The sequence below is a fragment of the Sorangium sp. So ce128 genome (assembly GCF_051525245.1).
In the GTDB taxonomy this organism is placed as follows: Bacteria; Myxococcota_A; Polyangia; order Polyangiales; family Polyangiaceae; genus Sorangium; species Sorangium cellulosum_B.
In genome coordinates, this window is the sequence record NZ_CP150313.1 from 3,212,501 (window position 1) to 3,270,171 (window position 57,671).

At 71.1% G+C, this 57,671-nt stretch carries 46 protein-coding genes, 1 rRNA gene and 1 pseudogene (1 of these 48 cut by a window edge); 25 read left to right on the top strand and 23 right to left on the bottom strand.

The window, feature by feature from the left end; translation table 11 throughout:
• The 3 genes from WME82_RS12560 to WME82_RS12570 all read left to right on the top strand — a co-directional run.
• Positions 1-525, top strand: a 23S ribosomal RNA gene (locus tag WME82_RS12560); it begins 2,514 nt to the left of the window's first position.
• Positions 526-1,053: 528 nt separating this feature from the next.
• Positions 1,054-2,856, top strand: a complete 1,803-nt coding sequence (locus WME82_RS12565; RefSeq protein WP_438043033.1) for a hypothetical protein — start codon at positions 1,054-1,056, stop codon at positions 2,854-2,856.
• Positions 2,857-3,030: 174 nt separating this feature from the next.
• Complete coding sequence (locus WME82_RS12570) at positions 3,031-3,405, top strand: zf-TFIIB domain-containing protein (protein WP_438043034.1); 375 nt, start codon at positions 3,031-3,033, stop codon at positions 3,403-3,405.
• Positions 3,406-3,501: 96 nt separating this feature from the next.
• Here the strand turns inward: WME82_RS12570 and WME82_RS12575 are convergent, their stop codons facing one another.
• The 7 genes from WME82_RS12575 to WME82_RS12605 form a co-directional block, all read right to left on the bottom strand.
• The gene (locus tag WME82_RS12575) at positions 3,502-4,335 is read right to left on the bottom strand and encodes a class II glutamine amidotransferase (protein WP_438043035.1); all 834 of its coding nucleotides are present in this window, start codon (positions 4,333-4,335) and stop codon (positions 3,502-3,504) included.
• Positions 4,328-5,746, bottom strand: coding sequence for a hypothetical protein (locus tag WME82_RS12580; protein WP_438043036.1), 1,419 nt, complete (start codon positions 5,744-5,746; stop codon positions 4,328-4,330). Before WME82_RS12580 ends, WME82_RS12575 begins: the two co-directional genes overlap by 8 nt.
• A 7-nt stretch (positions 5,747-5,753) precedes the next feature.
• On the bottom strand, positions 5,754-7,259 hold the full coding sequence (locus WME82_RS12585) for a hypothetical protein (RefSeq protein ID WP_438043037.1): 1,506 nt from the start codon (positions 7,257-7,259) through the stop codon (positions 5,754-5,756).
• 300 nt (positions 7,260-7,559) lie between these two features.
• Positions 7,560-8,009 carry a hypothetical protein gene (locus tag WME82_RS12590; protein WP_438043038.1) on the bottom strand — a complete coding sequence of 150 codons (450 nt, stop codon included), beginning with the start codon at positions 8,007-8,009 and terminating at the stop codon, positions 7,560-7,562.
• Between the two features lie 128 nt (positions 8,010-8,137).
• Positions 8,138-8,557, bottom strand: coding sequence for a hypothetical protein (locus WME82_RS12595; RefSeq protein WP_438043039.1), 420 nt, complete (start codon positions 8,555-8,557; stop codon positions 8,138-8,140).
• A complete protein-coding gene (locus WME82_RS12600) occupies positions 8,554-8,928 on the bottom strand; it encodes a hypothetical protein (protein WP_438043040.1) in 375 nt (124 codons plus the stop codon). Before WME82_RS12600 ends, WME82_RS12595 begins: the two co-directional genes overlap by 4 nt.
• 165 nt (positions 8,929-9,093) lie before the next feature.
• Entirely contained in the window at positions 9,094-10,008 is a 915-nt protein-coding gene (locus tag WME82_RS12605; RefSeq protein ID WP_438043041.1) for a LysR substrate-binding domain-containing protein, read from the bottom strand.
• 128 nt (positions 10,009-10,136) lie between these two features.
• Here WME82_RS12605 and WME82_RS12610 point away from each other — a divergent pair, with 128 nt between their 5' ends.
• Complete coding sequence (locus WME82_RS12610) at positions 10,137-10,991, top strand: SDR family oxidoreductase (RefSeq protein WP_438043042.1); 855 nt, start codon at positions 10,137-10,139, stop codon at positions 10,989-10,991.
• Positions 10,992-11,024: 33 nt separating this feature from the next.
• Here WME82_RS12610 and WME82_RS12615 read toward each other — a convergent pair whose 3' ends face one another.
• Positions 11,025-11,861, bottom strand: a complete 837-nt coding sequence (locus tag WME82_RS12615) for a hypothetical protein (protein ID WP_438043043.1) — start codon at positions 11,859-11,861, stop codon at positions 11,025-11,027.
• A gap of 533 nt (positions 11,862-12,394) precedes the next feature.
• On the opposite strand from WME82_RS12615, the gene WME82_RS12620 reads away from it, so the two are divergent.
• Positions 12,395-13,543: a polysaccharide pyruvyl transferase family protein gene (locus tag WME82_RS12620; RefSeq protein ID WP_438043044.1), complete on the top strand. Its 1,149-nt coding sequence runs from the start codon at positions 12,395-12,397 to the stop codon at positions 13,541-13,543.
• Positions 13,544-13,559: 16 nt separating this feature from the next.
• Entirely contained in the window at positions 13,560-15,128 is a 1,569-nt protein-coding gene (locus WME82_RS12625) for an FAD-dependent oxidoreductase (RefSeq protein ID WP_438043045.1), read from the top strand.
• 39 nt (positions 15,129-15,167) lie between these two features.
• On the opposite strand, the gene WME82_RS12630 is transcribed toward WME82_RS12625, so the two are convergent.
• Complete coding sequence (locus WME82_RS12630) at positions 15,168-16,316, bottom strand: ATP-binding protein (RefSeq protein ID WP_438043046.1); 1,149 nt, start codon at positions 16,314-16,316, stop codon at positions 15,168-15,170.
• A 286-nt stretch (positions 16,317-16,602) separates the two neighbouring features.
• On the opposite strand from WME82_RS12630, the gene WME82_RS12635 reads away from it, so the two are divergent.
• Positions 16,603-20,589, top strand: a complete 3,987-nt coding sequence (locus tag WME82_RS12635) for a serine/threonine-protein kinase (protein WP_438043047.1) — start codon at positions 16,603-16,605, stop codon at positions 20,587-20,589.
• Between the two features lie 31 nt (positions 20,590-20,620).
• On the opposite strand, the gene WME82_RS12640 is transcribed toward WME82_RS12635, so the two are convergent.
• Entirely contained in the window at positions 20,621-21,829 is a 1,209-nt protein-coding gene (locus WME82_RS12640; RefSeq protein ID WP_438043048.1) for a pyridoxal phosphate-dependent aminotransferase, read from the bottom strand.
• A gap of 454 nt (positions 21,830-22,283) precedes the next feature.
• On the opposite strand from WME82_RS12640, the gene WME82_RS12645 reads away from it, so the two are divergent.
• On the top strand, positions 22,284-23,177 hold the full coding sequence (locus WME82_RS12645) for a toll/interleukin-1 receptor domain-containing protein (RefSeq protein ID WP_438043049.1): 894 nt from the start codon (positions 22,284-22,286) through the stop codon (positions 23,175-23,177).
• A 36-nt stretch (positions 23,178-23,213) separates the two neighbouring features.
• Here the strand turns inward: WME82_RS12645 and WME82_RS12650 are convergent, their stop codons facing one another.
• Entirely contained in the window at positions 23,214-23,798 is a 585-nt protein-coding gene (locus WME82_RS12650; protein ID WP_438043050.1) for an amidase family protein, read from the bottom strand.
• 130 nt (positions 23,799-23,928) lie between these two features.
• A pseudogene (locus WME82_RS12655) lies at positions 23,929-24,532 on the bottom strand (amidase family protein); the annotation flags it as partial.
• Positions 24,533-24,903: 371 nt separating this feature from the next.
• Between WME82_RS12655 and WME82_RS12660 the strand changes: the two are divergent.
• Both WME82_RS12660 and WME82_RS12665 read left to right on the top strand, forming a co-directional pair.
• Positions 24,904-25,557: an MEDS domain-containing protein gene (locus tag WME82_RS12660; protein WP_438043051.1), complete on the top strand. Its 654-nt coding sequence runs from the start codon at positions 24,904-24,906 to the stop codon at positions 25,555-25,557.
• 40 nt (positions 25,558-25,597) lie between these two features.
• Complete coding sequence (locus WME82_RS12665) at positions 25,598-26,551, top strand: MBL fold metallo-hydrolase (RefSeq protein WP_438043052.1); 954 nt, start codon at positions 25,598-25,600, stop codon at positions 26,549-26,551.
• A gap of 2 nt (positions 26,552-26,553) precedes the next feature.
• Here the strand turns inward: WME82_RS12665 and WME82_RS12670 are convergent, their stop codons facing one another.
• Both WME82_RS12670 and WME82_RS12675 read right to left on the bottom strand, forming a co-directional pair.
• Complete coding sequence (locus WME82_RS12670) at positions 26,554-26,697, bottom strand: hypothetical protein (RefSeq protein WP_438043053.1); 144 nt, start codon at positions 26,695-26,697, stop codon at positions 26,554-26,556.
• 316 nt (positions 26,698-27,013) lie between these two features.
• Positions 27,014-27,658, bottom strand: coding sequence for a TetR/AcrR family transcriptional regulator (locus tag WME82_RS12675; protein WP_438043054.1), 645 nt, complete (start codon positions 27,656-27,658; stop codon positions 27,014-27,016).
• An 87-nt stretch (positions 27,659-27,745) separates the two neighbouring features.
• On the opposite strand from WME82_RS12675, the gene WME82_RS12680 reads away from it, so the two are divergent.
• Positions 27,746-29,254 carry an FAD-dependent oxidoreductase gene (locus tag WME82_RS12680; RefSeq protein WP_438044884.1) on the top strand — a complete coding sequence of 503 codons (1,509 nt, stop codon included), beginning with the start codon at positions 27,746-27,748 and terminating at the stop codon, positions 29,252-29,254.
• 244 nt (positions 29,255-29,498) lie between these two features.
• Here WME82_RS12680 and WME82_RS12685 read toward each other — a convergent pair whose 3' ends face one another.
• Positions 29,499-29,759, bottom strand: a complete 261-nt coding sequence (locus tag WME82_RS12685) for a cupin domain-containing protein (protein WP_438043055.1) — start codon at positions 29,757-29,759, stop codon at positions 29,499-29,501.
• Positions 29,760-30,407: 648 nt separating this feature from the next.
• Here WME82_RS12685 and WME82_RS12690 point away from each other — a divergent pair.
• Positions 30,408-31,238: a hypothetical protein gene (locus WME82_RS12690; RefSeq protein WP_438043056.1), complete on the top strand. Its 831-nt coding sequence runs from the start codon at positions 30,408-30,410 to the stop codon at positions 31,236-31,238.
• 63 nt (positions 31,239-31,301) lie between these two features.
• Here WME82_RS12690 and WME82_RS12695 read toward each other — a convergent pair whose 3' ends face one another.
• Entirely contained in the window at positions 31,302-32,261 is a 960-nt protein-coding gene (locus tag WME82_RS12695) for a LysR family transcriptional regulator (RefSeq protein ID WP_438043057.1), read from the bottom strand.
• On the opposite strand from WME82_RS12695, the gene WME82_RS12700 reads away from it, so the two are divergent.
• The 6 genes from WME82_RS12700 (at position 32,260) to WME82_RS12725 (ending at position 38,548) form a co-directional block, all read left to right on the top strand.
• Positions 32,260-33,255: a DMT family transporter gene (locus WME82_RS12700; RefSeq protein ID WP_438043058.1), complete on the top strand. Its 996-nt coding sequence runs from the start codon at positions 32,260-32,262 to the stop codon at positions 33,253-33,255. The two genes, WME82_RS12695 and WME82_RS12700, sit on opposite strands and share 2 nt — an antisense overlap.
• Positions 33,252-34,226, top strand: coding sequence for a quinone oxidoreductase family protein (locus tag WME82_RS12705; RefSeq protein ID WP_438043059.1), 975 nt, complete (start codon positions 33,252-33,254; stop codon positions 34,224-34,226). The genes WME82_RS12700 and WME82_RS12705 overlap by 4 nt, the downstream gene beginning before the upstream one ends.
• 100 nt (positions 34,227-34,326) lie before the next feature.
• Complete coding sequence (locus WME82_RS12710) at positions 34,327-35,568, top strand: methyltransferase (RefSeq protein WP_438043060.1); 1,242 nt, start codon at positions 34,327-34,329, stop codon at positions 35,566-35,568.
• Positions 35,569-35,737: 169 nt separating this feature from the next.
• The gene (locus WME82_RS12715) at positions 35,738-36,766 is read left to right on the top strand and encodes an ABC transporter substrate-binding protein (protein ID WP_438043061.1); all 1,029 of its coding nucleotides are present in this window, start codon (positions 35,738-35,740) and stop codon (positions 36,764-36,766) included.
• 126 nt (positions 36,767-36,892) lie between these two features.
• The gene (ribB, locus tag WME82_RS12720; protein ID WP_438043062.1) at positions 36,893-38,062 is read left to right on the top strand and encodes a 3,4-dihydroxy-2-butanone-4-phosphate synthase; all 1,170 of its coding nucleotides are present in this window, start codon (positions 36,893-36,895) and stop codon (positions 38,060-38,062) included.
• 60 nt (positions 38,063-38,122) lie between these two features.
• Positions 38,123-38,548, top strand: coding sequence for a bleomycin resistance protein (locus WME82_RS12725; RefSeq protein WP_438043063.1), 426 nt, complete (start codon positions 38,123-38,125; stop codon positions 38,546-38,548).
• A gap of 43 nt (positions 38,549-38,591) precedes the next feature.
• Here WME82_RS12725 and WME82_RS12730 read toward each other — a convergent pair whose 3' ends face one another.
• Complete coding sequence (locus WME82_RS12730; RefSeq protein ID WP_438043064.1) at positions 38,592-41,450, bottom strand: TonB-dependent receptor domain-containing protein; 2,859 nt, start codon at positions 41,448-41,450, stop codon at positions 38,592-38,594.
• Positions 41,451-41,505: 55 nt separating this feature from the next.
• Entirely contained in the window at positions 41,506-43,311 is a 1,806-nt protein-coding gene (locus WME82_RS12735; protein ID WP_438043065.1) for a protein kinase domain-containing protein, read from the bottom strand.
• 310 nt (positions 43,312-43,621) lie between these two features.
• On the opposite strand from WME82_RS12735, the gene WME82_RS12740 reads away from it, so the two are divergent.
• Together WME82_RS12740 and WME82_RS12745 are read left to right on the top strand one after the other, a co-directional pair.
• Positions 43,622-44,056 carry a YeeE/YedE family protein gene (locus tag WME82_RS12740; protein WP_437745723.1) on the top strand — a complete coding sequence of 145 codons (435 nt, stop codon included), beginning with the start codon at positions 43,622-43,624 and terminating at the stop codon, positions 44,054-44,056.
• Positions 44,053-44,544, top strand: coding sequence for a DUF6691 family protein (locus WME82_RS12745; protein ID WP_438043066.1), 492 nt, complete (start codon positions 44,053-44,055; stop codon positions 44,542-44,544). The genes WME82_RS12740 and WME82_RS12745 overlap by 4 nt, the downstream gene beginning before the upstream one ends.
• A 93-nt stretch (positions 44,545-44,637) precedes the next feature.
• Here WME82_RS12745 and WME82_RS12750 read toward each other — a convergent pair whose 3' ends face one another.
• Positions 44,638-45,810, bottom strand: coding sequence for an amidohydrolase family protein (locus WME82_RS12750; protein ID WP_438043067.1), 1,173 nt, complete (start codon positions 45,808-45,810; stop codon positions 44,638-44,640).
• 147 nt (positions 45,811-45,957) lie between these two features.
• Here WME82_RS12750 and WME82_RS12755 point away from each other — a divergent pair, with 147 nt between their 5' ends.
• Entirely contained in the window at positions 45,958-46,593 is a 636-nt protein-coding gene (locus tag WME82_RS12755; RefSeq protein ID WP_438043068.1) for a hypothetical protein, read from the top strand.
• Between the two features lie 62 nt (positions 46,594-46,655).
• Here WME82_RS12755 and WME82_RS12760 read toward each other — a convergent pair whose 3' ends face one another.
• The gene (locus WME82_RS12760; protein WP_438043069.1) at positions 46,656-47,849 is read right to left on the bottom strand and encodes a PAS domain-containing protein; all 1,194 of its coding nucleotides are present in this window, start codon (positions 47,847-47,849) and stop codon (positions 46,656-46,658) included.
• 437 nt (positions 47,850-48,286) lie between these two features.
• Between WME82_RS12760 and WME82_RS12765 the strand changes: the two genes are divergently transcribed.
• Positions 48,287-48,892, top strand: coding sequence for a hypothetical protein (locus WME82_RS12765; RefSeq protein WP_438043070.1), 606 nt, complete (start codon positions 48,287-48,289; stop codon positions 48,890-48,892).
• Between the two features lie 167 nt (positions 48,893-49,059).
• On the opposite strand, the gene WME82_RS12770 is transcribed toward WME82_RS12765, so the two are convergent.
• A complete protein-coding gene (locus WME82_RS12770; RefSeq protein ID WP_438043071.1) occupies positions 49,060-49,590 on the bottom strand; it encodes a hypothetical protein in 531 nt (176 codons plus the stop codon).
• Positions 49,591-50,727: 1,137 nt separating this feature from the next.
• On the opposite strand from WME82_RS12770, the gene WME82_RS12775 reads away from it, so the two are divergent.
• Both WME82_RS12775 and WME82_RS12780 read left to right on the top strand, forming a co-directional pair.
• On the top strand, positions 50,728-52,398 hold the full coding sequence (locus tag WME82_RS12775) for a hypothetical protein (RefSeq protein ID WP_438043072.1): 1,671 nt from the start codon (positions 50,728-50,730) through the stop codon (positions 52,396-52,398).
• A gap of 38 nt (positions 52,399-52,436) precedes the next feature.
• Positions 52,437-53,984, top strand: coding sequence for a hypothetical protein (locus WME82_RS12780; protein ID WP_438043073.1), 1,548 nt, complete (start codon positions 52,437-52,439; stop codon positions 53,982-53,984).
• A 714-nt stretch (positions 53,985-54,698) separates the two neighbouring features.
• Here the strand turns inward: WME82_RS12780 and WME82_RS12785 are convergent.
• Together WME82_RS12785 and WME82_RS12790 are read right to left on the bottom strand one after the other, a co-directional pair.
• Positions 54,699-56,093, bottom strand: coding sequence for a hypothetical protein (locus tag WME82_RS12785; RefSeq protein ID WP_438043074.1), 1,395 nt, complete (start codon positions 56,091-56,093; stop codon positions 54,699-54,701).
• A 158-nt stretch (positions 56,094-56,251) separates the two neighbouring features.
• Complete coding sequence (locus WME82_RS12790; RefSeq protein WP_438043075.1) at positions 56,252-56,587, bottom strand: DUF3892 domain-containing protein; 336 nt, start codon at positions 56,585-56,587, stop codon at positions 56,252-56,254.
• A 565-nt stretch (positions 56,588-57,152) separates the two neighbouring features.
• On the opposite strand from WME82_RS12790, the gene WME82_RS12795 reads away from it, so the two are divergent.
• Entirely contained in the window at positions 57,153-57,389 is a 237-nt protein-coding gene (locus WME82_RS12795; protein ID WP_438044885.1) for a tyrosine-type recombinase/integrase, read from the top strand.
• Positions 57,390-57,671 lie beyond the last annotated feature (282 nt).

Here is a 57,671-nt window from a genome sequence, read left to right on the forward strand (position 1 = left end):
AGCAGGCGTTAGTGATCCGGTGGTTCTGTATGGAAGGGCCATCGCTCATCGGATAAAAGGTACTCTGGGGATAACAGGCTGATCGCGCCTGAGAGTTCATATCGGCGGCGCGGTTTGGCACCTCGATGTCGGCCCATCGCATCCTGGGGCTGGAGCAGGTCCCAAGGGTTCGGCTGTTCGCCGATTAAAGCGGTACGCGAGCTGGGTTTAAAACGTCGTGAGACAGTTTGGTCCCTATCTGCCGTGGGCGTAGGACACTTGAGAGGAGCTGCCCATAGTACGAGAGGACCTGGGTGGACGTACCTCTGGTGTTCCGGTTGTCCTGCCAAGGGCATAGCCGGGTAGCCATGTACGGAACGGATAACCGCTGAAAGCATCTAAGCGGGAAGCCGGCCTCAAGACTAGGTGTCCCGGGCCGCAAGGCCCCTAAAGACCCCTCGTAGACCACGAGGTTGATAGGCCGGGTGTGGAAGCCGAGCAATCGGCGGAGCTAACCGGTACTAATAGGTCGTGCGGCTTGACCTTGCTCCATGGAACGTGACGAGCCTCGCGCCCGGTGCTCGGGTGTGAGCGGCGCGTCGCAGCGTGCGAGAGACGCTTCAGAAGAGAGCCTGCATGGCGGACGTCATGCGGGCTTTTCTGCTTTTGTCTTCGCCTCGCGGAGCTGGGCCTCGCTGGGCTCACCGGCCGGGCCGCCCGGGGGGCCTCGTTCTTCGCGCGGCGTGGGGGCCTCGGTGAGCTGACCGGCCCCGCGCGAAGGACTGGGGCCCGGGTCCGAGGCGCTCCACGGCGCCGAACGCGGCCGCGCGCCGCCTCGTGCTGCGCGGGGCAAGTTTTCCACGCCGGTTCCGGATGTACGGCGCGCTGCAGGTGCGACTATGGTCGCCGCATGCGACCTCTGAGGCAGTGGCCAACGGAGACGGCGCAACGCGTCGATCCGCAAAGGGAATCCGAGCGCCGCGAGCCTCCCCACGGCGCTCGCCTCGGTGACGCGAACCCGTCGGCGGAAGCGGGGCTTCCGGCCGGAACCATGTAGTCGAGGCGCGAAGCACGATGACGACGCACGTAGAAACCACGCTGCCGGAGGAGCAGCGAGCCGAACCGTCCGCTGATGCATCGGCAGGGCAGGGCGCGGCGGCGGATGAGGCCGTGGAGCGCTCTCCGTCGCTGCCACGGGAGGCGGTGCGCAGGCTCGCCTCGGTCTGCTTCTGGATCACGATGGCGCTCTGCCTCGCGCTGCTGGCGTGCAAGACGGTGGTGCGCTTCGACCTGACGACGCTCTGGGACGACGCGTACATGTTCCAGCGGTACGCGCACAACATCCTCGCCGAGCACAGCGTCTCGTGGAACCCCAAGGGGCCGCCGTCCTACGGGCTCACCTCGCTCGCCTTCATCGTCGCCGCCGTGCCGTTCCACCTCATCGCCGGCGGCAACACGAGCCTCGCCGCGATGCTTCAGAGCCTCGTCTGGGGTCCCGTGCTGCTCGTCCTGCTCGCCCTGCTCGTCCTGCGGGCGGCCGGCGACGGCAAGGTCGCGCGCCTGTCCTGCTTCACCCTCGTCGCGTTCTGCGCCGCCCGGTCCACGCTGACCGACCACTTCGTGAGCGGCATGGACACGTCGTTCGGCCTCTGCTTCCTCACCGCGTACCTGCTCCTCACGCTGCGGCTGCTCGGCGCGGCCCGGGTCGCCGGCGGCGTGGCGCTCGGCGCGTTCGGCGGGCTCGCCTTCTCGGTGCGGCCAGAGCTCACGGCCTACGCCGTCCTCGTCCCGCTCGCGCTCGTCGCGCTCGAGCGCGACCGCGACCGCCGGCGCTTCGGGCTCGCCGCCCTCGCCGCGACGGCGGGCGTCCTCGCCCTCCACCTCGCGGCCGCCAAGCTGTACTTCGGCTCGCCCCTCCCGCTGCCGTTCTATGCCAAGTCGACGAACCTCTACGGATCAGGGATCCTCCGCGCCTACCGCGGGCGTCCGACCATCGATCTCGTCGACTGGATCGAGCTCTTCTGGCCGCTCTTCACCGTCATCGCGCTCGACGTGCTCGTGGGCCTCGGCGCGCGGCAGGCGAGCCCCGGCGCGCCGGCAGGCGAGGGGCGGAGGAGCGGCCCCCGGGCCTTCTGGGCGGAGTCCTCGGCGTTCGACAAAGGGGTCCTCGCCGCGACGCTCCTGTGCCTCGCCTACTCGTGGCTGTTCGTCGTGCCGATCATGGGGTTCGCGCAGAGGTTCTATTACGCGCCGCTGCCAGGCCTCATCTACCTCGCTTGCCGGAGCGCCGCCCGGCTCGCGCGGACGCTCTCCGACTCGGTCGGCCAGCCCGCGCCGGCCGCCCTGCCCCTGGCCGGCGTGGCCGCGCTGGCGATCCTCTGGCTCCAGCTGTCGACTCCCCTCGCCGCGGCAGGCAGGGACCTCGCCGGCGCCGTCGCGGCGAATCGGCTCGGGCATTTCAACATCGTCAAGCACGGCAACACCTCGGGACCGCAGAAATACTGGTTCGCGATCGATCGCGTCTCGAAGCTCCCCGACGACCTCGTCATCGCCACGACCGAGGTCGGGATGCTCGGCGCGATGAACCTCAAGAAGACGATCATCGACATGGCCGGCCTCAACGACCGGCGCTTCGCGCTCGAGCCGTTCTCCGCGGACAGGTTCTTCGAGGCCTACAAGCCCGATCTCATCTACATGCCACACCCTCATTACGTGCAGATGACCGAGGATCTGACGGCCCACCGCGAGATGTCCCATTATGTCGTCTACTCGAAGTCGAAGCTCGGGACATCCCAGTTCGGCATCGCCGTCCGGCGCGACAGCCGCTACTTCGAGCAATTGCAGCAGATCGTGAAGGAGAAGATGGGCTCGAAATGACGTCGCGCGCCGCGCGGTGCGCGCGGTGCGCGCGGTGGGGGACGGCCCGCCCGCTGGCTGGCGACCGTGCGTGCCGCCGACCGTCTCCAGCGAGGCGATCGACGCTCTTCCCGCGATCCGGGGCGTCTGATACCATCGCTCCCGACGGCGGCGCCTGCCGCACTGGAGCATGACGTGAACTGTCCGAAATGCGCGGCCTCGATGGATATCGTCACCTTCGGCGGGATCGATGTCGACCGGTGTACGGCGTGCGGCGGGATCTGGTTCGACAGCCGCGAGAAGGAGTCCCTCAAGGCCATGGCGGGCTCCCAGCAGATCGACACCGGCGACCCCTCGGTAGGGCGGAAGAACAACCAGATCCGGCGGGTGCCGTGCCCCCGCTGCTCGACGCCGATGGTGCGCATGGTCGACCCGGAGCAGTCGCACATCTGGTACGAGAACTGCAGCGTCTGCGGCGGCGTCTACTTCGATGCCGGCGAGTTCCGCGATTACAAGGAGCACACGCTGAGCGACTTCTTCCGGGACCTGGTCGCGCGCCCGCGCAGCTGACGGCGTGCCGGCGCCCGGAGCCGCGGACACGGGCTCTCCTCGGCCGTGCAGCTCAGCCTCGGGAGCCCGCCCGGCTGCCCCCCGGGGCGCGCTCGATCAGGGGGCCTCGCGGCCGGACTCCTCGGCGCCTGAGCCCTCGCCGGCCTCGGGGAACGTCGCCAGGAGCTCGCCGGCGCGGAAGACCCACAGCGTGCCGGGCGTCGCCTTGCGCCAGAGCTCGTCGCGCGTGAGCGGCTCTGTGGCCACGACCGCCATCCGCGCGTCGGGGCCGACGCCGTGGAGGTCGTTGAAATTCACCTTGAGATCCGCGTCCACGAGCGTGGCCTCGCCGAACGGGGCCTGGCGCAGGATGCAGGACAGGTTGTCGCCGCAGCGGGCGAAGAGGTGCTCGCCGTCCGCGAACAGGAAGTTGAAGACGCCATCGGCGCCGAGCTCGTTCCCGAGCTCGTAGAGCGTGCGCCCCAGCTCCCGCGCGTCGCCCGGGTACCTCTCGCCGTACGCGCTCCGGATCGCCTCGAGGAGGACGCAGAAGGCGTGCTCGCTGTCGGTGTCGCCGACCGGCGTCTCGACGTGGAGCTTCCGATCCCTGACCGTGGGCAAGGTGCCGTTGTGCGCGAACACGATGTGCCGGCGGTGGAGGACCCGCATGAACGGGTGCGTGTTCTTCAGGGCCGCTCCCCCCCGCGTCATCTTGCGCACGTGCGCGATGGCGAGGGCCGTGTGGATCGGGTTCTCGCGGATGAACCGCGCGAGCGGGCTCGAGAAGGCCGGGTGAGGCTCGAGGAACGTGCGCGCGAACAGCCCATCGTACAGCGAGACGCCCCAGCCGTCCGCGTGCGGCCCTGTCTGCCCGCCGCGGAGCGCGAGCCCCGTGAACGAGAACACGATGTCCGTGGGCACGTTCGACACCATGCCAAGCAGCTCACACATGACGGGCACCCTCCCGCGGCGCGCGCGCGCCGTCGACGATCACGAGGCCCGTGACCCCGCCTCCCGCGGAGACGTTGCTGACCTCCGAGGCGGAGAGCCGGACCATGGCGCCCTCCATGCGCGTGGTGAAGGTGGGGTGCGGGCCCTCCACGCCGCGGGCGAAGACGAAGGGGCAAAGGTCGAAATAGACATGCTCTTCCTCCACGGCGCCGCCGCGGAACGTCGGCATGCGCGCGGTGCGCGGGCGGCGCCGCTCCTGCACGATGCAGGGCTGGTCCGCGGCGGCCCGGACTGCCTCTCTCCAGGCCGCCGGCGTCGCCGTCCACCCGAGCAGCACGCCTTTGCCGCCGTACTCGTCGTTCGGCTTCAGCACGAAGCTCTCCTGCTCTCCGAGGAGGAGCTCGACGAGATCCACCTCGCGGCCCCGCCAGGCGGCGCGGCCGGCGGTCACCCGGCGCGTCCAGGGGACGTGCTCCGCGATGGCCGCGCGCTGCTCGGGCGTGAACAGGCCCGAGAACATGGGGTTGCTCAGCACGGCGAACGCCGCCTTCTTGTTGAGGGGCCTGATCCGGAACGAGTTCGCCACGTACGCCGCGCGATCGCAGTAGGCGCGGATCAGGGGGTGATTGAGGCCGCGCCGCCCGACGAGCTCCTGCGTGATCACGCGCCGGTAGACGAGATCGATGCGCTCCCCGCCCGCTCCGAGGCGGCGGCCGTCGTACGTGAGCTCGTCCGGATCGACGATCCTGGTCCGGTGCCCCTCGGCCGAGAACAGGTCGGCGAGCACCCTGAGCTCGGCCGAGGTGTCGACAGTGGCCCAGTCGACGATGGCTATCGCGGGCCGCGCCTCGCGCCCGCCCCACGCGGCGTAGCCCTCGCGCAGGGCGCCGAGGAGCGCCCGGTGCGGCGCCGGCGTGCGCAGGCCACGCCCGTCCCGGAGCGGCGCGAGGTGGGGGAGCGCCATCAGCGTCCGCTCGACGAGGATCTGGTCGGTGAGGCCGGCGGGGGAGTCGGCGTTGTACTCGATGAAGGAGAAGCCGCCGTCGGTGATCAGCATGTCGAGGCGCCCGACCGTGTGGAGCGGCCCCGGACCCGGCACGATGGCCGCGAGGGCGCGCTCGTCCGCGGAGAGCCCGACCTCCTCGGCCAGGAAGTCGTCCCGGATCGCGCGCTGCGCGACCCTCTCCAGCGCGGAGGCGATCTGCTCGGCCGCGCGGGCGATCGCGGCGAGGTCCTGCTCGGCGATGAGGTACGGCCGCAGATAGCGGCACAGCGGGCGCGCGCCGTGGACCAGCCCGAGCCGCCGCTGGGCCTCGAGGAACGCCTCGAACCGCGCCGCATCCATCGCCCCCGGCGCGGCGAGCCGGGCGTCGAGCTGCTCCGCGAGGGATCTCGTGGCGTCCTGGCTCATGGCGACCTCATGTCGCGCCCGCGCGCGGGGTCCCCCAGGCGTGCACGGGCGCGCCGGAGTCGACCTCGGCCATGTAGCGCTCCAGCATCTTTCTCAGCGCCTCCTCGCGCGACGCGGAGCCCATCTCCAGCGCCGAGAGCGCGCGGAGCTGCCATGTGGCGCCGGTGATGCCTTTGGCGACCCGCGCCTCGAAGATCCGGAGATAATGGCGGGCCTCGTCCCCGTCGACGCCCGCGGTCACGAGGCCCTCCTCGACCCGCGGCAAGAGCGAGAGGAGGAGATCGCGCGCCCGGACGCACCTCGGCGCGGCCCCCGGTACGGCGGGCCAGACGAGCTCGGCGTCGAGGCCGTAGTGCGCTGCATGGTAGAAGTTCCTCACGGCGAGCTCGAACGGGAACGACGGCAGGAGCTCTCCGATGGAGGGGGCGAGGGCGAGGATGCCTCCGAGCAGGAAGCTCCCGTTCGCGAGCATGTCATCGAGCGTGGGCCCGGACGGCAAGGCGCGAAGCTCGATCCGCAAGTGGCCGTCGCCGGCCGGATCGTACACCGGTCGATTCCAGTTCCAGACGGTGCCGTGGTGCAGGCGGAGCTCGTGGAGCTGCGGTATCCCGCCGGCCCGCGCGCAGCCGACGACGTCCTCGTCGCCGCACACGGGGAGGATGGGCTCGTGCAGCGCGACGCTCTCCATGAAGAGCTCCGCCGCGCCGTCGCGCACCCAGCCGGTCCCGAAGCCGATGCGGGCCGGCATCTTCCAGTCCGCGCCGGGCGCCGGCGGGCGATCGTCGCCTGCCTGCTTGAACACCGCCACCCGCGTCTCGTGCCACAGCCGGTGGCCGAGGAAGGTGGGCGAGTTGCACGCGGCCGCGAGCGCGGGCGCGGTCATCATCATGGCGGCGTTGAACAGCCGCGCGAAGGCGTCGGGCGTGGCCCGGAGGTGGATCTGAAAGGCGGTGTTCGCCGCCTCCATCGCGGGGTCGTCCGACGTGAGCTCCAGCGGCTCGGCGCCGTCGATCTGGATGTGGAAGGGCGCCCTGCGCAGCCTGCAGAGCCCCGCGGCGAGCGCCCGATACCGGGGCAGGTTCGTGATCGTCGCAGGGCTGAAGTCGCGCCGCTGGAAGGTCGGCAGGATGCTGACCGGGACCACGCGCGCGCCCCGCGCCGCCGCGCGCTCGCGGATCGCCTCGACGGTCGCGCGCATCTGCTCGCGCAGCGCCGAGAGCGGCCTGCCGGCGAGCGGCACCGGCTGGGTGCTGAGCTCGATGTCGAACGCGCCCATCTCCGGCGTGATCATCGGGCTCGCCGCGGCGCGCGCGATCTCCGCCCCGATCGGCACGGGGCGCGCCTCGCGATCGACGAGGAACATCTCGAGCTCGGTGCCGATCGTCGCTTCCCCGTGGCCGAACCCCGGCCGGGCGAGCACCATCTCCAGCGCCGCGAGGTTCTGCTGGAGCCGCGTCTTGAAGAGCCGATAATCGACGGTCTTGAAGTGGTCTTGCTGGATCTCGATGCCCAAGGGACCTCCCGCTGCGATCCCGGCGAGGGCCCGTCCTCCAGCACGGCGAGCGCCGTGGGCTCCAGGAGAGCTCGCCGCCGGGATCGCGATGTTCCCGCGCCCTACGCGCCGCGCAATGCAAGCGCAGGGCCACGGACGGCGGTCTCGACATGAAGGAGGCCGGAGACGGCGGCCCGCTGGCGTCGAGCTCGATCGGTGTGGCGCGGATGCAGCCTGTGGCAAAACGCGCCGTGGGCGCTGTGCGAAGGTGTCCCCCGAGTTTCGCGCAGGTATCGGGGAGGTTTCATCCCGGGCGCCGGCTCATCGGTCGACGTGCGGGACGCGCTCGACGACACACGCGCCCGCCTTGCAGCGAGCGACCGAGTCCTCCTTCGGTGCCATGCACTTGGCGACCGGGCAGCTCTCGGCGGCGCAGCTCGCGGCGCGCCACTTCTGGAGCTCCGCGAGCGCGTCGCGGTGGAACGCCTGGTCGCACGGCGGGCACAGCTGGTCGCAGCACTGCCCGGCCCGCGCGCAGGACGCCACGCAGTCGGCGTCGGCCTCGCACCGAGGTTCCGACGCCGCAGCGCGCGGTTCGCCGGCAGCCGGCGGGGGCTGCGCCGCGGGCGAGGTCTCGGCCGCCGGCGGGGCCTGCGACGCGGGCGGAGCGTCGACCCCCGGCGGGGCCTGCGGCGCGGGTTCCTTGGTACAGCCGGCGAGGCAGGCGAGGCCGGCGAGCACGAGCGAGCGAGAGGGCAGCGAGAGCTTCATGCCGGCCATGATGGCACGGGGCGAGCCCGCGGCGCGCGGGGCGAAGGCCGATCCAATTGTTCTTTTTGCGACTTTGTGGCTTTGCGACGTTGCGTTGAATCCTCGCTCCGGACCCCTGGCGGGTGGCGCTAGTAGAACGAGAGCGGCTGCCCCGTGGCCTCCACGACGGCCATCCACAGGTCGTCCGTCGGGTCCACCTGCTTGCGCATGCGGACGGCCAGGGGCATCGGCACGTGCACGAAGCGGCCGTGCCACCGGCCGATCAGCATCTCGGTGTTGCCCGCCATGGCCGCGTGGACCGCGTTCCGGGCCATGTTCCAGCAATACACGCTGTCCGACGGGGACGCGGGGACGCTGCGGATATGATAGCTCGGGTCCAGGTACTTCAGCGTCGCCTCGACGCCGCGCGCCCGGAAGTGCGCGTTGATGCGGTCGCGCAGGAAGAGGCCGATGTCCTTCAGCTTGAGGTTGCCGCTGAGATCCGTCGCCATGGGCTCCGCGCTGGAGGTGCAGTGTTCTTGCAGGGCGCCCTCGGCGACGACGATCACGGCGTTGCCGTGGCGGGCGAGCCGGCGCTCGAGGTGCGCGAGCAGCCCGCACGGCCATAGCTCTGCGCCATCGTGAGCACGAGGCCGCGGATGACGTTGTTGACGCCGGGGCAGAGCCCGCCGCACGTCACGATGCCGGCGCGCACCTCCTTCGGATCCCAGAAGACGCGGTTGCGCGGTCCGGCCAGCTCGAACGCCGGAGGCCGCGCGCCGGAGGCGTCCGCGAGGACGGCGGACAGGCGATCGTTGAACAGCACCTTGTCGGCCTCGCCGACGTACACCGTGGCCTTCTCGCCGAGCTTCTCGGCGACGGGCGAGGGGTGCCGGCAGGGGCCGAGGTCGTTGATGGCGAGGTCGGCAGGGGTCACCACGCGCAATGCCTCCAGGTGGGGAGAACAGCGCCCCTCCGGCGAGCACCGCCGCGGGGACCCTGCCATGATCGGACGGCGCCTGTTTCGGCCGCTTTTCAGGAGCGATAAGCTATCGTAACGCCGCGCGGTTCCATTCCCACGCGAGGCGCCACGAGCGACAGCGCGTCATGCGCAGCTCCCGTTCCTCGTGAACCAGGCCGCCAGCATGTCGAGAAAGACACGGGTCTTCGGGACGAGCGTGCCGCCGGGCGGGAAGACAGCGTGGACGTCGAACCCCTGAGGCGTCCACTCCTTCAGGACCTGGACGAGCCGCTTCTTTGACAGGAACGGGCGGACGAAGTAGAGGGGCGCTCGAACGATGCCGGCGCCGGCCGCGGCGGCCTGCGCGGCCAGCTCGAAGCTGCCGACGGAGAGGCGCGGGCGCACGGCGATGGACCGCCTCCTCGAGCCAGCGACGAAGGGCCAATCTTTGGGCCCCTCCTCGCGCGCGACGACGATCGTCTCGTGGCGGCCGAGATCCTCGGGGCGCGCCGGGACGCCGCGGCGGTCGAGGTAGCGGGGGCTCGCGTAATAGCCGCCCGTCGCCGTGCCGAGCCGCCGGGCGACCAGCGAGGAGTCGTCGAGCGGGCCGACGCGGATGGCGAGATCGAAGCCCTCGCGCGCCAGATCGACCCTGCGCACCGAGGTGTCCAGCTCGACGAAGACCTCGGGGTAACGGGCCAGGTACGGCGTGATGACGCTCTCCAGCAGCGCCCCCGCGAGCGCGGCCGACGTCGTGATCCGCAGCAGCCCGCTCGGCTTCGACCTGGCCAGCGCGACCACGGCCTCGGCGTCGCGCGCGGCGGCGAGCGACCTTCGCGCGTGCTCGAAGTACGCGCGCCCTTCATCGGTCAGGCGCAGGGAGCGCGTCGTCCGGACGAGGAGCGAGACGCCGAGCCGCTGCTCGAGCTCCTGCACCCGGGCGCTGAGCGTCGCCTTGCGCGCCCGCATCGCGCGGGCAGCCGCGGTGAACCCATTGGCCTCGACGACGGCGACGAAGGCGGCGAGCTCCTCGAGCGAGCGGCCCGATTGGTACTCCACGCGTTCCAGTCTGGCCCCGATGTGGCCTATTGTCAAAAAGGGTGCCGGCGCGCATCGTCTGGTTCCACAGGCGCCGCGGAGCGCGGCTCGATTGCACCACGATGCACGCGATCAGGAAGGAACCACCCATGATTCTCGTGACGGGAGCCGGAGGGACTGTCGGAGGCGCCCTCCTCGATGAGCTGAAGTCGATGGGCGTGAAGCCCCGCGTCGCCCACCGCTCCAGCGACAAGGCCGAGAGGGCGAAGGCGGCGGGGCACGACGCCGTGATCCTCGACTTCGCGAAGCCGGAGACGCTGCGACCGGCGCTCGATGGCGTCGATGCCGTGTTCCTGCTGGGGTCCGGCGGCGCCGGGCAGATCGAGGCGGAGATCCGCGTCGTCGAGGCGGCCAGGGCCGCCGGGGTGAAGCGGCTCGTGAAGCTCTCGGTCTGGGGCGCCGGGGACGAGGCGTACTCGTTCGCGAAGATCCACCGGCCGATAGAGCGCGCGGTGGAGGCCTCGGGTCTCGCCTGGACGTTCCTCAGGCCGAACGGCTTCATGCAGAATTTCGTGACCTACATGGCCGATTCGATCAGGGCGCAGGGCGCCTTCTATCTGCCCGCGGCCGACGCGAAGATCAGCCATATCGACGTGCGCGACATCGCGCGGGTCGCGGCGCTGGCGCTGACGACCTCGGGCCATGAGGGCAAGGCGTACGAGCTCTCCGGCCCGAGGGCGTTCTCTTACAGCGAGGCGGCGGACATCCTCACGCGCGTGCTCGGCAAGGAGGTGCGTTATGTGGCGGTGTCCGACGACGCGGCGAAGGCCGGTATGGTCGCCGGCGGGGTCCCCGATCTCTATGCCGATGCGATGATCGACCTCAACCGGCTCTACCGGAGCGGCGCCGGCGCCGGCGTGACCTCGGCGGTGAAGGACGTCACCGGGCGTGAGCCGATCGGCTTCGAGCGGTTCGCGCAGGACCACGCGGCGGCGCTCCGCTGAGGCGGCGCGCGTCGATCGTCCGGTGCTCTGGATCTAGAATTCAGCCATCAGCCCTACCGACGGGTAGACGATGAAGCTGTCGAGATCGAGCGCGACCGCCCGCTGACCGAGCACCGTGAGCTCACCGCTCGAGAAGATCTCCGCCATCGTCAGCTCGAAGCCGAAGAATACGTGTTTGTAGCCGAGCGCGACGCCGGCCTGGCCGCCCACGTAGAAGCCGGTGCCGGAGAACGACGCGAGCTCCCGCTCGCCCGGATAGCCGGTGAAGGCGGGCAGGTCCAGGACGAGCGCGGTGCCAAAGCTCGTGAACATCAGGCGAGGGCCGCCCCAGACCCGGTACCATGTTCCCGCCGTCCCGATCTGGATCGGCAGGTCGATCTGCCATCGCGTGAAGTCCTCCAGCTCGACGAGGCCAAGGACGCTCCCGACGGGGAACTCCATCACGTACCGCCCGACGCCGGCGCCGGCCGTCAGATCGATGCCGTGTTTGTCGCGCTTCAGGAGCTGGTAGCGGGTGCCCAGGCGGAACGCGCTGCCGGTATATCGGAGGTTGAGCTCCCAGCGATCGAGCGCGGTGTAGCCGATGCCGAGGTGCGGCGTGACCGAGGGCGGGTTCAACGCGAGCGCACCGCCCGCCTCGAAGAGCGCCTGCCGCTCGGCCTCGGACAGCTCTCGTGACTCCGCGGCGTCCGCCAGCACGACGCCGGCGTCCACGAGCGACGCGAGGGTGCCGGTCGGGATCGAGACGTCGAGCCCGAGCTCGGCCTGGACATGGCCTTTCTCGGCCACGTGGGCCGGCTGGAGCGTGGAGAGCGCCGGGGCGCAGCCGCAGGTCCACAGGGCGAGCAAGGCGAGGGTGCGCGGAAGCATCAGCAGGTCACGCTATCATGACCGTTCTCTCGAGGCGCGCGTCGACGAGGGCGCGCCGGTCCCCGACACCGGCTCTATCTGTACGATGACGGCGAGAGCCGCGCGGTGGTGCGGACGGGGACGGTCATCCCAGGTCGGGGCATTCTGACCGGTCGTCGCGCGGCAGGCCGGCTATCACAGGCGTCCAGGCAGGCGGGTCGCTGGCAGGAAAGGATTGCTGACAGGCCTCGTCAACGACATCACCCGCGGGCACGGCCCGCGCGACCCGCGCCGCGGCTCGCCCCGCGCGCTGCTCCCTGGCCGGGCGCGCCTCGCCGCCTGGCTCTCTCGAGCCACTCCGGGTCGTCCGCGCCTGCACGTGTCCCATGGTGTCCTCCGCCGGCGGACATTGCGCCTCGCCGCCGCCGTGGCAAGGTCCTGCGCTGCGCTGACGCTCTCGGACGACCGAGCAGGTCGCAGCTGGCGGAGGGCCGCGCTCGACGCGACGTGACGGCGCGGCGATCGAGCGGAGGCGCTCGCGGGAGGAGCCCACGATGGACAAGGCGAACCAGCCGTTCCGAATCGGGATTTCAGGGTCCTACGGCGGAATGAACCTCGGCGACGAGGCCATCCTCGATGGTATCGTCACGCAGCTCCGGGAGACGATTCCAGCGGAGATCACCGTGTTCTCGCTGTGCCCGGAGGACACGAAGGCGCGCCACAAGGTGGAGCGCGTCGTCCCCGTTCGTGACCTCACCCGAATGGAATCGACCGCCGAGATCGAGCGCCTCGATCTCTTCGTCCTCGGCGGGGGAGGCATCCTGTACGATCGGGACGCGCCGGTCTATCTGAGAGAGGCGCTCATCGCGGAGGAGCGCGGCGTCCCCGTCGTGATCTACGCCGTGAGCGCCGGTCCGCTGTCGGACCCGAGCGCGAAGCAGGCTGTACGGGCGGCGCTGAACGCCGCGGACATCGTCACCGTACGAGACAAGCAGGGACGTCGCCTCCTCGAGGAGGTGGGGGTGAATCGCGAGATTCGTCTCACGGCCGATCCGGCCCTGCTGCTGCGCGAAGAGGCGCTGCCCATCGAGGCCATCCGGGCCGAGGGGGTCGAGTTCGAGCGGCACCTTGTCGGCTTCTCCGTCAGGGAGCCGGGCCCGGCGGCGCCCGACATCGACCCTGACGAGTACTATGGCCTGCTCGCCAACGCCGCCGACTTCGTCGTCGAGCGCCTCGACGCGGACGTCGTGTTCGTGTCCATGGAACGGACGGACGTGCAGCACAGCCACGCGGTCGTCGCCCACATGAAGAACGCCGAGCGGGCAGAGGTCTTGAGGCGCCGGTACACGCCGCAGCAGATCCTCGGCCTCGTCGGGCACCTCGAGTTCGTGGTGGGCATGCGCCTCCACTTCCTGATCTTCTCGGCGCTCCGCGAGACCCCGTTCGTCGCGCTGCCCTACGCGTCCAAGATCGCGGGGTTCATCGAGGACCTCGAGATGGAGACCCCGCCCCTCGGGAGCATCAGCTCCGGGCAGCTCATCGCCAGGCTCGATCGCTCGTGGGACACGCGTCACGAGATCCGCGCGAAGATCCGCCGGCTGCTCCCTGGCCTGAAGGCCAGGGCGAGGGAGACTAACCAGCTCGTCACCGAGCTCCTCGCGCGGCGAGCTCCGGCGGCGCAGCCCGTGCGGAAGAGCGCGTGAGCGCGGGGAGCTGGCGGTGGACGTGATCAGGACCGACGTCGCCGTCATCGGCGGAGAGCTCGGCGGCTGCGCGGCTGCGCTCGCGGCGGCCAGGACGGGCCGCCGCGTCGTCCTGACGGAGGAGACTCACTGGCTCGGGGGCCAGCTGACGAACCAGGCGGTCCCTCCGGACGAGCACCCGTGGATCGAGGACATCGGGGCGACCCGGAGCTACCGCGCGCTGCGCCAGGGGATCCGCGAGTATTACCGCAGGCATCTACCGCTCACCGCGTCGGCCAGGGCGCTCCCCGAGCTCAACCCCGGCAACGGCTGGGTCAGCCGCCTGTGCCACGATCCGCGGGTCGCGGTGGCGGTCCTGCACGAGATGATCGCGCCGTATCGGCTCAACGGGCGCCTCGTCGCGATCCATGCTCACCGGCCCATCTCGGCGTGGACGCACGGCGATCGGGTGACCGGCGTCGTGGTCCGAGGGCTGGAATCGGGGCGCGATGTCCTCCTCGTGGCCGACCTCTTCATCGATGCCACGCCTCACGGCGAGCTCCTCTCGCTCGCGGGCGTGGAGCACGTGCTCGGGGCAGAGTCTCGCGCGGAGACCTGCGAGCCGCACGCCGCCGAGCGCGCGGATCCGAGGGCCCAGCAGGCGATCACCGTCTGCTTTGCGATCGAGCACCACCCTGGAGAGGACCATGTCATCGACAGGCCCTGTCAGTACGAGCGCTGGCGCTCGCTCGAGCCGCCCGGCTGGCCGGGTCGGCTGCTGGACTGGACGGCGGTTCGACCCGAGACACACGAGCCCCTGACTCGAGGTCTGTTCGCCGCGGAGGACCGGCATCCCTGGTGGAGCTTCCGGCGGATCCTCGACAGGACGGTCTTCGAAGCGGGGTTCGCGCCGAGCGACGTCACCATCGTGAACTGGCCTCAGAACGACTATTGGTTCGGGCCCGTCTGCGGCGTCGACGAGGCGGAGGCCGCGCGGCACCTGGACGCAGCGCGGAACCTCAGCCTGAGCCTTCTGTACTGGATGCAGACCGAGGCGCCTCGCCCGGACGGCGGGGTCGGTTATCCAGGCTTGCGCCTCCGCGGGGACGTGGTCGGCGGCACGGTCGACGGCCTCGCGCCAGCGCCCTACATCCGCGAGTCCCGCCGGATCCGGGCCGAGCTCACGGTGCTCGAGCAGCACATCGCGTATCCGCTCCGGCCCGACGGCCCCGCGACGTTCGAGGAGAGCGTCGGGATCGGGTGTTATCGCATCGATCTGCACCCGCGCGTCGGGGGCGCCGGGTACCTCGATCTCGGCTGCTGGCCGTTCCAGATCCCGCTGGGTGCGCTCATCCCGGTGCGGGTGGAGAACCTGTTGCCGGGCGGGAAGAACCTTGGCGTCACGCACATCACGAACGGCGCCTACCGGGTCCACCCTGTGGAGTGGAGCGTCGGCGAGGCGGCGGGGCTGCTCGCGACGTTCTGCCTGGAGCGCCGCGTGCTGCCGCGGCAGGTGCGCGCCCGGAGCTCGCTCCGCGAAGAGCTCCAGGCGCTCCTGGTCCGCGAGGGCATCGAGCTGGCCTGGCTGGCGCTGAGGCCGGTCTGAGCCAGCGCCGCGCCGCGGCGTATCGGCGAAACGACGGCGTCACGACGAACGGGGGAGCTCGACGTGGAACGTGGTGCCCTCCTCCAGCGTGCTCGTGACCTGGATGGAGCCTCCGTGCGCGTCGACGATCGATTTGACGATGAAGAGCCCGAGCCCGAGTCCTTTCGAGCGGTGCACGACCCGCTGGCTCTGCTCGCCCCGGCGAAACGGATCGAAGAGGACGGGCAGCAGCTCGGGCGGGATCGGGGTCCCGCGGTTCATCACCTCGATCACGACGACATTCTTGTGCCCGCGCAGCTCCACCTGCACCGGCTCCTCCGGCGGGCTGTAGTCGACGGCGTTGCCGATCAAGTTCGACAGGAGCTGCCCCATCCGGCCCGGATCCCACTTGCCCCGCCCGTCGCCGTGGGCCGTCAAGCGGATGGTGTGCTCCGGGTGGGCGAGCTCGAGCTCCTCGGCCACGCGCTCGCAGATCGCGCGGAGGTCGACGGGCTCCGGTTCGACCGGAAGACCCCGGTGGGAGCGGATGCGCGTCAGGTCGAGCAGCTCCTCGACCATCCGCACCGCCCTCTCGTTGCTCGCAGCGATGCGCTGGGCGAGCCTCGCCACGGCGGTCGTGACGTCCTCGCGCTTGAGCAGGGCGGCGGTGGCGAACCGGATGGCCGAGAGCGGGTTGCGCAGGTCATGCCCGAGGACCGCGATGAACAGCTCGTGGAGAGCGACGTCACGGCGGAGATCGGCCGAGCTCGCGCGCTCGTATTCGACGGCCGCGGTGAGCATCACCTCGTCGAGCGCCGAGTGCACGAGCTGGGCCTCCTCGCCGCCGAGCACCACCCCCTCCCGCGCGCACAGATCCACGATCACGGAGCGAAGGACGCCGAGCTCGCGCAGCTCCTCCGCGAGGGTGTAGCCCTCGGCGATGCGATGCGAGACGTGCACCTTGGCGGCCTCCGAGCTGCCGATCTCCGGGCCGCTGGCTCCGCCCGGCGTGCCCGGCTGCGCGCTCTGCGCGAGTGAGTCGATGAGGTCCTCGAGGAGCTTCGGCGTGTAATCTCTCAACTCCTCATCGGTGAGCGCACGGGCTCGGTGGATCTTCGGTGTGCCCCGCACGCGCACCATCCACCGGCGTATGATGTCCTCGCTTCGCTCACGGAGCAGGACCGTGATGCGCGACAATAGTTGGCTCACGTGCGCTCTCCCCCATCGATGTAGATGCGCTTCGTCATTCGGCGCGGCGCAGCTGGCCATTGTCATCGATCCCGCAACGCCCCCCAGGAGAATCACGAGCCGGACGGAGCCAGGTTGGCCGAGGTGGGAGTCGTCGGCGAAGGACGGCCTCGGCGGCGCTGGGGCTGCCCGTGCCGGCGTGCTCGAAGGCAGGAAGATTCCAGGCAAGGAGGCGGAGGACGCTGCGTCGGTCCCGGCCGCGCGCTCCGCCCTGGCACGCGCGGCGTGCGTGCCCGATACTCCGCGCATGCGCCCCGGGGACCTGTTCGCAGGTCGCTTCGAGCTCGATCGCGTCGCAGGATCCGGGGGAATGGGCGCGGTCTATCGGGCCGTCGACCGCGAGACCGGGGAGCCGGTTGCCCTCAAGGTGGGGCTGCACGCGGAGACCGCGCAGACCGAGCAGGCCGAGCAGGCCGAGCGGTTCCGCCGGGAGGCGCGGGTCCTCGCGGGGCTCCACCACCCCGCCATCGCGCGGCACGTCGCCCACGGCGTCACCGCCGAGGGCCGGCAGTACCTGGCGATGGAGTGGCTCGACGGCGAGGATCTCGCGGCGCGGCTCCGGCGGGGGCCGCTGGGCCTCGACGAGGGCCTCGCGCTCGCCGCGCGCGCCGCCGAGGCGCTCGGCGCCGTGCACCTGCGCGGGGTGGTCCACCGGGACGTCAAGCCGGCGAACCTCTTCCTGCCGGGCGGCGACGTCGGGGCGGTGAAGATCCTCGACTTCGGGATCGCGCGGGCCCCCGACGTCACGTTTACGCTGACCAACCCCGACGCCCCGGTGGGGACGCCCGCCTACATGGCGCCGGAGCAGGTCCGCGGCGAGCCCGACATCGACGCGCGCGCCGACCTGTACGCGCTCGGGTGCGTGCTGTTCGAGTGCCTCACCGGGCGGCCGCCGTTCGCAGGGGTGCACGTCGTCGCGCTGCTCACCAAGGTGCTCTTCGAGCAGGCGCCCCGCCTCCGCGAGCTGTGGCCCGGCGCGCCCCCGGCGCTCGACGCGCTCCTCTCGCGCCTCCTGGGCAAGGATCGGCGGCTGCGGCCCGGGGACGCGCACGCGGTCGCGGCGGAGCTGCGCTCACCGGAGATCCGCGAGGCGAGCGCGGCGCCCCTCTCGCCGTCGGTCGGCCTCACGACGGCCGAGCGGCGGCTGGTCAGCGTGGTGCTGGCGGTGCGCCGGGCCGAGCCGGCGCGGCCGCCGCAGCCCGTGTCCAGCGAGGCGAGCACGGCGCCGGCGCGCGGCCTGACCCATCATCGCCGCTGGCCGCTCGCCCTCCTCCAGGCGATCCGGAGGACCACCGACCTGCACGGCGCGCGCGTGGAGCTGCTCCGGGACGGATCGATCGCGGCCCTGCTCACGGGGGCCGAGGCGCCGACGGATCTCGCGGCGAGCGCGGCCCGGTGCGCCCTCTCGCTCAAGGCGCTGCTCCAGGCCTCCGACGTGGCGCTCGCGACGGGCTGGGAGGTCGTGGACGGGACCCAGCCGCTCGGGCCCGTGATCGACCGCGCCGTCGCGAACCTCACGGCCGCGGAGCGGGGCGCAGAGGACGCGCTCCGGCCGATCGCGATCGACGCGATGACCGCGTCCCTCCTCGGCCCGCGCTTCGAGGTGGCGCACGGCGAGGGCGGGGCGGCGCTGCTCGGCGAGCAGGAGCCGCTGGAGGAGGCGCGCGCGCTGCTCGGCAAGCCGACGCCGTTCGTGGGGCGGAGCAGCGAGCTGCGCTGGCTCGAGCTCCTCTTCGACCAGTGCGCCTCGGAGCCGTGCGCCCAGGCGGCGCTCGTCATCGGGGCGGCCGGCGTGGGCAAGTCGCGGCTCCGCATCGAGCTCGCGCGCAGGATGCGCGGCCGCGAGGCGCCGCCCCAGATCTGGACGGCGCAGGGCGACGCGGTGCGGGCCGGGGCGCCGCTCGGGCTGCTCGCCCAGGTGGTGCGGCGCGCGGCGCAGATCGCGGAGGGCGAGCCCCAGGAGCGCGGCCGGGAGAAGCTCGCCGCGCGCGTCGCGCGATCCGTGGAGGCCGCGGAGCAGGCGCGGGTGACGGAGTTCCTGGGCGAGGTGATCGGCGCGCCGTTCCCGGACGCGGATCGGCGCGAGCTGCGCGCCGCGCGGCAGAACCCGATGCTCATGGCCGACCAGGTGCGGCGCGCCTGGCTCACCTTCCTGGAGGCGGAGTGCCGCGCGGGGCCGGTGCTCCTGGTGCTCGAGGACCTGCACTGGGGCGACCTGCCGACCGTGCAGCTCGTGGACGCGGCGCTCGGGCAGCTCCGGTCGAGCCCGCTCCTGGTGCTGGGGCTCGGGCGGCCCGACGTGGACGGGGTGTTCCCGGGGCTGTGGGCCGAGCGGGGCGCGACCGCGATGCGGCTCGGGGCGCTGCCGGCCCTCGCCTGCGAGCGGCTGGTGCGCGCGGCGCTCGGGGAGCAGGCGCCCGCGGAGCAGGTGGAGGGGCTCGTCCGGCGCGCGGCGGGGCACCCGTTCCTGCTGGAGGAGATGCTGCGCGTGGCGGCCGAGGGCGCCGGGGGCGCCGAGGGCCGCGACGCGGGCGAGGCGCCCGAGACAGCGCTCGCGATGGTGCAGGCGCGCCTCGAGGGGCTCGATCTGGAGGCGCGCCGGGCGCTGCGCGCCGGGAGCTTGCTGGGCGAGGTGTTCTGGTGGGGCGCGGTCGCCCGGCTGCTCGGGGTGGACCGGGACGACGCCGCGCTCGCGGGCTGCCTCCTCGCGCTGGAGCAGCAGGAGTGGATCGCGCGGCGGCCCGCGTCCCGGTTCCCGGGCGAGGTGGAGTACGCGTTCCGGCACGGGCTCGTGCGCGACGCGGCGTACAGGATGCTCACCGAGGCGGATCAGCGGCTCGGGCACAGGCTCACCTCCGAGTGGCTGGAGCACGCCGGGGAGCGGGACGCGCTCGTCCTGGCCGGGCACTGCGAGCGCGGCGGCGAACCCGAGCGGGCCGTGCGGTGGCTCTGCGCCGCGGCGGAGGAGGCGCTCCGCGGCAACGACCTCGCGGCCGCGCTCGCGCGCGCGGAGCGGGGCGTGGCCTCCGGGGCCAGCGGGCGGGATCTCGGCGCGCTGCGCCTGGTCCAGGCCGAGGCGCACCTGTGGCGCGGCGAGCTGTCGGCCGCCGAGGCGCGCGCGACGGAGGCGGTCGCGCTGCTCGAGCCGGGGTCGGGCGCATGGTACCGCGCGCTCACCGCGGCGCTGATCGGCGCCAGCAAGCAGGGCGCCGTCGATCGCGCCGGGGCGTGGGCCGCGCGGGTCGCGGCGGCGGCGCCCGCCGAGGGGGCGCTGAGCGCGGAGGTGCTCTGCCTCTCCTGGTGCGCGGCGGAGCTCATGCTCGCCAACCAGCACGCGACCGCCGACGCGCTGCTCGAGCAGAGCCTGCGCCTCGCGGGGGATCCTCCGGCCGTCGACGACGAGGCGGTCGGTGGGCTGCACCAGACCGTCGCGTTCCGCGCCGCGCTGGCGGGTGATCACGCCGCCGCGGTGGACGCCCTGGAGGTGGCGGTCGGGGCGTTCGGGCGCGCCGGCGATCGCCGACAGGCCTGCTCTGTCCAGCTGAACATGGGCTTCATCCTCACCGAGCTCGGCGCGCTCGAGCGCGCCGAGCAGCTGCTGCGCGCGGCCGTCGCCCAGGCGACACGGATGGATCTGCGCGAGGTGCTCGCGACCGCGTGGCAGAACCTGGGGCACGCCCTCCTCCAGGCGGGCCAGATCGACGAGGCCCGCGCGCTGCTCGAGCAGGCCATCGACGCGTCGCGCCGGCAGGGCAACCGGCGCATGGAGGGGCTCTCGCGCGCGTACCTCGCCCGGGCGGCGCTGCTCTCGGGCGACGGCGAGGCCGCCGCGCGCGAGGCCGGCGCGGCGGCGGCGCTGCTCGACGTGGCGCCGCTCCTGCGCGCGGTGGCGCTGGCCATCCAGGCGCGCGCCCGGATGGGAGGGGGGCCCGAGGGGGCGGCCGAGGCGCTCGTCCACGCGCAGGAGGCGTTCCGCCTCATCGAGGACGCGGGGATGGCCGAGGAGGGAGAGTCGCTGATCCGCCTGACCTACGCCGAGGCCCTGCGCGCCGCCGGCGAGCGCGAGCGCGCCGCGCAGATCATCGAGGCGGCGCGCTCGCGGCTCCTCGAGCGCGCCGCGAAGATCGGCAGGCCAGCGCTGCGGCAGAGCTTCCTGGAGAGCATCCCCGAGAACGCCCGGGCGCTCGCGCTCGCCGAGGCGTGGGCTCTGGAGCGCCAGGGGGCTGTCGCCTGATCTTGGGGACGATCATGCGCTGGTGGGGCGGCTAAGCGAGCTCCGAGAGCTCGACCTGGCGGACCGCCGACGCCGCCGTCCTGGAGGGCTCCTCCCTGCGGCGCGGGCTCATCAGGGCGTCGAGCTGCTCGATGAAGCAGGTGTTCTCCGCCGGAAGGCCGACGGTCACGCGGAAGTATTCGTCGTATCGCTCGTCGCCGAACGGCTCGAAGGCCTTCACCTTCACGCCTCGGGCGAGCAGCGCGTCGTGGATCTTGGCCCCTGACCACGCCCCGCGCGCGCGGCACAGGATGAAATTGGTCTGTGACGGACAGGCCTCCAGAGCGCGATGAGCTCCGATGGCCGCCATGAGCCTGGCGCGCTCCCTCGCTGTCTGATGCCGGACGAACCCGAGGTGTCCGCTGTCCTGCAGCGACGCCATCGCGAGCTCTGCGGCCAGCTGCCCGACGCGGTGCGGCGTCATCTTGGCCTCCATCTGCGCCACCACCTTCGCGTCCCCCATGGCGTACCCCACGCGCACCGACGCGAGCCCGTAGGCGAAGGAGAAGCTACGGAGCACCATCAGGTTGGGATGGCGCAGCACCAGGTCGGCCATCCGGGTGTTCGGGCTCTCCTCGAGGTAGTGCACGTACGCTTCATCGATGAAGAAGAGGGAGTCCGGGAACCGGGTGAGCAGCGGACCGAGCTCCTGCCTCGTGATGAGGACGTTGCCCGTTGGGTTGTTGGGGTTGCAGAGGTAAACCAGGCCGTCCTGCCGCGAGAGGCGCGACTCGAGCATCCCCACGTCGAGCGCGAAGCCGTTCTCCGGACGGAGCGGGAGCAGCTCGCATCGCAGCCCCACGCGGACCCCGGACGCAGGCACCTTGGAGTAGGTGAGCCGGGTGGTGATGATGGGATACGCCGTGCGCTTCAGCAGATAGCGCAGTGTCCGCATCGCCGAACGCTTGATCTCGCGCTCGATCAGGAATGGGATGCAGGTCTTGAGCAGCGGGCCGCTCCCGTTGGCGACCAGCACGTTCTCCGGCCTGACGCCCGCGTCGGCGGCGAGCGCGCGCCGGAGATCTCCGTTGTCCCCGGCCGGATAGCTCCGCAGGGAGATGTTGCCGGCGTGGCGCCGCAGGACGTCGGCGCACCGCTCGGAACAGTAGGTGCCGTGGTTCAGCGCCATGTCGATGGGCGGCGCGCCGGCCCGGCGAACCGGGGCGTCGAGTGCTTCGCTCGCTGTCGTTCGAGGTTGCATGGAGTGCTCCTCTCGTGGTGTTCAACCGGCATCAACCAGGCTATTCGTCCCCAGGATTCAGGAGGCCACCTTCGCTGGCCAGATGCAAGAAGGAAGAGCGAGAGGCGCGGCCCCAGAACTTGTGTGCGAAGGCGTGCGACCAGGGTGAGGATGGGGCGCGGTGCGAGCTCGGCTTACGGAGTGGTCGTTGTCCCCCGCAGGGGCTCGTGGGGCACCCTGCTCGCGCCTTCGTCCCGTGTGGCGCCCGCACGCGCCTCCACGCCGCTCGGCTGGTCTCCTTGACAGGACGGGGTGCCGTGCGGATACGCTACTTTTTCGCTGTGGGTGGGGCGGCACGGCGGGGTGGGGGTCGGAGGAGACGCTCCACGCCGAGAAGGTAGTCAGCGGCTCTGGGGTCGGACGGGAATCGAGGCTGCTACCGGATTGAACGGTTCGACAGAAAGAAGCGCTTCGCATGCTGGCCTCGCCCTCTGCTCGTCCTATCAAGGTCTTCTGTAGCTACTCGGCCGACGATGAGGAGTACCGCTGTGCCTTTGATAAGGCGCTGGCCGGTCTGCGCCGGGCTGGGCTCGTCGAAACGTGGAGCTTCCGTTCAATTCTTCCAGGAGATGTCGTCGACTCTCGCGTGGCTCAAGCCCTCGACGAGGCGGATATCATTGTGCTGCTCGTGAGCACATCATTTCTCGACTCCGACTACTGCTGGGACATCGAGATGCGTCGCGCGGTCGAGCGACATGACCGCGGCGAGGCACGGCTCGTCCCCGTCATCGTGCGATCTTGCGAGTGGAGTGACGCTCCGTTCGCTGGGCTGAGCGCGCTGCCGCAGGACGCAAGACCGGTCGCATCATGGTCACATCCAGATGAAGCGTGGACCTCGGTCGCACGCGGCGTCCGGACGCTCGTCAGCGAGATTGGGTCTGGAGTGCGGCCAGCGCGGACAGTCCGGCAGACAATGCCCGAGATGCCGACCTACCGTGACGCGGCCGGGTTTCTGTCTGCTGCTGGCGTCGCTCGAGTCGTCTTGGCTCGCGACCGAGACCGAGAGAGGCCAGTCGCGGATCCGATACTCGTCTATGAAAACAGCTTCCAGAAGACCTGGCTGCTCGTCACAGAATCAAAAATTGCCTGTGTTCTTGACGACTTGACGAAGTCAGCGCCATACGACCCGCTCCGATGGCAGGAGTCGATCGAGGACGCGTTGCCCGTCCAGCTCGAACACTACAGGCGCACCTCTGGGTTTCTTCATTTCGGTACGCGGCGTAGGAAATGGCTTTATTCGTACCACCTGCATCGCGACCCTTCGGCATTGAAGAGCCGGCTGGAGGCATTGCTGAAGCGTACCGGCTAGCTTCGCATGGCACCGACGGGCGCCTCGCGCGACCGCTCAGCTCGCGCGGAGCGGCGGTGCTCGCAGCGGGGCGCTCTCTCGCTCGAGCGCGAGGGCGGCGCGCAGCACCAGCGCTTCCTCGAAGTGGCGCCCCACGATCTGCAGCCCGAGCGGCAGGCCAGCGCTGGTGAGGCCCATCGGCACGCTGATCGCCGGCTGGCGCGTCAGGCTGAAGGGCGCGGCGAAGGAGGCGGGGAGCGCGCCGCCGTCGATCAGGGGCGCGGCCCCGGCCGACGTCGGCGTCACCAGCAGATCGAAGCGGCGGTGGAACGCGGCCATCGCCAGGGCCAGCTCCGCGCGCTGCCGCTCCGCCTCGAGGTACGCCACGGCGCTCAGCGCCTCTCCCTGGGCTGCCGCGCTCTGGACCGCCGGATCGAGCAGCGCCCGCTGCTCCGGTCCGAGCTCCCGCACCGTGTGCGCGGCGCGCGCCGCGAACAGCGTCTGCAGCACGCCCCCCGGGTCGTCGAACGGCGGCGCCACCTCCTCCACCTCGGCGCCGAGCCGCTGGAGGAGGGCGACCGCCGCGTCGAAGCAAACCCGCGTCTCCGCCGGCAGAGCGACGTACCCCAGCGTGGCGCTCACGCCGACCCGCACGCGGCGCAGGAAGCGTACGTCGGACGGGTCGAGCGTGCCGGACGCGTCGAGCGCGTCGGGGGCGTCGACCGCGCCCAGGTTACAGCGCGTCCTCGCGCGGCGGCGGGGCCCGGAACGGATCGCGGTCGTCAGGACCGGAGAGGACCGAGAGGAGCACCGCCGCGTCACCGACGGTGCGCGCGATCGGCCCCACGTGCGGGGGCACCCCCACCACGCTCGCCGGGTGCGCGGGCACCCGACCGAAGGTCGGCTTGCACCCCACCACCCCGGAGAACGCGCTCGGCACGCGGATCGAGCCGCCGCCATCCGTACCGACGGCGAGCGGCCCGAAGCCGGCAGCGACCGCCGTGACGGCGCCGGCGCTGCTGCCGCCCGGCGTGCGCCGCGGCTCCCACGCGTTGCGCGTGATCCCCGTCAGCGGGCTGTCGCCGAGGCCCTTCAGGCCGAACTCGGACGTCGTCGTCTTCCCGAAGAGCACCGCGCCGTGCTCCCGCAGCCGGGCGACGGCGGGTGGGCGCGTCCTCCGTCCAGGGGCCGGCCGCGTCCACGGTGCGCGAGCCCCGCCGGGTCGGCCAGCCGCGCGTGAGCAGGAGGTCCTTCACCGAGACAGGCACCCCGTCCAGGCGCCCCACCGGCTCGCCTCGATTCCAGCGCGCCTCGGACGCCCGCGCGGCCTCGAGGGCCCGCCCCTCGTCGAGGAGCGCGAACGCGTTGAGCGGGGGGCACACGGGAGCATGGGCGCGTTCGTGGGCTTTTCCCTCTCGAGCGCCGGCGCGCTGTTCATGATCGCCTGCGCTTTTGAATCCATCAGCTCGGGGCAGGCCCCACGCGCGTAGGTGTCCCGAGCTCGTGCAAAATCCGTTTTGACCGACTTCCCCTGGACGCTCGCGCCCATCGAGTAACTCGCTTCGAGGCGTTGTCCCCCGACGAGCTCGCTTCTTTCACTCGCTTATTTCATGAACCCGGTCAGCCCGGATCGTCGCCAGGCGGACACAGCGTCAATCCAGGGACGAACTCCGGGAATGACGCTGTACCACGATGGGTCGACGCGGACGCGACGAGGTGGTAGACGTGCGAGCTTCAGGAGTGCAACATGGCGCCGACACGTACGCGAAAAGTGAGCCTCTGCGGCAAGGAGCTGCATGGCCTGCAGCACATCTGCGCGTTCTTCGATTCGCGCAAGGAGATGTACGACGTCCTCAATCCGTACTTCCGGGAAGGAATCGATATCGGCGACGAGGTGGTGACCATCTTCGAGTCGAGCGCGCATGACGACCATGTGGATCGGATGCAAAAGGGCGGCGTGCCCGTGCAGGACGCGATTCAGCGTGGCCAGCTCAAGGTCGTGCCTTCCGAGCAGACGTACCTCCAGGACAACGTGTTCGTCGCGGACCGCATGTTCTCGACCCTCGAGGGCGTGCTCAAGGGCGCGGCCGAAGGCGAGTTCAAGTCCGTTCGCACCTGCGGCGACATGGAATGGGCGCTGAAGAACCTGCCAGGAACCGAGGACCTGATGGTCTACGAAGCAAAGGTGAACACGCTGGCGCCCAAGCACGACTGCACGCTTCTTTGCTGCTACGACGTCAATCGCTTCAGCGGCCGGGTGATCGCCGATGTGCTCGCCACGCACTCGCACGTGATCATCGGCGGCCACGTGCACGAGAATCCGTACTACCTCGACCCGGTGACGTTCCTGAAGAAGCTCGCGTTGCGGCGGGCGCCGGTGTCTCTCGCGAACGAGGGCTGACCCTCTCCGCCGCCTCGCTCCTCGTGGTATACCGCCGGGTGTGGGACGCTTCGATCATCTTGCCACCACGCCCGCGCGCGGCGCGGCCGACGTCCTCAAGTGGAAGCTCGGCGCCCGCGAGAAGGCCGTCGCCGACGGCTTCGTCACGCCGCACCGCGCGTACGATCGCTCGCTCGTCGAGAGCGGCCGCGCCTCGCTCACGTGGATTGGCCACGCGTCGTTCCTGCTCGTGCTGGGCGGCCTGCGCATCCTGATCGATCCCATCCTCGCGACAGGCCTCGGCACCACGAAGCGGCTCGCCCCGGCGGGCATCCCGATCGAGGACCTCACCGAGATCGATCTGGTGCTGATCACGCACAACCACCGCGATCACCTCGACACGCGGACGCTGTCGCGCATCCTCGCGGCGCACGCCGTGCATCCGGGCAAGCTCGGCAAGAAGAACGCGCCGCTCCGGCCCCGCTTCGTGGTGCCGCAGGGCAACGGCGCGCTCCTGGCGAAGCTGGGCGCGGGCGCGATCGACGAGCTCGCGTGGTGGCAGTCTGTCCGCGTCGGCCAGGTCGAGATCACGCTCGTGCCCGCGCGGCACTGGTCGATGCGCATGCCCTGGGACAGGAACGAGGCGCTCTGGGGCGGCTTCGTGATCCGCGGCCCCGAGGGCGCCGCGTACCACTCGGGCGACACCGGCTTCTTCGACGGCTTCGCCGAGATCGGCGCGCGCAACGGCGGCTCCATCGACTGGGCCATGTTGCCCATCGGCGCCTACGCCCCGCGCTGGTTCATGGAGCCGCAGCACATGGGCCCGGAAGAGGCCGTGCAGGCCTCCGAGCTGCTCGGCGCGCGCACCTTCGTCGCGATGCACTGGGGCACGTACAAGCTCACCGACGAGCCGATAGGCGAGCCGCCGGTCCGCGCGCGCGAGGCCTTCCTGAAGGGCCGTGGCGACCTGGAGCGCCTCTGGATCCTCGACGTCGGCGAGACCCGCGGGCTCTGAGATCACTCACCTCCTGACGGCGGGGGCAGGCCCGACAGGTTGACGTGCCCGCCGCTGCCTGAGGGGGCGGAGGCCACGAAGAAGAGGCGCTGCTCGGCCAGGAAGCCGATGAGGTCGTCGTCCAGCTCGGAGAAGGTTCGTCCCATGGATCCTCGTGGGCGGCGGACTGCCGCGTCGCGCGGTGTTGTAGGGGCGGCGCGGCAGTGCGGGGAGGGGAGGTACTCGATCCGGATGGATCGCCGGGATAACGTCGAACGGTCGGGCGATCTCTTCCAGGTTGGCCGTCACAACCCCACATGGGCGGATCGCGGAAGCCCGCTCTGCGCCGGAGACAGATTCGATGAAGAATACCATGTTGAACACGAGAGCCGCGGCGATGCTGGCAGCGATCATCGGAGCCGGCACCATCGGCGCAGGCTGTGAGCAGCGCGCCGCGCTTTCGTGGACCAGTCCAACGGTACGTCATCGACGCCGAGCGCGACGTGCTGCATTGCCTTCGCGCGCTCCAAAGCCCTGTACGAGGGGCAGGAAGAGCTCGTCCACGATGGACTGGATGCGTGCGGGCTTCAGCGGCTTGAGATCCATGAGCAGATCGTGCCGCACGAGGTCGTACGGCAGGGCGAGCACGGCGGAGGGAATGCGCTCGAGGTTGACCTCACCGCGGTCGTGGGCGCGCTGGTAGAGGACGCGGACACGCGGCTTCTGGGCGCCCATGACCTTGTCGCGCACCTGCGAGGGGGTCAGGCCGGTGGCGGCCAGCAACCCCGAGAAGGCGGCGGCTGCGGCGATGGCGAAGAAGCCGGCAAGGGCGTCGCTCAGGGCCGTCAGGTGGGCGAGCAGGTCGCTGCGCAGGGCGCCGGTGTCGGGGACCGCGACCGGGCTTACGTCCCGGCGGTGCTGGATGGCGGCGAGGACCAGCTCGTCCTTGTTCGCCCAGCGACGGTACAGGACCGCGATCCCCGTGCGAGCGCGCGCGGCGACCGATTCCATGGTCAGGTTCGCGAAGCCGACCTGGACCAGCTCCTCCCAGGTCGCGTCGAGCAGATCGGCCTCGAGCTGCTGGCCGCGTCGTCTATGGCGGACTTGCCTTCGCGTTCCTGTCGTCATGGACCTGACAGTTTAGATAGATTTTCATTTCTTATCAACGCCGCGGATGATAAGAGATGGATCACTCTCTTCAACCGGAGGCTGACGATGCCAGATCCCGAGCCGTGCGCAGTGCTGATCGTCGGCGCCGGCCCGACCGGGCTGACGCTGGCCTGCGAGCTCGCCCGCAGCGGCGTGTCCTTCCGCCTGATCGAGGCCGCCCCAGGCCCGCGGCCCGGCTCGCGCGGCAAGGGCATCCAGCCGCGCACGCTCGAGGTCTTCGACGATCTCGGCATCGTCGATCGGGTGATCGCCCACGGCCGGATGGCGATGCCGATCCTCTCCACGGCTCCCGACGGCCGGGAGACGCTGGGCGGCGCCATCCCCGAGGCGTTGAAGGGTCGCTCCGATATCCCCTATCCGGCGAGCCTGATCACGCCCCAATGGCGCACCGAGGAAGCGCTGCGGCTGCGCCTGGCGGAGCTCGGCGGCTCGGTCGAGTTCGGTGCTGCGCTGGCGAGCTTCGAGCAGTCCGGCGAAGGCGTGTCGGCGGTGGTCGTCAAGGGCGGTGAGACGGAGACGGTCGCCGCGCGCTGGCTGGTCGGCTGCGACGGCGGCCACAGCATCGTCCGCAAGCAGGCCGGCATCGCGTTCGAGGGTGAGACACGCGAGGAGGTGCGGATGATCGTCGCCGACGCCGGCGTCGACGGCCTCGACCGCGACGCCTGGCGCATCTGGTGGCATGAGGAGGGCGTCGTCGGCCTCTGCCCGCTGCCGTCGACCGACGTCTTTCAAGTTCATGCCGTCGTCGCGCCGCGACAGGACCCCGAGCTCAGCCTCGCGAACATGCGGGCGATCCTCGAGCGGCGGAGCGGCCGTACCGACCTCCGGCTCCACGAGCCGACGTGGTCGTCGCTGTGGCGCGCGAACGTCCGCCTCGTGGACAGATATCGCGAGGGTCGCGTGTTCCTCGCCGGCGACGCGGCGCACGTCCACTCGCCCGCCGGCGGCCAGGGAATGAACACAGGCGTCCAGGACGCGCACAACCTTGGCTGGAAGCTGGCGGCGGTCGCGAAGGGCGCCTCGCCGGCATTGCTCGACAGCTACGAGGCCGAGCGGCGACCGATCGCAGCCGGCGTGCTCGCGCTCTCGAACTCGCGCCTCCAGCAGGCGCTCGAGCGGAAGGACATCGCCATCCGCCGCGATGCGAGCACCACCCAGCTCGACATCCACTACCGCGGCTCTCCCCTGGCGCGCGACGACCGCGACGAGACTGCCCTGCTCCGCGCCGGCGATCGCGCCCCCGATGCGACAAAGCTGACCACGGTGGAAGGTGAACGCCGGCTGTTCGAGCTGACGCGCGGCGGGCGCTTCACGTTGCTGTGCTTCGGGCCCGCGCCTGCGATCGGCGCCTCAGCCTCCGACCTGAGGACGCTCCATGTCGTCGGACAGCCGACGGGCCCCGACGACATCGCCGACACGGCTGGCCATCTCGCCCACGCCTACGGCGCGACGGAGCGCACCCTCGTACTCATCCGTCCCGACGGCTACGTCGCGCTGATCTCCGACGCCGGCGACGCCTCGGCAGTCTCGGACCATCTCGCCGCGTGCAGCTGAGCGTTGCGACGGCGGGTCTGCGACGGGCGCGACAGAGAAGCGCAGGTCCGATGAGAGCGAGCGGGAATTGCTTCCATTGGTGGAACAGCTCCCGCCGCAGTCGAGGTCGGCGGGGACGACGGCCGGCTCGCTCACGTTGCCGCCAAGATCGACGGCGGAGATCTCCTGCTCGGCGCGGCCGCCCCGCTGCCCCTCGATCACGACGATGGAGGCGTTCACCGGTCCTCCGCGTTCGCGCTCCAGGTCACGGGACGACCAGCACTGGAGCGCCCTTGCGAACCACGTAAGATATGACGAACTTGAGCGGCTTCGTGGCGCTCGTGTTCTTGAACATCACGTGGGACACGTTCGGCAAGTCCCGAAAGCTCTGCCCTTCGCGGACCTCGATGGTCTTGCCGCCCTCGAAGGTGGATTCGAAGCTGCCGCTCACTACGTACCCGACGCCGGCCGCCGGGTGGTGGTGCGGCGGCGCCGCGACGCCGGGCGCATACTCGATAAGGTACATCCGCGTCTCCCACCCGGGAAGATCCTGCAAGTCCGACTGATCGAGCAGCGCGCGCGAGATTCCCTGGGCAGTCTTCGGCTCGTGGGCGCGCTCCGCGCTCCCTGCGGAGCCTGGCGCGGTTGTCGCCGGAGCTTGCGCGTTCGGGTGCGCTTCCGCTGCAGGTGAGGCCAGTTGGTTGGCGTTGGCCGCCGGCACGAGAGCCGCGCTGCCCTCGGTCTCCTGCGTTCGAGCGACCGGCGTCGCGTCGGGCCCGTTCAGCGGGAGCTTCGCGTCAGCGGACACAGGCGCCGGAGACGGTTGCGTCGCACAAGCGCTCACCAGAAAAAGCGACAACGCCGCACCGCCGAACAACGTCGAGGGAAACTTGCAATCGAGCACGCTCTTTTTCATGGCACTCCTCTTCTAGGCAGAACCGTCCGGGGCGAGCTCGGAGCTGCGTGGCGATCGCGGCAACTGCCGCCGCCGAACGCCTCTTCACCGCGCACTTCCTGACAGAGCCCTCACGCATCTCCGCATCAGGAGAGGTTCTTGGAACGCTCCCTCAAGAACTACATTTGTAGTTCGTGGCTTGCCCCTTGTCAACGATCCAGAGCGACGGTTCGCTGCCGCGATTTCGTCTTTGGCCGACATCGTACTAGCCTTGCCCGCGTGGATCCGTCCGACCCCGTGGCCCCGTATCTACCGACCCTCGGGCGCGCCCGCGCCGAGGGCCTCGCGCTGCCGACCGGCGCGCCGGTCGAGGAGCGCCGCGTGGCAGCGCTGGTGGTGCTCGCGTTCCTCGTGCGCCGCGAAGGCTGGACCGAGGTCGTCGACCTCAGCCCGAAGGACGCGCTGCAGATCGCGACGGATGAGCCGCCGCTCCCCGACGCCCTCGAGTTCGAGGCCCGCGCTCACCGGCGCTTGGCCGAGCATCTCGGCCCCCGGCCCTGCACCGCGTGCGCCGGCGCCAGCGCGAGCCCCGTCGTCTGCGCGTCCTGCATGGGCGAAGGCCACCTGCGGCGGGTGCGCATCCGCCACGTGCAGGACCGCCCGTTCGAGGTGCGCGAGCTCTACGCGCCACGCGAGATGTCGTTCGTGCCGGCGCTGTTCGCGTTCGTGAGCGCCCTGAAGCGCGCGCTGGGTGACGCGGATTTCCCCGAGGCCCTGCGCTGCCTCGACCTCCGCCCCCGGGCGGTGCGCACAGCCTACCGAGGCGGCGGCGACCGGATGGTCGAGCCGGATTTTCATGGCCACCAGTTTGCCGGCACGATCGAGAGCGCGGTGGCCACCCTCGACGCGTTCGCCGCGGGCGGCCGGATCGTGGCGCAGGAGGTGCGCGCCTACGCGTGGCCGCTGCTCTGGCTGCGCTACGGCCCCGGCGAGCCCGCGCGCGACGAGGTCGTCTTCCCCGAGCTCACCGGCGCGCTCCAGGCCTTCTCGGGCGCGAACCCCGCCGAGCTCGAGAGCTCGTCCTCCGGCTCGAGGAGGAGCAGATCTTGAAGTCGCTGCCGGCGGAGGAGACCGCGCGGGATCCGCGCAGGCGACGATTCGTTCGGTCTTCTTTCACTCAGGCGCCGGGCGAGCCCGCGGACGCCCCGCCGGTTTTCGGCCTGGAGCGCGCGGGTGGTGGGCGATCAGCGTCTCGACGAAGGCCAAGAGCGCCGGTTCGGCTTCTCCGACCCGGGTCGCGATCTGCCACTCGAGGGCGAGCCCGCGCTTGCCGAGCCGCACCGCCCCGAGCGCGCCGCTCGCCGCGAGCGGCGTCGCTGCCCAGCGGGGGACGAGGGCGAGCCCGAGGTTCGCGCGCGCCATCTCCACGGCGACGCCCGAGGCCGGCGGCACCGGGGTGAGCTTCTTCGGCCCGGCCACCCCCGCGAGGGCCAGCGCACGGCCGAGGACCGTCTGCGGATCGAGCGCTCGCGCATCCGACCACAGGTGCTCGTGCGCCAGCGCCTCGAGCGGAACCCAGGCTCGACCGAAGAGGGGGTGCCCGGAGCCCACGATCGCGACGAGCTCGTCGCGGAAGAGGCGTCGGTAAGCGAGCCCCCGCGCTCGCGGCGTGTCGCCGGTCACGAGCGCGACGTCGAGCTTGCGCGCGAGCAGCGCCTCGCTGGGAGCGTCGGCCGAATCCGCGACGACCGTGACCTCCACGTCGGGAAAGCGCTCGGCGAACGCGCGGAGGACTCCCGGCAGCCACGCATACGACTGGTGGCACGACGTCGCCAGGCGCAGCACGCCCGTCGTCCCGCTCATGAGCCGCCGCGCTTCGCTCTCGGCGCGCGACAGATCGGCGAGCGCCGCGCGCGCCGCGTCGGTCAGGCGCCGTCCGGCGGCGGTGGCGACGAGGCGCCGCCACTGCCGCAGAAAGAGCGGACCACCCAGGCGATCCTCGAGCTCGCGCAGCTGCTGGCTCAGCGCGGACGGCGAGACGTGGAGCTTGCGCGAGGCGGCGTGCAGGCTGCCCGCCGCGTCCAGCGCGACGAGCAAGAGGAGGTGGCGGCTCTCGACGGCGAGCTCGGTCATGCGTGAAGCATCGCTTAACAATGAGGTCAAAACAAGTCGCTGGTCTAATCCGACGGCCATCGCCAAGCTCGCTTCCGTGAGCTCGATGAGGGAGCATGAAACCATCAAGGGCCTCGTCGCCGTCATCGCGGCGGCGTCTGCCTGGGGCACCGTCCCGCTGTTCGTGAAGCACGCGGAGCGCTCCGCGGCGCTGTCGCCGTTCTTCGAGAGCTTCGCGCTGATGGCGGGCATGACGCTCGCGTCGGCGCCGCTCGCGCTCGGCGCGCGGCGAAGCGGACGCTTGCCGGTGCGGGCGCTCCTCGCGGTCGGCGCCTGCGAGGCCTTGAACGTCGCCTGCCTGCTGCTCGCCTTGCGGAGCACGAGCGTCGCGGTCGCGATGACCGCGCACCACCTGGCGCCGATCCTGGTCGCCCTCGCGGCGGGGGCGCTGCTCGGCGAGCGCCTGCGGGGGCGGGTCCTCTGGGCTTCGAGCGCGAGCTTGCTCGGGCTCGCGCTGATGCTGAGCCCCTGGTCCTCCGCGCCGTCGCTCAGCGGCGGGCTCTTCGGGCTCGCGAGCGCGGTGTTCCTCGCGTCCAACGTGCTGCTCAGCAAGCGCCTGACGCGCGATCTCTCGGGCGCCGAGCTCCTGTTCTTCCGCTCGCTGTTCGCGCTGCCCTTGCTGGCGCTGCTCTCTCCGCGAAGCACCTGGACGAGCCCGGACGTCGCGTCGGCGCTCTGGCTGGTCGTCGCCGGCGCGGGACCGGGCGTGCTCGGGGGGCTCTTGTTTCTGTGGGGCCTGTCGCGCGTCAGCGCGGGCAAGGCCGCGACGCTCACCCTGCTCGAGCCGCTCGTCGCGATCGCGCTCTCGCTCGCGCTGCTCGGTGAACGACCGACGGGCGCCGCGCTCGCGGGCGGGCTCTTGATCCTCGCCTCTGCCGCCGCCGTGCTGCTCGAACCGCCCGCGCCGCCGGCGCAAGACCCCGAAATCGTCGTCGACCGGGAGATCCGATCATGAAAGCGATTCGACTCGTGCGCTTCGGCGCCCCCCACGTGCTCGAGCTCCACGAGCTCGCGGTGCCCACCCCTTCTTCCGGCGAGGTGCTCGTTCGAGCTCGCTTCGCAGGGGTGAATTTCGCGGACGTCACGCTGCGACGCGCGGCGCACCCCTGGCCAGACCCGCCGCCGCTGACCCCCGGCTTCGAAGCGTCCGGCGTCGTCGCTGCCGTGGGGGAGGGCGTGACAGAGACGCGACCCGGCGAGCGCGTGGCCACACTGCACTTCGGCCTGGGGGCCTACGCGGAGTATCAGCTGGTCCCGGCGTCGCAGGTGATCCCGCTGCCCGCGGACGTGAGCTTCGAGAGCGCGACGGCCTTGATGCTCCAGGGCCTGACGGCCCATGTCTTGACGTTCGAGAATCCCAGGTTCGCTCCGGGGCAGACGGCTTTGATCCACGCCGCGGCGGGCGGCATGGGGCGGCTGCTCACGCAATGGCTCAAGCGACGCGGCGCTACCGTGATCGGCACGGTGTCGACGCCCGAGAAGGCGAGGCTCGCGGCGGCGGCGGGCGCGGACCACGTGATCGACTACCGGGCGCGCGACTTCGCCGAGGAGACCTTGCGGTTCACGCAGGGCAGAGGCGCCGACTACATCATCGACGGCGTGGGCTCAGCGACCTTCGAGAGCAACCTGGAGGCGGTCGCGCCGCGCGGCCACATCGCCTTCTACGGTTTCGCGAGCGGAGCACCGGACGCCCTCGATCTCCGGCGCCTGATGGCGAAATCGGTCAGCGTGAGCGGCGAGAACGTTGCGTGCTACGTGAGGACGCGCGAAGAGCTCTCGCGCCGGGCGAGCGCGGTCTTCGACGCCCACCGCGAAGGCACCCTCCTGCCGCGGATCGAGCGCGTCCTGCCGCTCGCGCGGGCGGCCGAAGCGCATGAGCTCCTCGAGAGCCGCGCCACGGCCGGCAAGGTGCTGCTCGAGATCTGAGCCGAGCTCAGGCCTGGGCCTCTTCGCCCGGCGACGCGCCCGAGGCGCCTTCCTGGCGCGGCGCGGATCCGGTAGTCCTCGCCCCGTCTCCCGTCCGCGCATGTCCCCATCGACCACGCCGCCCTCCGTCGCCCAGCGCCTCGCGCGCGCCCTCGAGGTGCTCGTGCCGGCGCTCGACATCGTCGAAGCGCGGGTCGACGAGGGCGCGCCGCCGGCCTGGTGCGAGGCGCGGGGCTGGACGGGCTTCCTGCTGGCGCTCTCCGACGCCGAGCTCGCCCGCTGCGAGGCCGAGGGGCTCGCCGCGTGCATCGACGGCCTCGGGGCCGCGCCCCCGAGCCTCGTGGCCCTGGCGCGGGCCGCGGACGAGGCGGCCAGGCTGCCGCGGCGGCCGGTCGAGCCGCTCCCGCCGGCGTCGCTGGACGAGCTGCGGGCGGTGCCGGCGCGCAAGCGGCTCCAGCTGGAGGCCCTGCTCGGCGCCGTGGCGCCCATGGCCGCCCGCGCCCGCCGCCTCGTCGACGTGGGGGCGGGGCACGGCCACTTCACCCGCCTCGCCGCTGCGCGCTTCGACCGCGATGCGGTCGGCCTGGAGCGCGAGCCCGACCGCGTGGCCACGGCCTCCGCGCTGGCCGCCGGGGGGCGGGCGCGCTTCGTGGCGTTCGACGCCTTCGAGCAGGCGCTGGCGTTCGCTCCGGACGACCTGCCGGTCGGCCTTCACGCCTGCGGCGAGCTCGGGGACCGCATGGTGACGGCGGCGGCCGAGGCGCCCTGCGATCTGGCGCTCGTCTCGTGCTGCCTGCAGAAGATCGGCGCGCCGGCCCGCGCCCCGCTCTCGGCCGCGGCCAGGGCGGCGGGGCTCGTCCTGAAGCGCGAGGCGCTGGGGCTCACCAACCTGACGGCGCGCGCGGCGGGGGTCGAGGCCAGCCTGGACGAGGAGCTTCTGGCCCGCGAGCGGCGGCACGCGCTGCTGTCGCTGCTCCGCGGCCGCGGGCTCGACGTCGCCCTGGGCGAGGAGATGCGCGGGATCAACCGGCGGCGCGCGCACGGCGGGCTGCGCGAGCTCGCGGCGAGGGCGCTCGCGCTGCGGGGCCTCGGCCCGGCGACCGAGGCCGAGCTCCGCGAGCGCGAGGTCGCGGCGCGCGCGGCGTTCGGCCAGATGCGCCGGCTCACGCTGCCGCGCGCGCTCCTGGCCCGGCTCACGGAGGTCGCGGTCGCGCTGGATCGCGCGATGGTCCTCGGCGAGCGAGGGCACGAGGTCGAGGCGGCGATCGTGTTCGAGCCCGAGGTGACGCCGAGGAACGTCGCGATCTTCGCGAGCGCCCGGCCGGGAGGGCTCGGGGGCTGACGCGGCCCCGCCGTGGGCCCCTCGCCAGCAGCCCTGCGGATCGGGTGCTTCCCTGGCAACAGCGCCGCTTGGCAGACCCTTGATTCCAAGGGTTTCATGGAATGGCACGCACGGTGCACATCACGGCGCCATGCAAAGACGTCAGTTCTTGGGAGGCGCCGCTGCAGCGGTGTCGGCAGCGCTTCTGGCAGGCAGGGCCCGGGCCGCCGGGCCCAGCGTGATCCGCGTCGGGGTGCCCGGTGTCGGCGTGGGCAATCGCCCCGTCACCGGAGGAAGCTTCTTCTCCCTCTTGCACCTCCAGGGGACCCTGGCCGAGGAGTTCAAGAAGGACGGCATCGAGGTGAAGTGGAACTTCTTCCGCGGCGCCGGCCCCGCCGTGAACGAGGCGGTCGCGAACAACCTGCTCGACATCTGGACCCACGGTCACCTGCCCTCCGTGGTCGGCCGGGCGAGCGGCCTCAAGACGCGGCTCCTGGCCAGCGCCAGCCGGCGCGGACACGCCTACCTGGTGGTGCCCGCCGACTCGCCGATCACCGGCGTCCGGGACCTGCGCGGCAAGAAGGTGGCCTTCCAGAAGGGCACGGCCTCTCAGCTGTCCGCGAACCGGATCCTCGAGGGCCACGGGCTGACCGAGAAGGACATCCGGTCCATCAGCATGGATGCCTCCACCGCGAAGGCGGCGATCGCCACGAAGGACATCGACGCGGTGTTCGGCGGCACGGACTACCTCTCGCTGCGCGACCAGGGGATCGCGAAGATCGTCTACACGACGAAGGGGGATTCCCCGACCTACCCGAGCAATTCAGGCATCATCGCGCGGGAGGACTTCATCAACGAATACCCCGACGTCGTGCAGAAGATCATCACGCTCGCGGTGAAATCAGCGGCGTGGGTCGCGGACGAGAAGAACCGCACGCAGGCGTTCCAGCTGTGGTCGAAGTCGGGCACGCCCTTCGCGAACTACAAGGAAGCGCAGCAGGGCGAGGACATGAAGCAGAACGCCAGCCCGCTGCTCGACGAGTACGCCATCGCCCGGTACAAGTCGGCGGTCGCCGACTCGAAGAAGTACGGCCTGATCAGGAGCACCTTCGAGGTCGAGCCCTGGACCGATCGGCGCTTCCTCAACCGGGCGCTGAAGGACGCCGGACTCGAGCGCTTCTGGGCCGAGTGGGACGCGAACGGCAAGCCGAAGGGCTGACGGCCTGGGGGCGCGGGCCGCAACGCGCGGCCTGGCCGCCGCCGTGGGCTTCCGGCTGACGGGGGCCGATCTGGAAGAGATCGATCGACTGGCGCCGCTCCAGGCCCGCTGAGCGAAGAGGAATCCATGGCCGTTTCGACATCCACGTTGCGTGTTCAGGCTGCCGTCGAGCAGCTCCGGTCCGGTGGCATGGTGATCCTCGTCGACGACGAGGCGCGCGAGGACGAGGGAGATCTCGTCGTCCTGGCAGAACATGCGACGCCGGCCGCCATCAATTTCATGGCGACCCACGGCCGGGGGCTGATCTGCCTCGCCCTCACCGAGGACCAGGTGGACCGCCTCGGGCTGCCGCTCATGGCGACCCGGCCCGGCGCGCGCCGGTCGACGGCGTTCACGGTGAGCATCGAGGCGCGCGAGGGCGTCACGACCGGCATCAGCGCCCGCGACCGGGCGCGCACCGTCGCGGCCGCGATCGCGCGGGACGCGTCGCCGCGAGACGTTGTGTCGCCAGGGCACGTGTTCCCGCTGCGGGCGCGCCGAGACGGGGTGTTCGAGCGCGAGGGGCACACCGAGGGCGCGGTCGACCTGGCGCGGCTCGCCGGGGGGCTGCCGGCCGCCGTCATCTGCGAGATCCTGAATGACGACGGGACGATGGCGCGCCGCCGGGACCTCGCGCGCTTCGCGGCGCGACAGGGGCTGCCGCTCGTCTCCATCGACGACCTCCTCCGCCACCGGGTGCGGTGCGAGGACGTCGCCGCGCGCGTCCGGAGCGCCCCGTTCCGGCCCGCAGGCCTGAGCGGCGAGTGGCGGGCGCACACGTACACGATACGTCGCGAGAGGCAGCTGCTCCTCCTGACGCACGGCGCGCCGGCGCACGCCGGTGACACCGCCATCGTGTACACCCACCGCGCGGCGCTCGTCTCGGACCTCCTCGGCGACGCCCATCTGTTCGACGCCCTGCGAGACATCGAGGCTGCCGGCGCCGGCGCGGTGGTCTATGTGCCCCCGCCGGCCGAGCCGACATCTGCGGGAGCCGACGTCACCATGGGGCTCGAGCTCGCCGTGGCCGCGCGCGAGCTCGTGGCGCTCGGGGTTCGCCGGGCGACGCTCCTCGACTCGAGGGCGCCCCGGCCCGACGGGCCGAAGAAGGAGATCGACCTCGAGACGGGCGAGCCTGTGACGCAGGTGGGAGGCCACGGCGCGCCGCCGCCGCGGCGCGGGCGGGCAGGGATTTCGGGGCATGGCGGCGCATCGTCGGTGATCCAACCCGGCGTGGATGTCTCCGTGGTGAGCTAGGCTCTGCCCGATGAACCGCGGCTCCGCTCGAGCCATCGGTCGATCTCGAGGGGAAGGACCATGAACGGGCAGAAGCTCATACCGGAGCTCGACGTGGCGGATCTCGGCGCCTCGCTCGGCTTTTACGTCGGTGTCATCGGTTGCACGCTGCGGCACGAGAGGCCCGAGGAGCGGTTTGCCTTCATCGACTTCGAGGGCGCGCAGCTCATGCTGCAGGAGGCGGCGGGGCCGGGCCGCAGGTTCCGCACCGCGCCGCTGGAGCATCCTTACGGACGCGGCGTCAATTTTCAGATCGAGGTCGGTGACGTCACGCCGCTGTACGAGCGCGTGCGCGCAGGCGGCTTCCAGATCGTGATCCCCTTCGAGGAGAGGTGGTACCGCGAGGGCGACATGGAGCTCGGCAACCGCCAGTTCGTCGTCGCCGACCCCGACGGCTATCTCCTGCGGTTCTTCACGGACCTGGGCCAGCGCCCCCTGCGCTCTTGATCGCTCTCTCTCCGGATCCCTGGCTGGACCTCTGGCGGCGAAGCTATGGATAGCTGACGGTGATCTCGGCGAGGAAGGTCCTGCCGTTCTGCCGGCTCGTGGCCGAGAGGTAGCTCTCCGCGGCCGGATAGTCGTACCGCGTGTCCATCGCGTTGTAGATGCCGATCACATAGCGGCTGTGGAAGCGCTGGAGCTCCCCGGACACCGTGAGGTCCGCGACGATCGCGCCCGCTGTCTCGTCGGCCGAGCTGCGGCCGACGCGCCGGGGCGCCTCCAGGTTGATCCGGAGCCCCGCGGCGGCGAGCCGCTCCACCACCGGGACGACGCCGCGAAACGACGCGAGGTGCTCCGGCGCGTTGATCAGCCGCTCGCCGCGCCTGAGCTCGCCGCGCTGGTAGCCGTACGTCGCCGCGAGCATCCAGCCTTGCCGCCACTCGCGGCGGAGCTCGACGTCACACCCCGCCACGAACGCGTCTCGACGGCTGTTCACGTAGCGCACCACGCCGGGAACGCCGGGGCGGTCCTCGGCGGAGGTGATCCGGTCCGACAGCTTGCTCGCGTGAACGGCGCCGAGCGCGGTCCAGTCGTCGCCGAGGCGCTGCGAGTACTCGATCTCGGCGGAAGCGATGGACTCCGGCTTGAGCACGAGGCCCCGCTCGGGGTCGACGGCGGGCACCTGCGTCTTGCCGTCGGTGTAGAACTGCTCGGAGATGCTCGGGGCGCGGAAGGCGCGCCCGCCCATGATCTTCAGGACCCCTCCCGGCGCGGGCCGGAGGATGACCGCGGCGCGCGGCACGACGATCGGCGCGAACGTGCTGTAGACGTCGAGGCGCGCGCCCCACGAGAGGCGGACCCACGGGGCGGGCGAGCTGTCGAGGATGAGGTAGCCGGCGCCGAAGCGGTACGGCACGGGCTTCGTGCGCGCGCGGCCGTCCGTGAACACGCTGCTCAGCGTCGCCTCGGGGTGCGCCTGCACCTCGCCGCCCCCGGTGACCCTCAGCCAGGGGAGCGGCGTCCACGCCGCCCTGAGCTCGCCGCCCAGCCAGGTGCCGTGCTGCTGCTCGAAGATCGTCGCCTCGTCGAACGCGTAGGCGCCGTGCCAGACGAAGCGGTTCACGTGGGCGCGCGCCATGAGCTGCAGGTCGGGCGTGAGCCGCGGCTCGAAGCGCACCTCGGCCATCATGTGCGCGTCCTCGTAGCTCGTCCCGAGGTCGTTGAGCCGCGTGCCCACGTAGCCGATCGGGACGAGCTGCTCGCGCGCGTGGTACATCCACTGCGCCGTGAACGGCCCGTACCAGGCGCGCCCGGACGTGCCGCCGGCCCGGAAGGTCTCGGCGCGCTCGGCGATCTGCACGCGCGGCCCCTCGCCCGGGTCCCGCAGCGCCACCGGCACGTCGAACCCGTCGGAGCGCGCCCCGGTGACGCTCGCCCGCACGCCCGCGTCCCTGCGGGCGTTGTAGTGGAACCCGGCGCGCGCGTGGCCCACGCCGTCGTAGTAGGTGCCGGCCGCCGCGTGCGCGCTCGTGGGCTCGTCGCGCCCGCGCGGGACGAGGTTGACGATGCCCGAGAGCGCGCCCGTGCCGTAGAGCAGCGAGCCAGGGCCGCGGACGACCTCGATGTGATCCACGTCGTGGAGGTCGTCGCGGGCGTCGGAGCCCACGAACGAGGCGTTCAGCACGTTGTCGTTCGTCGAGTGGCCGTCGGAGAGGACGAGGAGCCGGTTGCCGTAGTCGAGCGGCTCGCCGAGCCCGCGGATCCCGGCCGAGTAGACGACGTGATCGTTCGAGAGGTAGATGCCGCGCGTGCCGCGCAGCGCCTCGGCGATGGTCGGGTACCCGAAGGCGCGCAGCTCGTGCTGCTCGATGACGCTGATGGATGCGGGCGCGTCCTCCAGGCGCTCGAGGACGCGCGAGGCCGACGACACCTCCCGGAGCGGCGCCAGCGTGACGTCGCGCAGCTCCGCCTGCTGGCCGGCCGTCACCTCGATCGTCCGCTCGACGGGCGCGAAGCCCCGCAGGCTGACGCGGACGCGGCGCCGGCCCACGGCGACGCCCTGGATCACCGACGGCGTGAAGCCCATGGGGCGGCCGTCGATCTCGACGAGGGCGTCGGGCTCGTCGGCGCGCACGAGGATCGAGCCGGTGAGCGGGCTGAGCGTCGCCGTGATCGGCACCGTCTCGTGCGCGGCGACGGTCAGCGGCTGCGGCGCCGCCTCGAAGCCCGGGCGCGAGAAATGGAGCACGTGGCGGCCCGGCGGCAGATCGAGATCGCACGGGGCGGTGCAGGCGGGCGGCGCGCCGTCGTGGTCGACGTGCACCGTGGCCTCGCTCGCGCCGCGCACGTCCACCCGCACGGTGCCGACGATGCGGCGGAGCACGATGAGGACCTCCTTGCTCTGCCCCAGCTTCACCGGGACGTCGTCCACGGCCACGGGCTCGTAGCCCGCGAGCTCGACGAGGATCCGGTAGCGCCCCTCGGACATGGCGAGCCGGCGCGGCGCCGTGCCGCGCGCGCCGAGGTCCTTGCGATCGACGTAGATCCTGGCCCCGGGCGGCGACGTGACGATCTGGAGCACGGCCACGCGCGGCGCGATCCGCTGGAGCGCGGCCTGGACCTCGGCGACGACCTCCGGGTCGGCCTCGCCCTCGAGCGCGTCGTCGTAGTACCGGTGCGCGTCCGCGAAGCGGCCGAGCTCCTCGTAGGTGAGCGCGATGTTGAAGACGACGTTGCGGTTCGGCACGAGCCGGTTCGACGCGAGGAAGTGCTCGAGGGCGGCCTGGAACTGCCCCTGCTTGTAGAGGTCGCGGCCCAGGTCGAAGTGGAGGTCGGCCTCGTCGGCCTGGCCCTCGCCGTCGGCGCGGGCGGCGGGGGCCTGGAGCAGGGCGCCTGCGAGGAGGGGCACCGCGGCGAGCCTCCACCGGCGAGCGCGCGTGCTCGAGGGCGCTCGACGCATGCAGCTAGCGGTGCTCGCGCAGGCGCGTCGCCTTCGTCGGCGCCGGCTCGCTGCTGGCCGGGTACGGCGACGACGGCGCGAGCACCGCGCGCGGGCGGCCCGCCCTCGCCGAGCCGAGCGGCGCGAGCGCGGCGCCGGCCGTGGCGAACCCGCTCGCCGCGGCGGCCGCCGCGGCTGTGGGCGGCGAGGCGACCTCCGACGGCGGGAGGGACGAAGGCCCGGGATCCTCGCGCGAGGGCGCGGAAGGCTCGCCCTGCGCCGGCGCGACCTGCGAGGCCGCCTCGCCGGCAGGCGGCGCGCCCGCGGCCGGCGCCGCGCCGCGCCCGAGCCACGCGGTCGCCGCCATGCCCCCGAGGAGCGCCACGAGCGCCGCCGCCGCGAGGGGCGCGACCATGCTTCGCCGGCGCCGCCCCTGTGGATCCCCTGCGGCGACGCGCTCGCCCCGTCTGAACGGCGCCGCCGTCGGCGCCAGCGACTCGTCCGGGGGCAACGCGTGCACGGAGGGAGGTCCGGCAGCCGACGTCTGCGCGGGCGGCACCGACGGCGAGGCCGCCGCGGTGAACGTGAGAGGAACGACCGACACCCGCGCGGGCGGCACCGACGGCGAGGCCGTGGCGGTGAGCGTGAGAGGAGCGACGGACACCCGCCCAGGCGGCATCGATGGTGAGGCCGCCGTCGCGAGGGCGGGTGGAGCGACGGACGCCTGCGTGGGTGGCATCGAGGAGGCGCGCTCCTTCGCCTGCTCGCTCAAGCTGTGCCGGGACCCACGCGTGGGGCCGATCGGCCCGGTCAGGGTCTCGGCTTCCTCGTCGATCGCCCGCAGGCGGTCCGGCGCCGGCGGCGCGTCGGCGGCCTCGTTCCCCATCGCCCTGCGCAGGATGCGCGCCACCGTCTGGCGCGCGGACTCCGACCCGAGCGGCTCGAGCAGCGTGGCCAGCTCGGCGATCGTCTGGGGACGGCGCGCCGGATCCTTCTCGAGGCACATCAGGATGACCCACTCGAGCGCGAGCGGGATCTCTGGCCGGTGGCTGCGCGGGGGCACGGGCACGTCGGTCACGATGCTGACGAACAGCGCCGAGACGGACTCGGTCTCGAACGGCAGCCGCCCTGTAAGGAGCTGATAGAGCGTCATGCCGAGCGCCCAGATGTCGCTGCGGGCGTCCACCGTCCGGGTGCTGCGGATGTGCTCCGGCGACATGTAGCGGGGGGAGCCGAGCACCACGGCGGATGCGGTCAGCTGGGCGTTCAAGCCGAGCACGCCCTCCTCGGACGCCTTCGAGATGCCGAAGTCGAGCACCTTGATCAGGTTCGAGCCGTCCTTGCGGCTCGCGAGGAAGAGGTTGCCCGGCTTGAGGTCGCGGTGGACGATCCCGAGCGAGTGCGCCTCGGCGAGCGCCTCGCAGGCCTCGATCACATAGCTGACCGCCTGCTCCACGGGCAGCGGGCCCCGCGATTCGAGCAGCGCCTCCAGATCGATGCCATTCAGGTACTCCATCACGAAATAGGGCAGATCGTCGTCGGTCTGCCCCACATCGATGACGCGGGCGATGTGCTCGCTGGCGATCGCCGCCGCGGCCTGCGCCTCCCGGAAGAAGCGCTCCGTGGCGCCGGGCGTGGTGCGCCCCTCGGGCAGCAGGAACTTCAGCGCGACGCGGTGGCGCAGCGAGACGTGGTGCGCCGCGACGACGATCCCCATGCCGCCGCGGCCGAGCACCCGCTCGACGCGGTACTTGCCGCCGACGACATCCCCGACGCGCGGAATCCTGCGCCATGAAGACGGTTCCGCCGCGTCCGAGCCTGCGTGGGCCATCGGCCGTCAGTATACACCAGCACCTCTGGGACCCGGCACAATCTCGGCCGTCCGCTGGCGCCGTGTGTGATACGCCCGCTCCCAGCCCCACCCGCTCTGTCGGGCGGCGATCCAGGCGGGGTGTGGCGCCGCGCGCTCGCAGCAGCGGTTGCGCGGCGAGCGGTGGCGGACGGGACAGCGGGCGCGCGAGCCGGCGGGCCGGCCGACAACCGCCGCGCGGGCTCCGGAATTGCGCACCGCGTGGTGGTTCGTCTCCCGTGGATGACGCGCATTGCTATGCTGGCCACCGGTCTCTCAGCGAGGTCACATCGTGAATGAATTCACCGTGATAGGCCCCCTCCTCGGCGGCGCCCTCATCGGCCTGGGCGCGTCTCTCCTCCTGCTCTTCAACGGGAAGGTCGCTGGCATCAGCGGCATCGTCGGAGGGCTCCTCTTCCGGAAGCCTGGCGATACCGCCTGGCGCGCGGCGTTCGTCGCGGGCCTCCTCCTCGGCGGCCTCGCGCTCGTCGCCGCGCATCCGGTCGCCTTCCCCTCAGCGGGGGGCGGCGGGTCGCTCGGCCTCGTGATCGTCGCCGGGTTGCTCGTCGGCTGGGGCGCGCGGCTCGGCAACGGGTGCACGAGCGGCCATGGAGTCTGCGGCCTCAGCCGTCTGTCGGTCCGGTCGCTCGTCGCCACGCTGACGTTCATCGCGACCGCGGCCATCACGGTGTACGTCAGCCGGCACCTGCTCGGGGGGGCGCGATGAGGCAGGGCGCGGTCGCGTTCCTCGCCGGCTTGCTGTTCGCCGTGGGGCTCGGCGTCTCCGGCATGACCCAGCCGTCCAGGGTCATCGGCTTCCTCGACGTGGCCGGCGGCTGGGACCCGAGCCTCGCGTTCGTGATGGCCGCCGCGGTATCCGTGCACTTCCTGGCCTACCGCGCCCTTCGCTGGCGGCGGCGCGCGGGCGGCGTCGATGCGGCCGGCTCCGCCCGTGCGCCGCGGTTTCCCCTCCTGGCCGACCGCGCGGACGTCCCGACCCGCACCGACATCGACGCGCGCCTCGTCGCTGGCGCCGCGCTGTTCGGCGTCGGCTGGGGTCTCGCCGGGTACTGCCCGGGGCCGGCGCTCGTCTCGCTGGCGACCGGATCGAGCGCCGTGCTCGCGTTCGTCGCGGCGATGGCCGCCGGCATGGCGATCGAGCGTTTCGCCTCGGCCAGGGCGAGAGCGGAGATGAGCGAGCAGACGACGGAATGAACGGCAAGTAAACCAACGCTTGTGACGGGCGGAACGGCGCACAACGCGCGTCGCGCCGGACGGAACATCGTGTGTCGCGCCGGGCGCCGAGCGTCACGGGGGCGCCGCGAGCCGATCGGGATCTGCAGGCCAGAGCAGGCGGCGCGCGTTGTCGCGGTAGATCTTCTGCAGCACGGGCGCGGGCAGGTGCATACCGTAGATCCTCCAGAACCCCTGGCGGCCGTTCGCGGCCTCGGTATCGAAGTAGTCGTCCTCGGTCTCGAGGAAGCGCGCATAGACCTCGTAGCCTGTGGTCTTGGCGCTCTTGAGGTCGGTGCCGAAGAGCACGCGATCCTGGTAGCGCACGAAGAAGCGGTGCGCCGCGCGCGGCTGCCGGCCCAGCTCGCTGATGCTGGCCGACATGTCGACCTGCAGATTGGGGAAGCGATCGAGCCAGCCCGCGAGCTGCTTCAGGTCTTCGGACGAGCTGGCCATGTGCGCGCCCACGAAGGTGATGTCGGGGTGGCGCTCGAGCACGCGGTTGCGCTCCTCGAAGAGCTGCGCGCGCGTTGGAAAGCGCGTCCTGTCCGCGAATGACCAGCTCGGGAACTCGTGCAGCTCGTGCCAGCGCTCGTTCTTCGCGTCCAGCGGGGCGAAGAACGCCGCCGGGTCGGCCACGTGCCAGAGCACGGGCCGGCGGTGGCGCGCGCACGTGCGCCAGACCGGCTCGAGCTCCGGGCTGTCGAGCGCGACGCGCCGGCCCTCGGGCGTGCGCACCGTGAGCCCGAGCTCCTTGAAGATCTTGAGTCCCTTGGCCCCGGCCTCGAAGTCGGTCGCGAGCTGCGCGGCCACGCGCTCGCCCCAGCCCGGCGCGCCCACGAGCGTGAGGTCGAGGTTGGCATAGGTCAGGAAGCGCCCTGGATAGGCGCGGTCGAAGCGCTCGAGCTCGCGCACCAGGCGCTTGCCCGAGGAGCCATCGAGGTTGACCATGGTCTCGACGTGGAACGCGTCCATGCGCGCGACCTCGGCCGCCACGTCGACGACCCGGCGCAGGTGCGTGTGGACATCGACGGCGGGCACGGCCAGGTGGGTGATCGCGGTGCGCTCGAGCGCCAGAAGCGGTACGGGCTGCCAGTCCGCGAGCCGCAGCGCCGCGATGTCGGCGGGCCGCGACGGCGCCGCGCGTGGCGCGGCCGGGCCGTGAGCGCACGCGGCTGGCAGGAGGAGAACGAGCATGAGCGCTGCGATGTGCGCGCTGGACACGAGGCGACCTCTGGACGCGAGCATGACCGAGCATAGCGCGCAGGAGGCCGCTCTCGGCGAGGAGCGCCTCGGGGCAGATCACCGAATTGGCATGATATGCTGCGGGGCGCAGGCGGAACGGAAGGAGGCAACGTGCTTCGACTCCACTTGGCTCTTGGTTGCGCGGTTTTCATGGTTGCAGCGTGCGGCAACGATGTGCACGAGGCGGCCGCGACGGGTGGCGCTGCCGGCAATGGCTCTGGCGGCAGCGGTGGCGGCAGCGGCGCCGGCGGATCCGTCGCGAACAGCGGCGAGGGCGGCGCCGTCGGCTCGGCGGGAACGGCCGGCGCCGAGGGCGGCCACGGCGGCACCGGCGCCGGCGGCGCCCCGGGCGGCGCCGGGGGCAGCGTCGCGGGCGGGGGCGTGGACGGTGCGACCGACCCGTGTGGGGGAGCGTTACCGATCACGTGTGGCGATCGTTTGAATCACAGCACGACGAGCCAGGGGCGCGCGAACGTGTGGACGGCCTACGACCGGACCGCTCGTGCCGAGTCGGGGCGTGAGACGGTCTATGCCTTCTCCTCGACGACCGAGTGCATGATGGTCGCAAAGCTCGAGAACCTCGCGACGGACCTGGATCTCCTGCTGCTGTCCGCCTGCGACCCGATCCGGTCGAACGAGATGGCTTCCTCGACCCCGCTGGATCTACAGACCGTCGAGACCGTGAGCTGGACGAGCGCGCCAGGCCAGACATCCTACCTGGTGGTGGACGGCTACGCCGGGGCCGAAGGCAGCTACACCCTCTCGGTCGACTGCGCGTGTCGATGATCGGACCGCTCCAATCGCGCCGGTCCTGCCCGTCGCGCGGCGGTCAGCGAAGCGCTCCTCGGCTAGCGGGAGGGCGTTCCCCCGGCGGCCGCGTCGGCACGCACCGGCGAGAGCTGCCGCTCTGCGCTCATCTTGCGGATGCAATGGCCGAGGGCCGCCCGCAGGTTCTGCTGGGTGGTGATCTGCGAGAGGTCGAGCCCCAGCGCGACCATCGTCTGGGCGACGTTCGGCTTGATGCCCGCCACGATGCCCTCTGCGCCGAGGAGCCGGATCGCGGTGACGAGCTCGATGAGGTGGCTCGCGACCTTCGTGTCCACCATCTCGACGCCGGTGAGATCCAGGATGGCGAAGCGCGCCTGCTTCTCGACGATGCGCCCGAGCAGGCTCTCCATGATATCGGCCGTCCGCACGCTGTCCACGATGCCCACCATCGGTAGCGTGAGCACGCCGCTCCACACCTCGATGATGGGCATCGACAAGGTGCGGATCACCTGCCGCTGGTTCTCGATCTGCTGGAGCTGCGACCGGAGCTCTGCTTCGGCGTTCTTCGCCTCCGTGACGTTGAGCGAGATCCCGAGCACCCCCTCGATCTCGCCGGCGTCCCCCCGGAAGGGCACGACCCAGCTCTCCCAGTGATAGCCGTGCACCTCCTCGTGGGAGTGAGTCTGCTCTCCGACGAGCGAACGCCGCACGCTGTCGGTGATCGGGTAGCCTTTGTACAGCTCGAAGACGCTCATCCCGACGAACTGGTTCGGCTCGATGTTGCAGTCCTTGAGGCCCTTGCCCTCGCTGAACAGCAGGACTCCCTCCCGGTCGGTCGTCCAGATGCCGATGGACACGTGTTCGGCCAGGTGGTCCAGGACGCGCGCCTTGAGGCTGCTGCGTGGGCTCGGCTCCGGGGTGCGGGTGAGGACGCCGCGGAGCGAGCCGTACACCGCGTCGCCCGACGGCGACCGGGTCGCGCTGCACGCGAGCGTCCTGCGGCCGCCGTGCGCGTCGCGGAAGCACACGGCCAGCTGCACGGGATCGCCGGACGCCCGCAGCCGGCTCCAGGCGGCCTCGAACGATCTGGCGTCGGCCTCCTCGTCGACGAGCGACGCGAGCGTTGCCCCCCGCGCGGCGACCGGCCCCAGGGCGCGCTCCAAGGCGCCGCTGGTCCGCCGCAGCCGGCCATCCAGCTCTGCCACGAACAGCATGTCGGGACAGGACGAGAAGAACGCCTGGAGCGAGTCTACAGGAGATTCCGGGTCTGCCACATGACCTCCCACCCTAGGGCCGGCAACATCCCATGGTACTTACCAGAGGCCCATCGCGCATGTGAAGCGCGTTCGATCGAGCATGCCGCGAGCTCGCCTGCCCCTGTCGGTTGGGGCACAGTGTGCTTGTCGTACCATGAAGGCCCCCTGCCTGCTCCTCACGGCGCTCCTCGCTGGCGCCTGCGGAGGTGGCGAGGAGGCCCGGGAACGACTGCTCACTTGGGCGGGTCCGTGCGATAAACGAGGCATGCCTGCCGCCCTCGCTGCGCTCGAGTCCGCCCTCGCCGCCGGCTCCGTCGAGGCGTGGTTGGCGGAGCTGCGCGACGAGGCGGTTCGCTCGCGGATCGGTCGCGCGCTGGACGCCGATCGCAGGCTGTGGACGCAGTACCCCGATTCGCTGGGGAGCTGCCTGTTGGCGCAGCCGGGAGCCGCTGGTGATGGAGGAGCCGCTCGGCTTTCCGCACTGGTACACGCTGGCGTACGACCGCGAGGGGTCGCGCCTGGCGGCGCTGCGCCAGGAAGAGACGACGGTGGCGCTGCACGAGCTGCCGCACGGGCGTTGCATCCGCACGGTGGCGTTCGAGCTCGCCGGCTGGGCGCTGGGGATGGCCGAGGACGCGAGCCTGCTCGCGGTGCAGCAGGGCGGGCAGATCGAGGTCCGCACCGAGGACGGCGCGATGGTGCGGCGCTGCGGCCAGGCGACGACGTCGGGCCGGCGGCCGCGGTTCTCCGAGCCGGCGCCGCGGTTCTCGCGCGACGGCAGGCGCGTCGCCGCACGCGTGGGCGGCAAGGACTGGCGGATCTGGACGCTCGCGAGCGGCGAGGAGGAGCGCGTCGAGGGCAGGCTGGAGAAGGTCGCCGACTTCGCGGCGCCGGAGCCCGCCGATTGGGCGCTGGAAGCCGGCACGATGTCGGTGTTCACCCACGGGCCGAGCGGCACCAAGATCGCGCTGCCGGTGATCGGCGGGTGGGTGTGCAATCCGGCCGATCCGCGGATCGCCGTTTGCGACGAGCTGCTCGTCGAGCTGCGGGCCGGCGGCTGAACCCGGGTGATCCTGGCGTCCCCCGATTGGACGTGGGAATCCCGATGGCACTGCCTCGCCGAGATCGGCATCCGCAACCCCGGGTTGCGCGCCCGCACAATGGCCATCGGCGAGCGGATCGAGGTGCTCACGCTCCTCCGCTGCGACGAGGTGTTGGGCACGCACGGCTACACTCGGGCAAGCAGCACCTGGTAGCCGTTGAACTCGTTCTTCCAGTCCCCATAGACGGCCGCAAGTCCGCACGTGGGGCAGCGGCATCCGAGATAGAGCCAGCGTACATCCTCGCTCTCGCCGTACAGGGACACGCCGACGGTGATCTCGAAGGCTTCATTTCCGCAGGGGCAGGCGCACTGCTCCAGCTCGGCGTCCTCCAGGTACTCGTCGCTATCCGCGATCGGGTGGTCGCACGCACAGGCGACGCACGTGCGGACAGCTGCTCCCTCAGCGTCATCGAGCGCGAGGCGGAACTGCGTGCCGCCACACTCGCAGACCGCGTCGGCGAAATGGTGAGCCAGGTAGGCGTTGTCGCCGCTGTACCGCAGCAGCACCTCGCGGACGTCAGCTTGATTATCGCCGTACCAGTGCTTCCCACGCTTTTTCAGCACAAGCTCCGTTCCTCCCTGCTGCCCAACGTCTGCCGTTCTGCCGCGGGCCGGGCTGCCGAACGGAGCGAGGTTGTCCGGCACGTCGGTCAGCATCGGCTAATTGGGCGGCCCAGTCCGCGCATCGCTACATTGAGAAGATGAAGCTGCGCAGTTTTTCACGAACGACTACTGCCGGGTCGGCTCCATCTGCCCTGAGAGACAACATTCGCTCCAGGTCGGCATCATCCAACACGAGAATCATCTTCCGCTCGTACAACAACGGCAGCCCGCCGGTCCTACTGTGCAGCCCGTCGGGCCTCCTGTACAAGCCTCGGCGGCCTGCTGTGCAGCGCCGTCGGCCGTCCTGCGCAGCCCATTGGCCCTCCTGTACAAGCCCCGGCGCCCTCCTGCGCGGCCCCGTCGACCCTCCTGCGGACCCATATTGTGTCCTACGATACATTATCTCCTGTCCAGGAGACCCCCCGCGCCCCTCCTGCGCACCTCTATTGGTGTCCTTCGTTACCATCATCCGGCTCCTGCGCAGCCCCGGTGGGTCTCCTGCGCAGCCCCGGCGTGCCCTCGCGCGCCTTTTGTGGTTGCTGCGCCATCATGCGCTCCTCCGCTGGCTCCGTGGCCTGCTGCCCGCGGCGCCGGGCACGCCGCTCCCCCGATGCCGCGGCACACCGCCGCTACCAACCTTCGGCCCCAGCGCCTCCCTCGTGACGTGACCGACTCGTGCTCTCCTCTGACCAATGCCTTGTTCGCCGATCGACAAGATGAAGGACTATGCGCCCTTCCCCGCTTTCCGCGGCGCCGCGTCCACCGGAGATACGGAGGAAGACGAAGCCTTCGCGGAGGAGGGCGCGCCGGAAGGCGACGCATCGGAGGGGGCGTAACGGGTCGGGTCGGAGGGGGCGTAACGGAAGGAAGACGGCGAGCCGGGCGCGTGCCACGCGACGCACCTCGACTCGCTCACACGGCCTCCGATGCCAGGGACAGACAAATGCATTGCGGCATCGGACTGATTTTTCCCATCCGAAGCGCCGGTTTATGGCGATTTCTACCCCGTTGACCCTGTGGGGCTCGCGGGCTTACCGTCCGCGCATGCGTGTCGTTGAGCCATCGCTGCACGGCTGCCCGACGCTCGGCGGGACCACACCGGCCGCCGAGGGCCTCTGCGCCGTTCCGATGGCGGTTCGCGAGCAAGCAGGGCTGCTCCGTTGGGATGCGCGGTGAGGCGGAGGGGAGCTCATGCGTCGTCGGGTCGATGATCGAGCCCGCGGGGTTGCTCGTGCCATCTCGCTCCTCGCGATGGCCTCGACGGGCGCTGCCGGTATCTCCGGGTGCTCCTACGCCGACGACTGCGCGAGGACGTACACGTGCGAGCCGCTCCCCGGCGAGATGCCGCCGCAGCTCCCGGCGTCGCCGTGCGACGGCGATCCTGCGAAGAGCGCGGCGAAGGACGGGTGTGGGGTGTTCGTCAGCGCGTCGTCAGGCGACGACGGGAGCCCTGGCACGAAGGGCGCGCCGGTGAAGACCTTGCAACACGCGATCGGGCTCGCCGTGCACGGACGAGGCGACGGCAAGCCGCCGACCCGGCGCGTGTACGCGTGCGGCGGGTCGTTCGAGGAGGAAATCACGCTGCCTTCCGGGGTCGACCTCTGGGGCGGCCGCCGCTGTCAGAGCGGCGACTGGTCGTACGCGTGGTCGTTCGGCGGGCCGGACGAGCCCACCGTCATCGCGCCGCCCGAGGGGATCCCGCTGCGGATCCTCGAGGGGGAGGACCTGGGGGCCATCCCGGGGGACGACGCGACCTCCATGATCTTCGGCGTGCGCGCCGTGGCAGCGGACGCCTCGGCGCCCGATGGCAAGTCGTCGATCGCGATGATCTTGAGCCCGGGGACCCGGGCGATCGTGCGGGACAGCAAGATCGTCGCGGGCAACGGCAAGGACGGGGAGCCGGGAGAGGACGCGCCCAGGGAGCGGGCGCAGGACGGGGCGCCGGGGAACCACGGCGCGCACGCCTGCACGGCGGACTTCGCGACGGGCGCCCTTCCCGTTGTGACCGTGTGTGATGACGGCACCGAGTCCATTGGAGGCTACGGGGGCGACGGCGGGCTCGACGCAGGGGGCGACGGGGAGCCGGGGCAGCCGGAGCCGGCGGTGAGTCCGGGAGGCAAAGGCCTCGCGGGGACCGGCGCGGGCAGCAGCCCGTGCACACCAGGGAAGGACGGCGCCGAAGGCGCCGATGGCGGGCGCGCTGCCGGCGCCGCGGGCGCGGGCTACCTCTCGGAATCGTATGGCTGGGTCGGCATCCGGGGCGAGGACGGCAAGCGGGGCGGCGTCGGCCAAGGAGGGGGAGGCGGCGGCGGCGGCAAAGGGCGAGACGGCACGATCGCGTGCCGCGCGGGCGGACCGCAGGGCGGCGCGGCCGGCGGCTCGGGCGGGAGCGGCGGTTGCGGCGGCCGGGGCGGCATGGGGGGCGGCTACGGCGGATCGAGCATCGGCATCGTCGCGTTGCAGGGAAGTGCGCTCACGCTCAAGGCGACCGAGATCACCGCGGGCAACGGAGGTCGAGGGGGCGCCGGCGGAGGGGGTCAACCTGGCGGCGGCGGTTGGGGTGGCGGCTCCGGCGGGACTCACACGGAAACGGAAATGTTGCCCGCGTGCCCCGGCGGGCGGGGAGGCAATGGCGGCCGCGGCGGGGACGCCGGCGGCGGCATCGGGGGCTCGTCGTACGGCGTCGCGTTCGTTGGCGCCTTCTTGAGCCTCGATCCGGACGTGATCGTCCAGTTTGGACGGGTGGCCGACGGCGGCCCCGGAGGCAATGCGGTGCCTGACGCCGACCGGGGCTGGGGTGAGCCCGGCGACGGCATGGCCTACCGTCCGTTCGATGCGCCCGCTCCAGGACCCCCCCAGTGACCGAGGCGGTGCGCGCCGTGCGGCGCCGAGAGAGGACGATGACAACGATCCGAACGACCTGTCCGGTTCTTGCATTGCTGTTTGTCGTGGCCGGGTGCGGCACCACACCGGCCGTGAGCGACGCCGGCGGAGCACCGTGCGACGGCTCCGCGGCGTGTCATGACGAGGCGCCGCCGGAGTCGGTCTGTCTCGAGCGCCTCGCCGCCGATGAGCTGGTGGACGGCTGCGGCGTGTTCGTGACCAACGAATTCGGAGGCGGTGACGACGCGAACCCCGGCACGACGAAAGACAAGCCGGTGCGCACGCTCCAGCGCGCTGTCGAGCTCGCGCGCACCGGGCGCGGGCGCGTGTTCGTCTGTGCCGACGGGTTCTTCGGTCCGCTGGTGCTCCCCTCCGGGGTCGATCTCCTCGGAGGGTTCCATTGCTTCCAGTGGTGGCGTCAGGTACGCGGCATCTCCCTGCTTCAAACTACCCACGATCAAGCGATTGCCCTGACCGTCGTACCGGCGACCTCCGAGGACACGGGCGCCGCTGACGGGGTATCGAGAATCGTCGACATGGACATCGTTTCATCGGAGCCGATCGCCATGCTCGTCCAGTCGAACACCGAGGTCGAGATCCTCCGAGGCTGGCTTCGCGCCACCGCCGGGTGGGGGAGGTATCACGGCGAGGACTTGCCCGAGCCCAGCGACGCAGCCGACGGTGCCGATGGGATGTACGGCGGCGACGCGTGCTCGGCGGAGACCGTGGCCGGCGGGGCTGCTGTGATGAACCCGTGCGAGGGCGGGCTTCCGAGCGTCGGCGGCAAGGGCGGTGACGGATTGCCCGGCGGCGCCGAGGACGGGCGCGACGGCGAGCCGACCCCGACGCCGAACCCCAACAACTACGGACGGCGAGGGCTCGGGGACGTGGCCGACGTGGGCTGCACGGACGGCGACTACGGGATCTACGGCGTGCGAGGCACCGTCGGCGCCCCCGGCCAGGGCATCGGGCGCATCAGCGAGGCGGGCTGGGAAGGGGACCGGGCCGGCGACGGCGGCTGGGGCACGCCGGGCCAGGGCGGCGGCGGAGGCGGCGGCCGCAGGGGCGGGCTCGGCGTGTGCGGCGCGGCGTCCAGGGGAGGCGCCGGGGGAGGCTCGGGCGGGGCCGGCGGCTGCGGCGGCCGAGGCGGCAAGGGGGGCGGGAACGGCTACCCGAGCATCGGCATCGTCGCCCTGCACGCCAAGGTGACCGTGCGCGACAGCGAGATTGTGGTGTCCGGCGGCGGCCAGGGCGGCGACGGCGGCGAGCCCCAGCAAGGCGGACGAGGCGGGCGGGGCGCACCGGGCGGCGTGCTGGAGGACCGCTCGGCCTATTCCTGCAACGGGGGCCCCGGGGGCGACGGCGGCGAGGGCGGCTACGGCGGCCCGGGGCGCGGCGGCGACTCGATCGGCATCGCAACCCTCGACGAGGACCGGCTCACGGTCGAGAACGTCACCTTCACGCTGGCGCCGCCGGGCAAGGGCGGCATCAGCTGGGACGACCAGGGCAAGATGATCTCGGGCGAGGACGGCATCGCCGTGGAGACGCTCCGGTTTCCTGAATAGGTGGATTGGAGCTCGCCCCGCGAACCGCGCCAGTGGAAGCCGGCGGGTCCACACGCCCGGGTGCAGCGGTGGCCATGGGGTGATAGGTCGAGCACCCAAGCTCCCCGCAGGATCCGCGGCCGCCCCGTCCACGGGGCGCGCTGGCGGGAGGCGTCGGCACCTCCTCCAACACCTCGACGTCAGGCAAGGAGAGGACCTCTTGGCCGGCCGCCCGAGTTGCGCTCTCGGCACGTCTCGGAAGCGCGCGCGGAAGGCGGCTGACGGGCGGAGGGACATGGCCTGTCCGGTCGACCTGCGCCGCTACGTGGTCTCAATGCCGGCCTCGCTCGCCCCGACGAGTCTGTGGTTGAGCTTCTCGCGGTTCGCCCCCGTGGCTGCGGCAGTTCCCTCCGCGATCCAGGAGAACTGCACGCTCCGCGGGCTGTGGTGGACGACCGACCGTGCCGCTGCAATGGACCGAAGAAACGGCGCCGAGGAGTAACAACGCCGCGTAGCTCGCCGTTTCCGCATGCTCGATCCCTGTGCGACAGGCGCGGTATCCCCGATCTCTGGCGAAGTCGAGGAGGTTGCCTCCGGCGTCCCGCGCTTCGCCCGCGCAACGACTAGGCTTCTGCCGCGATGACACGCGCGAACCGCGCGTTATCGTCGGTCAGCAAGCCCTCGTAGGCTCCCGCACGTCGTCTTTGCCCGTTGTGAGTGGAGCAAACATGAGTGTCATGGTTCCACAAATAGGCCTGAGCTTGTCTTGCTGCGAAGGCGACGCATGTACTTTTTCAGTATCCATCCAGTTCTCGAGATGTCGTTGAGGTAGTCGTAGTACTCCACACGGATCCATTTGTGCTCGACCTGAACAGTAGCCACGACTTGATTCGGATACAGTTCGGCCACCTTGGCCGACTTTGTCGACTTGCCCGACATCACGTTAACGGTGCGCTCAACGACCCACATGTTGCTCGTGTCGTTGCTATCGGCGATATTGATTTCTTCAGTCAGCCTATCGACCGACGAGCGCATCTGCTTGAGCTCATCGACTTGCCGTTCGCTTGCGCGCGAAATTGCCGCACGCAATTCCACGGCGTCTTGTGTGCTGCTGTCTCCGGCGTCCTTCGCAACCTGACCGTAGTACACGGCGGCGAGGGCGCTGATCACCGCCACTACAAGCCCTAGTAAATTGATGAGTGACACCCGCTCGGTTGGCTTCGCTGCCGCGAGACGTTCAGCAAATTTTGAAGCAACAGCCTCTAACGCGACAGCAACGTGTTTCTGGATATCTTCGGGTGACGCGGATGCCGCCTGCTGGGCGAATGTTCCGACCTCTGCAATAGCGTCGACCAGGACCGATTCGCCGCGCGTGCTTTCAATCTCGCTCTCTTCATTCTCGGCCTCATCCTCCAAGAATCTTGCCACTGCTACGGCTGCACTCGTAAGGCCTACATCAAAGCGTCCGGCCAAGCCGACCGCCGCGATGGCTCCTCCAAGAGCACCCACAGAGTAACGTTCGCTCGCAAAACCAGCCATCGTTGAAAATGACTTGGTCCACGCTCGAGTCGCGTCGTCCGCACTCCCTAACCCCATGCCAGCTAATCGCGTCGATCCGGCAACGGTCTTGTGCCTCCCGCTCACAGCGTCGAGACCCATGTCCGCCTTGCGCAGCGATTCGGAAAGCGTTTTATGCGCCTCACCAATGCCGCCGAGGCCCATGCCCGCCGTGCGCATGGATTCCGAGAGGCTCTTCTGCATCCCGCTCATGCCGCCGAGGCCCATGCCCGCCGTGCGCATGGATTCCGAGAGGCTCTTCTGCATCCCGCTCATGCCGCCGAGGCCCATGCCCGCCGTGCGCATGGATTCCGAGAGGCTCTTCTGCATCCCGCTCATGCCGCCGAGGCCCATGCCCGCCGTGCGCATGGATTCCGAGAGGCTCTTCTGCATCCCGCTCATGCCGCCGAGGCCCATGCCCGCCGTGCGCATGGATTCCGAGAGGCTCTTCTGCATCCCGCTCATGCCGCCGAGGCCCATGCCCGCCGTGCGCATGGATTCCGAGAGGCTCTTGTGCGTTCCCCCGAAAAAGCCGATGCCAAAGAGGTTTTTAACTGACTTGCGGTGGGACATGTGTGCGGGTTCACTTTCAACAGTTTGTTGCTGTTCGGCCCGATCATACAGGAGTCGTCAGAGTCCGCAACCTGGTCGCCGGCCGTCGTGATTGCATTGGGAATTCCGCACGTCCGGATCTGTGGGGGGGTCGGGGGAGTCGACCCCGGTCTGCCCGATTAGGTACTCTTGCCGAGAATCTGTAGGTCGAATCGGTGCTGCGCGACTCTCGGTAGAGACCTCAAGTTGTTCTCCAAGCTATTGTCAGCCTCTGTCCGAATGTGATTGTCCGCCTTGAGATGCACCGGAGCAACATCTGTGCGCTTGCCGCTTATGTCGACGGTATAAAATTGATCTCCATTCTTCATGAGATCAAGCACTTCAGCAACGGTCTTCACAATGAGTTCTCCGTTGGGGCCCCACGGTCCGCCGACATGCGTAATAGGATCGTTAGAGCCCTCATGATCCTTGTTGCCAATGTTCGTTTCGATGCATGTAATCTGGTATGATTTCATGGGTTGACTATTCCTCCGGCTGCTATGAATGTATGGCTTCCCAAGCGCCGTCGCCTGAGCATGTGTAACCTTCTTCTTGCGTCGGCCGCAGGTTCATGTCTGCAAGGTCTCCCCTGCAACCGGTGTGGTCCACTCGACGGTAGCCACCGCAAGCGCATCGAAATGCACCGGTGGTCTCCAGCTGCTCACTGAAATCGATGCTTTTGATGTATTTGCTGGTCATCGCGGCCACGGCGTAACTCAAACAGGGACATCCGTGCGCGTCAAGGGGCACGGATGTCTCTCGTCGCCGCCACGATCTCCCTGGAGGGATCTGCCCGATGGAGCGAGCCGTGAGTGCTCGACTGCGTGCCCAACGTCGCTGTCAGCTGTGCTGCGCGACATATCTTCGCGGCTTCGCATGTAAGCTGCGAAGGAACTCGCGGCTGGCCGCGGCGAGGTCGACCTGCCCCACGCTCTGCGAGCGAAAGTGCCAGGAGCAGCCACGACCCTCGCCTGGCAGTACCTCTTCCCTGCCTCTCGCCCTTGCACCGATCCAGCGACGGGTCGACAGGTCCTCTACTAACTGCACGAATCGGCAGCGCAAAGGGCCGTGCACGATGCCGGACGGGCGACGGCGCACACTAAGCGCGCGACACGCCGTACCCTCCGCCCCAGCTTCCCGACCCACCTGATCGAGGCGGGCACCAACATCCGGACGATTCAGACACTGCTCGGGCACAAGGATGTGCGGACCACGATGATCTACACCCACATCGTTGACCGCAGCCCTCTCGGCGTGATCAGCTCTCTCGACCACTGACCGCCGCTTCCGCGTGGAACGCCTCGAACTCGGCCCCTACCTCCTCGTGCCGCCCCCACGCATCGCGGAAAAATAGCGTATCCGACGGCTGCCCCACCTTGTCAAGGAGACCAGCGCAGGACCGTGCGGCCTCTACACTGGAGAAAGACGCGGCGGGCTCTCGATGCTCTACCCCTCCGAAGCCAGAAAGTGGCCCTGCAACGGCTCCGACCGATTACCGGCGGGGCTGTTCAGGTTGCCGCAGCTTTGCCGAGTTCTCCACCACGCGGCACAGCGTCCGGA

Coding starts and splice junctions, on each gene's coding strand:
- WME82_RS12565 (WP_438043033.1), top strand. CDS start 1,054: ATGACGACGCACGTAGAAACCACGCTGCCGGAGGAGCAGCGAGCCGAA.
- WME82_RS12575 (WP_438043035.1), bottom strand. CDS start 4,335: ATGTGTGAGCTGCTTGGCATGGTGTCGAACGTGCCCACGGACATCGTG.
- WME82_RS12580 (WP_438043036.1), bottom strand. CDS start 5,746: ATGAGCCAGGACGCCACGAGATCCCTCGCGGAGCAGCTCGACGCCCGG.
- WME82_RS12590 (WP_438043038.1), bottom strand. CDS start 8,009: ATGAAGCTCTCGCTGCCCTCTCGCTCGCTCGTGCTCGCCGGCCTCGCC.
- WME82_RS12610 (WP_438043042.1), top strand. CDS start 10,137: ATGATTCTCGTGACGGGAGCCGGAGGGACTGTCGGAGGCGCCCTCCTC.
- WME82_RS12615 (WP_438043043.1), bottom strand. CDS start 11,861: ATGCTTCCGCGCACCCTCGCCTTGCTCGCCCTGTGGACCTGCGGCTGC.
- WME82_RS12620 (WP_438043044.1), top strand. CDS start 12,395: ATGGACAAGGCGAACCAGCCGTTCCGAATCGGGATTTCAGGGTCCTAC.
- WME82_RS12635 (WP_438043047.1), top strand. CDS start 16,603: ATGCGCCCCGGGGACCTGTTCGCAGGTCGCTTCGAGCTCGATCGCGTC.
- WME82_RS12640 (WP_438043048.1), bottom strand. CDS start 21,829: ATGCAACCTCGAACGACAGCGAGCGAAGCACTCGACGCCCCGGTTCGC.
- WME82_RS12645 (WP_438043049.1), top strand. CDS start 22,284: ATGCTGGCCTCGCCCTCTGCTCGTCCTATCAAGGTCTTCTGTAGCTAC.
- WME82_RS12660 (WP_438043051.1), top strand. CDS start 24,904: ATGGCGCCGACACGTACGCGAAAAGTGAGCCTCTGCGGCAAGGAGCTG.
- WME82_RS12670 (WP_438043053.1), bottom strand. CDS start 26,697: ATGGGACGAACCTTCTCCGAGCTGGACGACGACCTCATCGGCTTCCTG.
- WME82_RS12675 (WP_438043054.1), bottom strand. CDS start 27,658: ATGACGACAGGAACGCGAAGGCAAGTCCGCCATAGACGACGCGGCCAG.
- WME82_RS12680 (WP_438044884.1), top strand. CDS start 27,746: ATGCCAGATCCCGAGCCGTGCGCAGTGCTGATCGTCGGCGCCGGCCCG.
- WME82_RS12685 (WP_438043055.1), bottom strand. CDS start 29,759: ATGTACCTTATCGAGTATGCGCCCGGCGTCGCGGCGCCGCCGCACCAC.
- WME82_RS12700 (WP_438043058.1), top strand. CDS start 32,260: ATGCGTGAAGCATCGCTTAACAATGAGGTCAAAACAAGTCGCTGGTCT.
- WME82_RS12695 (WP_438043057.1), bottom strand. CDS start 32,261: ATGACCGAGCTCGCCGTCGAGAGCCGCCACCTCCTCTTGCTCGTCGCG.
- WME82_RS12705 (WP_438043059.1), top strand. CDS start 33,252: ATGAAAGCGATTCGACTCGTGCGCTTCGGCGCCCCCCACGTGCTCGAG.
- WME82_RS12710 (WP_438043060.1), top strand. CDS start 34,327: ATGTCCCCATCGACCACGCCGCCCTCCGTCGCCCAGCGCCTCGCGCGC.
- ribB (WP_438043062.1), top strand. CDS start 36,893: ATGGCCGTTTCGACATCCACGTTGCGTGTTCAGGCTGCCGTCGAGCAG.
- WME82_RS12725 (WP_438043063.1), top strand. CDS start 38,123: ATGAACGGGCAGAAGCTCATACCGGAGCTCGACGTGGCGGATCTCGGC.
- WME82_RS12735 (WP_438043065.1), bottom strand. CDS start 43,311: ATGGCCCACGCAGGCTCGGACGCGGCGGAACCGTCTTCATGGCGCAGG.
- WME82_RS12745 (WP_438043066.1), top strand. CDS start 44,053: ATGAGGCAGGGCGCGGTCGCGTTCCTCGCCGGCTTGCTGTTCGCCGTG.
- WME82_RS12750 (WP_438043067.1), bottom strand. CDS start 45,810: ATGCTCGCGTCCAGAGGTCGCCTCGTGTCCAGCGCGCACATCGCAGCG.
- WME82_RS12755 (WP_438043068.1), top strand. CDS start 45,958: ATGGTTGCAGCGTGCGGCAACGATGTGCACGAGGCGGCCGCGACGGGT.
- WME82_RS12765 (WP_438043070.1), top strand. CDS start 48,287: ATGGAGGAGCCGCTCGGCTTTCCGCACTGGTACACGCTGGCGTACGAC.
- WME82_RS12770 (WP_438043071.1), bottom strand. CDS start 49,590: ATGCTGACCGACGTGCCGGACAACCTCGCTCCGTTCGGCAGCCCGGCC.
- WME82_RS12775 (WP_438043072.1), top strand. CDS start 50,728: ATGCGTCGTCGGGTCGATGATCGAGCCCGCGGGGTTGCTCGTGCCATC.
- WME82_RS12780 (WP_438043073.1), top strand. CDS start 52,437: ATGACAACGATCCGAACGACCTGTCCGGTTCTTGCATTGCTGTTTGTC.
- WME82_RS12785 (WP_438043074.1), bottom strand. CDS start 56,093: ATGTCCCACCGCAAGTCAGTTAAAAACCTCTTTGGCATCGGCTTTTTC.
- WME82_RS12790 (WP_438043075.1), bottom strand. CDS start 56,587: ATGAAATCATACCAGATTACATGCATCGAAACGAACATTGGCAACAAG.